This window comes from Limnobacter thiooxidans (genome assembly GCF_036323495.1).
GTDB classification, from domain to species: domain Bacteria; phylum Pseudomonadota; class Gammaproteobacteria; order Burkholderiales; family Burkholderiaceae_B; genus Limnobacter; species Limnobacter thiooxidans.
Genome location: NZ_AP028947.1, coordinates 1,318,113 through 1,375,783, shown reverse-complemented (window position 1 = coordinate 1,375,783; position 57,671 = coordinate 1,318,113). Strand labels below are relative to the sequence as shown.

The following is a 57,671-nucleotide window of genomic DNA, read 5'->3' as shown; positions in this document are numbered from 1 at the left end:
GGCGCGCAAGCAATGGGCTGGCGGCAATGCAGAGGACTTCGAAGCAGGCTTGGTGTGAGAGACTTGACTTGCGATTCAAGAAAAGCGCCCCGCTTCAGCACTGCGATTGCGTTCGCCACCGGCGAAAAAAAGCCCTGACCGTCTTTTTGTCAGGGCTTTTTTAGTCAATCGAACTGCTGAAGAAGGGAAAAAGTGCTTTTCAAGCAAGGTCAAGCTTTCGCCGAAAACTGCTTCAAAGAATCAAGTCATCAGTCAAAAGTGTTCGTCGCGTTCAATGTCCAGGCCTTTCAAACCCTGACCTTTGACTTTGCGAACCACGTACACCACATAACCTGAAATGCCGTACAACACAAAAACCCCAAATAGCACTTTGGGCGGGTCTTGTGACACGAGCGCAAACACCAGAGGTATCAACGCAAGCACCAGAAACGGCACACTGCGGCGAAAGTGAAAGTCTTTGCCACTGAAAAACGGCACATTCGACACCATCGTAATGCCAGCATAAAACGTAATGCCCCAAGCCAGCCAATCCAGTTCGGCACCCGCCATTTTGGCGTCGTCCATTACCCAGACAAAACCTGTGACCAAAGCTGCGGCGGCCGGGCTCGGCAGGCCTTGAAACCAGGCCTTGTCGACCACGGCAGCATTGGTATTGAAACGCGCCAGCCGCAAAGCGGCACCAGCCAGATACACAAAGGCTGCAACCCAGCCAAGTTTGCCCATGCCACTGAGCGACCATTCGTAAATGATCAAGGCTGGCGCAGCGCCAAAAGACACCATGTCGGCGAGGCTGTCATATTCCGCACCAAAGGCACTTTGGGTATTGGTCATTCGGGCAACTCGCCCGTCCAGACTGTCCAGGACCAAAGCTGCGAATATGGCCACTGCAGCAGTTGTGAACTGTTGACCCATCGCCATCACAATGCCGTAAAAACCACAAAACAAAGCCGCTGTGGTGAACAGGTTAGGCAGAAGATAAACCCCTTTGTGAGGCTTCCCTGACGGACCTGTCATCCTCGCAGAAAATGGACGCGGGGCACCAAAACGGTTTTTGTTTCGTTTAAATCGCATATTCAGGACACCAGTTCAGCCAGCACAGTGCTGGATGCAGAGACTTTGTCACCAATTGCTACCTTGGGAACGGAATCGGTTGGGAGATAAACATCCACACGCGAACCAAAACGGATAAAGCCATAACGCTGGCCTTTTTCTACTGAATCCGAAGGCTTGACATAGCAAAGAATTCGTCGGGCAATCAAACCGGCCACCTGAACTGCAGTAACCGTGGCACCCGTGTCAGTGTGAATGACGATTGCATTTCTTTCATTTTGTGTGCTGGCTTTGTCCAGGTCCGCGTTAACGAACAAACCCGGAAAATAGTCCACCGACTTGATTTCACCACCAATTGGAATGCGATTGGAGTGAACATTGAACACATTCATGAAAACGGAAATTTTCAAGGCCTCGCGTTGTGCATAGGGATCTTCAACTCGCTCCACAGCAACAATGCGGCCATCGGCAGGAGAGACCACCGCGTTTTTCTGTGCGGGAATGTAACGGGGAGGATCGCGAAAAAACTGCAGCACAAAGACAAACAGAATCCAGGCCACGACCGACAAAAATGTCAGACCAAATGATTGAAGCGCAAGTGCCAGCAAGGCGACTACTGCAAGGAATGGCCAACCTTCGCGGGCAATAATTGGGTGTGGATAGTTCATGGTTCTTTGTTGTGAATGATTATGAGACCGATTTTATAAGGCAAAAGCACGCACTGTGGGCACAATTGTGCGAATTGACCAATAAGAATCTGAAGTAATCCCTCAAGTGCCAGTTTAAACAATCCAAACCCGGTGACATTAATCTGCTTAAGCCAAAGTGCGAATTGACTTTTCCCGATCCCACTGCCTTGTCTGGGCTGCCGTCAAAAATCGGGGAATGTCCCGCACCGAGACAACACCTTCATCCTTGAATACACCTGCCCTTTCCAGCAAAACATTTGCGCCAGTGTCAAAAGCAATGGCCTTCAAATGCCCGAAAGCATCACGAACAAAGTCCACGGCGGCTGCTTCATTGCACATGGCAGTCGCCACCTTGTCATCCAGAACCAAGGCTATCGCGTCAAAAATGACCGATGGCGTACCGGCCAACTGGCCATCTACCTTCAAACCGGATTGATCCGACAACACAACATCCCCGACATGCAAGGCCACAATCTTGCAGGTGGCACCGGCTTTGGAAATTCCTTTAACCAGCTTGTCAATCTGGGCTTTGTCTGAACCGTGCCCTACCAATACACCCAACATGCGTCCCTCAAGCGTGCCCTTCATTTTGCCAATGGTTTGTAGAGCAGGAGACGGTTTGAACTGCTGGACGGGCGCCGCAGCAACTGGCGGTTGAGGCATTTCACGCAAACCCAAACCTTTCGCCACACGTTGCGCCAAACCTTTGTCAATGTGTTGAAGATGCCCCACGATCGCTTGTCGAATGTGTATGTACTCGACTTTTGACAATTCGAAGACCAGTGCAGAAGCCATGTGGGCCTGCTCGTGGATTGTCTGGCTGACAAAAAACTGCCTGGCTTGGCTGTAATGATCATTGAACGACGCGGCCCGTATCCGTCCGCGCACACCGTTCTCTTCAATTCTCGCACTTTGAAAACCTTTGGGCTGTTCACGGGGTCCTTCAGGGTCCAGGGTATTGGGCTCATACGCCACACGGCCAACAGGCTGATTCATTTGCATATGCCCGTCGCGCTGGTTGTTTGCAAACGGACACTTCGGCGCATTCACCGGAATCTGATGGAAATTCGGTCCGCCCAGACGCGACAACTGGGTATCCAAATAGGAGAAAAGACGCCCTTGCAACAGTGGATCATTGGAGAAATCGATTCCAGACACAAGGTGAGAAGGACAGAAAGCAACCTGCTCTGTTTCAGCAAAAAAATTGTTGGGCCAGCGATTCAACACCATTCGCCCAATCACTTTCAAGGGCACGAGTTCTTCGGGAATCAGCTTGGTGGCATCCAGGTGATCAAACGGAAAGCGCTCAGCCTGTTCAGCTGTAAACAGTTGAACTGCCAATTCCCATTCCGGAAAATGGCCATGGGTAATTGCTTCGAACAGGTCACGTCGGTGAAAGTCCGGATCCGCCCCCGCAATCTTGACAGCCTCATCCCACACTGTGGATTGAAGACCCAGCTTGGGTCGCCAGTGAAATTTAACAAACGTGGATTTTCCTTGCTTGTTGATCAAACGGAAGCTGTGCACGCCAAAGCCTTCGATCATGCGAAGGGAGCGGGGTAAGGTGCGATCTGACATGGCCCACATGATCATGTGCATGGACTCGGGTGTCAGGGAAATGAAATCCCAGAATGTATCGTGTGCGCTGGCAGCCTGAGGAAAACCACGGTCTGGCTCCATTTTTACTGCATGAACCAGATCAGGAAACTTCATCGCATCCTGAACGAAGAAGACCGGGATGTTATTGCCTACCAAATCCCAGTTACCTTCCTTGGTGTACATCTTGACAGCAAAGCCACGAACATCCCGGGGGGTGTCGATCGACCCCGCACCACCAGCAACGGTGGAAAACCGGGTGAACACTGGCGTTTGGACACCAACCTCGGTCAGAATCGCCGCAGTGGTATACCGGGACAGGGAATCAGTCAACTCAAAGAATCCATGTACCCCAGTACCACGCGCATGCACAATGCGTTCGGGAATTCTTTCGTGATCAAAATGGGTTATTTTTTCACGAAGAATGAAATCTTCCAACAAGGTCGGACCGACCGGATTCGCACGCAAGGAATTCTGATTGTCGGAAATTGGCAAACCCTGATTGGTGGTCAGACCCTCGCTCAACAAGCGCTGATGAAGCTCACCCCCGTTTCCCCTCGACACGGCATTTTTGAGGGATGAATTTGCCTGTGCGGACACCTTTCCTGTCGACTTTGCTTTCCCCATACTGAACTCCCTTGCTTTTGCTGTGTGACAAGAGAACTCATACTACTATCGATTAGTTTATTTTATAAACTACATATCCGATCAGGAAACACAGTGCGGGTAACAAAGGCAGAGGAAATAAAAAAAACCACAGCACTTTCGCACTGTGGGTTTTTTCCTGGAAGCAAGCAATCCGGTTGGACTGCCTGCAAACCAAACTGTATTAGTTCTTGGACTGGTCAACCAGCTTGTTCTTGCTGATCCAAGGCATCATGGCGCGCAATTGTGCGCCCACGATTTCGATTGGATGCTGAGCATTCAAGCGACGACGTGCTGTCATTTCTGGGTAGTTTGTCTTGCCTTCCAAAATGAAGCGCTTGGCGTATTCACCGTTCTGGATGTTGTTCAAACATTCCTTCATTGCGGCACGTGCCTGGTCTGCAATCACACGGTTACCGGTCACGTACTCACCATATTCCGCGTTGTTGGAAATGGAGTAGTTCATGTTGGCAATACCGCCTTCGTACATCAGGTCAACAATCAACTTCAGTTCGTGCAGGCACTCGAAGTAAGCCATTTCTGGTGCGTAGCCTGCTTCTACCAAGGTCTCGAAACCGGCTTTCACCAGTTCAACTGCACCACCGCACAACACAGCCTGTTCACCGAACAGGTCAGTTTCTGTTTCTTCGCGGAAATTGGTTTCAATCACGCCGCCTTTTGTGCCGCCGTTTGCAGCTGCATAGGCCAAAGAAATGTCGTGGGCGTTGCCAGTGGTGTCCTGGTAAATCGCGATCAATGAAGGCACGCCGCCGCCCTTCAGGTATTCAGAACGCACGGTGTGGCCAGGGCCTTTGGGGGCAATCATGATAACGTCGATGTCAGCACGCGGCACAACCTGGTTGTAATGCACGTTGAAGCCGTGGGCGAATGCCAATGCAGCACCTGGCTTGATGTTTGGTGCAACTTCCTTGTTGTACACGTCAGGAATGTTTTCATCAGGCAACAAGATCATGACCACGTCCGCTTCTTTCACAGCGTCGGCCACTTCCTTGACCTTCAGGCCAGCGCCCTCGGCTTTGGACCATGACGCGCCACCCTTGCGCAGGCCAACAGTGACATCAACGCCAGAGTCGCGCAGGTTTTGCGCGTGTGCATGGCCTTGTGAACCGTAACCAATGATGGATACTTTCTTTTTCTGGATCAGGGACAGATCCGCGTCTTTGTCGTAATAAACTTTCATGTCATTTTCCTTTTTTCAGGTATTTAAATTCACTTATTTGGCTCATTGAGCGGACTCATTCGCCGGACTCATTCGCCGGATTTAATGGCCAGATTCAAACCTCGGATCAAACGCGCAAAACCCTTTCACCGCGACCGATGCCGGAACTGCCCGTGCGGACGGTTTCCAGAATGGCCGTGCGGTCAATTGAATCCAGGAATGCGTCCAGCTTGGATTTGTTTCCAGTCAGCTCGATGGTGTAGCTTTTCTCGGTGACATCGATGATGCGACCACGGAAAATGTCCGCGGTGCGCTTCAGTTCTTCACGCTCCTTGCCAACTGCGCGCAATTTTACCAGCATCAGCTCGCGTTCAATATGCGCACCATCACTTAGATCGACTACTTTAACCACTTCAATCAAACGGTTAAGGTGCTTGGTGATTTGCTCAATCACGTCGTCTGACCCCACTGTCACGATGGTCATTCGTGACAGGGTTTCATCTTCCGTGGGGGCCACAGTCAGGGTTTCAATGTTGTAACCCCGAGCAGAAAACAAGCCCACCACGCGGGACAAGGCACCAGGTTCGTTCTCGAGGAGAACGGAAATAATATGTCTCATATTTGCCATCTCCTTTTACAGTTCTTCCGAACCCAGCAGCATTTCTGAAAGTCCCTTGCCGGCCTTGACCATTGGCCACACGTTTTCAGTGCGGTCAGTGATGAAGTCCATGAACACCAGGCGGTCTTTGTACTTGCCAAATGCTTCACGCAGGGCTGGCTCGACATCGCATGGCTTGGTGATCTGCATGCCAATGTGGCCATACGCTTCCACCAGCTTGACGAAGTCAGGCAAGGCGTCCATGTAGCTTTCGGAGTAACGTGAACCGTAGTCCAATTGCTGCCACTGACGAACCATACCCAGATACCGGTTGTTCAAGTTCACGACTTTCGGCGTGAAGTGATACTGGAAGCAGGTAGACAGTTCCTGAATGTTCATCTGGATGGACGCCTCACCTGTGATACAGGCAATTTGTGCATCGGGGTTGGCCATTTGAACGCCCATGGCGTAAGGCAAGCCCACACCCATGGTGCCCAGACCACCGGAATTGATCCAGCGGCGTGGCTTGTCAAAACGGTAGTACTGCGCAGCCCACATTTGGTGCTGGCCCACGTCCGATGTGACGAATGCATCACCATTGGTGACTTCCCACAGCTTTTCAACCACAAATTGCGGCTTGATCAGTTCATCGGACTTGGCGTAGTCCAGGCACTTGCGGCCACGCCACTTTTCAACCTGCTCCCACCAACCTTGCAGTTTGCCTTGGTCTACCCGCTTGCCGCTTTCTTCCAGCAACTGGATCAAATCAACCAGCACATCCTTGATGTTGCCAACGATTGGCACATCCACTTTCACGCGCTTGGAAATGGACGAAGGGTCGATATCAATGTGAATGATCTTGCGCGGAATGGACGCAAAATCTTTGGGGTTGCCGATGACTCGGTCGTCAAAACGGGCACCCACTGCGATCAACACGTCGCAATTCTGCATGGCCAGGTTGGCTTCGTAAGTGCCGTGCATGCCAGGCATGCCCATGAACTTCTTGTCGCTGGCCTTGAATGCACCAAGACCCATCAAGGTGTTGGTACACGGTGCACCAACCCACTCGACCAGACGTGTCAGCTCGGCTGAAGCATCGCCCAGAATAACGCCACCACCGGAATAGATCATGGGGCGCTCTGCCTCAAGGATCATTTGCACGGCTTTCTTGATTTGGCCTTGGTGGCCTTTGACCACAGGGTTGTACGAGCGCATTTTCACTGGCTCGGAATAATCAAACGTGGTTTTGTGGATGGTGATGTCTTTGGGGATATCCACCAGCACAGGGCCTGGGCGGCCAGTGCGTGCGATATAAAACGCTTCTTTCATGACACGCGCCAGGTCTTTCACATCTTTCACAAGGAAGTTGTGTTTGACGCAGGGGCGTGTGATACCCACGGTGTCGCATTCCTGGAACGCATCTTGACCAATCGCGTGCGTAGGCACTTGACCGGACAGAATCACCATGGGAATGGAGTCCATGTAGGCTGTTGCAATGCCTGTTACCGCATTGGTGAGGCCTGGGCCGGACGTAACGAGACAAACACCCACCTTGTCGCTTGAACGCGAATAGGCGTCGGCCGCATGCACTGCAGCTTGTTCGTGACGTACGAGAATGTGTTCGAATCCATCTTGCTTGAAGATGGCGTCATAGATATAGAGTACTGCTCCGCCTGGGTAACCAAAAACGTGCTTGACGCCTTCTTCTTCCAGACATTTGACAACGATTTCCGCGCCGGTATATTCCATTTTAAAAAATCCTGACAAAATCCACGGGACATTGGTCGGATGCCGTCCTGGATCGCATTGCCGTGGGGCACAGGCTTTTTGAAAATGAACAACCTTGTGGGTGTGGACATGTCGCAAAGCGCTGGCGATCACAACCCGATTATGTCGGGCAGGTTGGCCATGGGCTTCTGAACCACAAGTTCAGCGCCCTAGCGCGTCTTTCGCCAAATCAGCAAGGATATGCTGTTTAACTAGAGACAATTACAGGGTAGATCGAGAGCTTAGTGCCTAATGGGGCTTGGGTCAAGAAAAAAACCTTCGGGCTTTGATATCATTGTGAGTTGTTTCAAATACTGTAAACAAACTGAGTTTCACTGAGCTGATTCCTCCTACCCCACCTCGACAAAAACACCTATGGCCAGCACGCGAGAATTAGAGGAATTTCTGAAGGGGGTGTCGCACAGGGCCTACCGACAGGCGTTTTTTGCGGTCAAGAATGAAGAAAGTGCAATGGACCTGGTGCAGGAAAGCATGATGAAGCTTTCCGACAAGTATGGTGACAAGCCCAAGGAAGAGCTGCCCATGCTGTTCACCCGGATATTGCAAAACACCATTCTCGACTTTCACCGCCGACAAAAAGTCCGCAACACCTGGACCACTCTCTTTTCCAGCTTTCAGAAAAAAGACGAAGAAGATTACGATGTGCTTGAGAACCTTCTCGCACAAGATGAATCCCAGAATGCAAGCGCTCAGGACGAAATTGAACAATCCCAGAACATGGCCGCCATCGAAGAGGCCATTGCAGCTTTGCCCGAGCGTCAACGCCAGGCATTCCTGTTGCGTTATTGGGAAGAGATGGATTTGGCAGAGACAGCAGAAATAATGGGTTGCTCCGAAGGCAGCGTGAAAACGCATTGCTCCAGGGCCACCAAGGCATTGGCACAGGTTTTGAGGCAACAGGGGTTTCGAAAATGAATGATGAACGGCTAACCGCAAATGTAGTTAAAAAGCTACTTGATGAGTCTGCAGCGAATGTGTCTCTCGACATTCAAGCCCGTTTGAACCTGGCCATCACCAAATCAGTGCAACTGCACGCCGAAAAATATGGAAACCATGCTGTGGCTCCTACCTACACAGCAGATTCTTTTGGCAAGCTGTTCAACCATTTTTCCGAATGGTTGAACCGACCCGCATTGTCCTTGGCGGTTAGCGCTCTTTTTGTGGCTGGGGCTATATTTGGCGTAGCCCAATTTGGCCTTGAAAATTACGACGCCCGCATTTCCGAAACAGCCGACCTTGACGCGGCGATTTTGTCCGATGACTTGCCACCCGATGCTTATCTCGATCATGGGTTCATCAATTACGCCACTGAACTGCAAAAGAACAATACCATTCCTGCAGAAGACGGCATTGAGCAATGGATGGACTCCCTGCCGGTTGACTTTACTACATCAATTTAGTGAGATTGGGTGAAAGGGGATAGACATGGGAAACAGCAGAATTCATTCCGCACTGATGACCTTGGGGTTGCTGGTTGTGCTGGCCGTTCAAAGCCAGGCCGCCCTGGCTGCTGAGACTTGGTCAGAACTCTCACCAAAACAGCAGGAATTGCTCGCCCCGTTAAAGGATAACTGGAACTCAATGAGCCGTTCCCAGCAGGAACGTTGGTTGAAAGTGGGCCGAAAATACGAAAACGAGCCAGCTGAGCGACAGGCCACCATGCGCGAAAGGGTAAGCTCGTGGAGCGAACTCAGCCCGCAAGAAAAAGCAGCCGCGCGCGAAAACTACAAAGCCCTGCAGGAAAAGCGGCAAGGCGAAAGAAATTCCAGCTGGAACAGTTACAAGAGCCTTGATCAGCAAAAGCGTGAAGAATTCAAAGGTAAAAACACCAAACAATCTTTGAATTAAAGCTTCCCCCCGCTCCGCCCTGCAAGCAGAGCGATAAAATGCAGCCATGGAACGACTTCTAGACAATGGCTTGATCAGCCCAAGCAGAAAACGCAGACTGGCCAGCATGCTTTATGAAAGCATGCTGCTTTTTGGCGTTTTGTTCATCGCAGGTTATATTTTTGACACCCTGACCCAAAGCCGCCACGCGCTCTATTTGCGAGAAGCGCGTCAATGGTGGTTTTTCCTTGTGCTGGGCATTTACTTCGTGTGGTTTTGGCGGCATGGGGGGCAAACCCTGGCCATGAAAACCTGGCACATTAGACTGGTCAAGGAAGACGGCAGCAAAGTGGGCTGGATGCAATCTGTTTTGCGTTATGTGTTGTGCTGGTTATTCAACCTCACAGGCATTGCATTCATCTATTCATTCTTCGACAAGAATGGGCAATTTCCGCAAGACCGTTTGTGCAAAACCTTGCTGGTGTCCACAAAACCCCGCGAGCGCGGTATTGAAGAAGTCATGCGGCACGAATAACAGCGCTCGGTCACATTCAGTCCAGCGAGTTGATGGCAAGCGCCAGCCGTTCCCAATCCAGCTCAACCCGGGGAACGCCACAACGCAAAATACTTTGCTCGGCGGGATAAGTTCGAACCAACACGCCCATGTGCTCGAGTTTCATGGCCCATTGCTCACTGTTCGGGTGAACAAAACTGATGAAATACCCGCCACTGTGAATTGATACGTCCGGCCCCAGTTTCAACCGCCACAACCCCTCCAGCCGAGCACACACCTGCGCCAAACGGTCCACCTGCTCTTCTCGCCAGGCGTCTGCCTTGAAATACTGTAAGGCCAGCCACCACTGCGGGGACGACACGGCCTGGGTTCCAACTTCATTGAGCAAGGCTGTACAAACTGCCTTGGGTCCACAAACAAACGCCAGATTGGCCCCAGACAAGCCAGTGAAAGGGGCAACAGATCGAAGAACGATAGCAGGCTCTGCTTCAATGAATGAAGCGTAGGACTCTTCACCAGTCCAATCGAGGTACGCCTCGTCCAGAATGAGCCAGCCACCTTGTGCCCTGAGCCGCTTGGCCAAAAGCTTGACCTGCTTGATCCCGATCATCTGACAGGTCGGGTTGACAGGCCGACCGAGCACCACCACATCACATTCGGGAATATCGCCTTCCAGCACCAGGTCTACCGGCCAATCCAGCACCACGTGGTTGGCGCGGCGGAAGCGTTTGTCCCACTGATCGAAACTTGGCTCAGCGAGTACCACACGCATGGATCCGTACCAAGTCTGGAAAAGACGCGCGAGTGCGGAGATACCGCTTTCTATTCCGGTGACGGCCAGGACTGACTCACATTCAAAGTACCGTGCAGCTTCAAGATGAAAACAGGATCGAAGCACATCGGGGCGGGCCCAGACTGAAGCCGGCATGTCAGCCAGCGGCAGTTCAAAAGGCGCGACAGACCCCGACAAATCCAGCTTGGCCGGCTGGGAAACCCGGGTGTCAATGAACATCCGAAGTTTCCAGGTGAACCGGGAAACCCCATAACCGTTCGATTTGCGCCAGCGTTTTTTCTGCCTCATCCTCGTTCAGTGGACGTCCACGCCGACTCATGTGGGTCAGTGTCAGCGAACGATCTGTCATTCGGGCATACGATGTCACTTGAATATCAGGGACCATGCTTTCACGGGAATACTGGTTGGCCAATAGTGTACGAATTCGACGATAGCCTTCGTCATTGTGAATGCTGTCGATGAACAGTTCATTTTCAGACTTGTGGTCAGCAATCGTGAACAGGCGGAAATCCCGAATCACTTTGGGTGACAGAAACTGGCGAATGAATGATTCATCCTTGAAATTGCGCATTGCAAAGTCAATCGCTTTCAACCAATTGCCCGTACCAGCAAGGTCGGGAAACCAGCGTTTGTCTTCCTCGGTGGGTTTTTCACACATGCGACGAATGTCGCTGAACATGGCAAAACCCAGCGCATACGGATTCAGTGCGCGAAAACGACCATCGCGTGAATCGGGTTGAAACACCACATTGGTATGAGAGGTCAGGAACTCAAGCATGAAACCATCCGACACCAGTTTTTCATCGTACAGACTATTCAACAGCGTGTAGTGCCAAAAGCTGGCCCAACCTTCGTTCATGACCTTGGTTTGACCCTGGGGATAAAAGTATTGGGACATCTTGCGGACAATGCGAACCAGTTCGCGTTCCCAGTCGCGCAGCTTGGGTGCTTCTTTTTCAATGAAATACAGCAAGTTCTCGACAGGTTCACGCGGATAATTGTCTTGTTGACGCTCAATTTGTGCGGCCTCAACGGGCGAGACCTTGGCCATGATTTCATCGTACTGTCGGCGCTTTTCCTCGGCGAGATCGTCCCGTTTGACTTTGAGTGCTGCCTCGGACTCAAAGCGGCGCTTGTAACGGTCTACGCCAAAATTCTGAATGGCGTGTGCAGCGTCCAGGATTTCCTCGACCGCGTCGAAGCCATACTTCTCCTCGCACTCCATCACATACTTTTTGGCAAACACGAGGTAATCGATGATGGCATCAGCCTGGGTCCATTGCCGAAACAGGTAATTGCCCTTGAAAAACGAGTTGTGACCATAACAGGCATGAGCAATCACCAAGGTCTGCATGGTCATGGTGTTTTCTTCCATGAGGTAGGAAATGCAGGGGTTGGAATTGATGACTACTTCATAGGCCAGGTTTTGCTGCCCGGTTTCATACAGGTGTTCATTGACCGAGAATGACTTGCCATAGCTCCAGTGGGGGTACATCACTGGCATGGCCGCGCTGGAATAGGCGTCGAGCATTTGCTCGGCACTGATGACCTCTATCTGATTTGGAAAGGTATCCAGCTTGAATTTGTTTGCGGTAATGTCGTGCAACTGCGTGTCGATGTCTCGCAGCAGGTCAAATGTCCACTCATTGCCAGCCAGGTCGAGTTGCTGAGCCATAATTTGCCACTCCTAGCGCCCAAAGGCGACTTCTTTTCTCTCAAACAATCCACGAAAGACAGGGTAAATGTCTCGCCGATTGAACAATTTGCGCATGGCAAAGTGACCTGCAAAGCTGTCCTCGAGCCGCTCAAAACTCTCCCAGAGGTCCGACGCACGGGCCATCCCGAACATTGGCGTGGGCATGGTTTCCACGTATGCGTAGTAACGCACATGCGGCATGATTTTGGAAGACAGGTACTCCGCGCTGGCCCGTGCATCTCTGGAGGTGGCGTCACCGTCCGAGGCCTGGGCCACGTAGACATTCCAGGCACTGCCCGGGTAGCGGGTTTCAATGATCTGGTGCATCAGCTCCATGGCTGGCATGATTTCGGTGCCACCACTTTTTTTGCCATAAAAAAAGTCCTCTTCGCTGACTTCTTCGGCCTCGTCAGTGTGTCGTATGAAAACCAGTTTCACCTCTTCATACTTGCGGGTCAGAAAAAGGTACAACAGAGTATAGAAGCGTTTGGCGAGGTCCTTTTTCGCTTCATCCATGGATGCGGACACATCCATGAGACAAAACATGACCGCGTTGGTGGAGGGTTCGGGGTAAGTAACCCGGTTGCGATAGCGCAGGTCTACTTCGTCCAGAAAAGGCACATTCGGTTTTTTTCTGGCCTGCTTCAGCGGGTCTGATTCCAGATCAAGTTCGGAATTTTCAGGGTCATCTTCATCGTCACCCCGAGGCTCCAGAGCCACACGACGCATCAGCGAGGCTTTCATGGTTCGCAGTACAGACAGCGACGTGGGCGCACCAGAACGCGAATACCCGACATTTCGGCTTTTCATGCGTTTGACGGAAGAGATTTCCCGCTTCAGCAATTCAGGCAGCTCAAGGTCATCAAAATACAGATTCAAAAACTCTTCCCGCGACAACACAAAGGTAAACGCATCGTCGCCTTCGCCCTTGCCTGGTTTGCCACCACCCTGCCCCTCACCGCCTCCGCTTGGACGGGGAATACGGTCTCCGGGCACAAAGTCCTTGTTGCCCGGAACAACCTGTTCGGTACTACCACCTTGGCCGAACACAAAGTTGGGTTCCGACACTTCACGCGTCGGAATGCGAACCTTGACCTTGCCATCCCCGTTAACTTCGGAAATGGAGGATTCACCTGCCACATCCCCGACCGCCTTTTTCAATTGCGTTTTGTAACGCCGAATAAAGCGCTCGCGGTTGGGCAGGCTTCTGTTTTTGCCGTTGAGCCTGCGATCAATAATGGTTGAATCGGCCATGGCAAACTCCTTATTCGTTTCGCGTGATCAAGACGCCTTTTTCACGCGCAAATGCCATTCGACGAGCAGTCGAACCTGCTTTTCCGTATAACCCTTGGCCACCATGCGATCCACAAAATTCTCGTGCTTTTCCTGACTTTCCTTGGAGCCTTTGTGATCAAAGGAAATCACGGGCAGCAAGTCTTCAGTTTTCGAAAACATGCTTCGCTCGATGACTTCGCGCAGCTTTTCATAACTGGTCCAGGCGGGCATGGTGCCTGAATTGCTGGCCTGTGCCCGCAACACAAAATTGACCACTTCGTTGCGGAAGTCTTTCGGGTTGGCAATACCGGCCGGCTTTTCAATGCGGTTCAACTCGTCGTTCAATGAATCGCGATCAAAGATTTGCCCGGTTGCCGGGTCGCGGAATTCCTCGTTCTGAATCCACTTGTCGGCAAACTGGATGTAACGCTCGAACAGGTTCTGGCCGTATTCACTGTAGCTTTCCAGGTAAGCCGTCTGAATTTCCTTGGCTACGAATTCAGCGTACTTGGGGGTTAGATAGCCCTTGATGAAGTCGAGGTATTTGCGGGCCTGTTCTTCGGGAAGGTTGTCCTTGACGACCTGTTGTTCCAGTACATACAACAGGTGCACAGGGTTGGCGGCCACCTCGTGGTGATCAAAGTTGAATACCTTGGACAACACCTTGTAAGCCCAGCGGGTTGAGGATCCATTCATTCCTTCATCAGGGCCGGATTGATCACGGTATTCCTGAATGGGTTTGGCATGCGGATCCACGTCTTTGAGGTTTTCACCATCGTAAACACGCATTTTGCTAAACAGGTTGCTGTTGGCAGGTTCCTTCAAACGCGTGAGCACGCTGAACTGCGCCATCATGTTCAAGGTGCCAGGTGCGCAAGGCGCCTTGTAGAGTGAAGAGTGTTCCAGAAGCTTTTCGTAAATCTTGACTTCTTCGGACACCCGTAGGCAATACGGCACTTTCACGATGTACACGCGATCAAGAAAGGCTTCGTTGGTTTTGTTGTTGCGGAACTGTTGCCATTCCGATTCATTGCTGTGCGCCAGAATAACGCCATCAAAGGGAATCGAACCAAACCCTTCGGTGCCCTTGAAGTTGCGTTCCTGGGTGGCTGTCAACAGTGGGTGCAGCATCTTGATGGGCGCCTTGAACATTTCAACAAATTCAAGCAAGCCCTGGTTGGCCAGGCAAAGGCCACCACTAAAGCTGTAGGCATCGGGATCGTCCTGGCTGAACTGGTTCAGCATGCGAATATCCACCTTGCCCACCAAGGCGGAAATGTCCTGGTTGTTTTCATCACCGGGTTCGGTTTTCGCAATGGCCACCTGGTTCAAGGTAGATGGCATCAGGCGAACAACCCGGAATTTGCGCAAATCGCCACCGAATTCGGCAAGCCGCTTGGTAGCCCATGGGCTGGCAATGCCAGACAAATAGCGGCGGGGAATGCCGTACTTGTCTTCCAGCGACGCACCAAACTGGTTTGGATCAAACAGACCCAGTGGGGATTCATTAATGGGCGAGCCCTTCAATGCATAAATGGGTTGCTGTTCCATCAAGGCTTTCAAGCGCTCTGCCAAGGATGACTTGGCACTGCCCACGGGCCCCAACAGATACAACACCTGCTTGCGTTCCTCAAGGCCCTGAGCGGCATGGCGGAAGTAAGCCACAATGTTTTCGATCACCTCTTCCATGCCATAGAACTCGGTGAACGAGGGGTAACGCCGCACCACGCGGTTGGAGAAGATTCGGGACAAACGGGGATCGTGCCGGGTGTTGATGACTTCAGGTTCACCGATGGCATGCAGCATGCGCTCAGCGGCGCTAGCATAAGTGAGAGGATCTGCCTTGCACAGGTCGAGGTATTCTTCAAGACTCATCTCGGTTTGCTGTAACGCTGCAAACCGGGATTGGAATTGACCAAAAATGTCAGACTCACCGGAATTCAAATCACGCCTTTCAAGCTCTGTGTTCATGATGTCCTCCTGCACAACGCGCTTTCGCCTTTTTACTCTGGCCGTGAATCCATTTCGCGCCCAAAGCAATCGATTTCATCCATCGAAAAAGTTGCAAAAAACAGGCCAGCTTGATTCTTTACATTTTTGTGCTGTTTTGGTGCTTGCAACTCTTTCTGACTAACTCTGCTAGTGACCACTATCTCCTTATCACGTGGCGCTTTGTATCCCTGATGCGGGTCAACTGTCCTTTCTGATTAGACGCCAGACCGTTTGAGAAATTTCCTGATTACTCAAATTTTTTGGGTGCGAGTCTTCGGAAAATTCAAGCACATTCATGGTGATTCCCTTCTTGGCCAGAACGCCCGGCATGTCATCCAGGCGGTACTGCTTGCGCAACAGTTCAAACATCGGCTTGTCAATTGCAATGGAACGCCCTTGTTGAATATGTGACGCAATCGCCTTGATTAATTCCTTTTGAGTATCAATTTCAGACAGCTTATTGAATTCGAGAATGAATCCGTGCTTTCGAAGTCGGTTAGCAAATCGGGAAGGCTTTAACCGGCCTGAAAGCACCGCAGTCATCTCAATTGGCAGGGCGGCCATTCGCTGCAAGAAATTGTCGTGCAACAGTGTTGGAAAAACAATCAGCTTGCCGCCATCTTCGCCCAGGTGATCCAGGTTCTCGATGTGTGGCAAATGTCGGCCGTTCACCTTGAACAGCAATTGGGCACGAAGTACCACATAGGGTTGCTTGAACACCCACAGCGCAAGCACCACCAGGTTGATTGCCGTCACTGCCGAGAACACCCACAACACCTGCCCCTTCATGGCCAAGAGGATGACGATCGCAAAACCGGCGGAAACCACCATGAAGAATGAATTGATGATGTTATTGGCAGAGACCACGCGGGAGCGGCTTTGCCGGGGGGCAAATGCCTGCATGGTGGCATACAGGGGTACGCTGTAAAGCCCCACCCCAATACTGATCAGCACAAACAGACCCAACACGGCGATGTTGTCGAACTGACTGAAAAACTCAATCACGGTTTGCTGGTTTTGGCTGGTTTCATAATTGAGCAATACAACATGAAGCAGCAAGCCAGCCAAAATCATGACCACGAGCCCCCATACCACCAAGCCCATTTCAATGCGCTTGCGAGACCACTTTTCGCACAGAAACGCGCCAATGCCCAAGCCCACGGTGAATGCAAACAACAACACAGTGGCCACACCCGCACTGGCATTGAGCAATGTTTTTGACAGCAATGGAAACTGGGTCAGGTAGGTTGCACCCACAAACCACAGCCAGGAAATACCCAGCAAAGCAGGCCACACAGTCGACAAACCCGTGGCGAAACGCACATTGCGCCAGGTTTCGGAAAACACGTTCCAATTGACCTTGAGGTCAGGGGCATGCGAGGGCGTCAAGGGCATTCGCTGGGCCTGATGAACCCCTAACAAAGCCACAGCAAAACCAAACCCACACACAACATAGACCACCGCATTGCCAGCATCCTGACTCATCAAGCTGCCGGCAGCAATGGTGCCCAACAAAATGGCCATGAAGGTGGCTGACTCAACAAGGGCGTTGGCCATGACCAATTCACTGGATTTGAGTTGCTCAGGCAAATACGCGTATTTGGCGGGACCAAAAAAAGCGGACTGCGTGCCGAGTAGAAACACGCCCAAAACAAGCAACTCCACAGAGTTCAACAGGAAGCCAAGTGCCGTGATCAACACGATTGGGGGTTCAAGCCACTTGGCCAGCCGCATGACTTTGGTCTTGTCAAACTTGTCAGCCAACTGCCCGCTGGTTGCAGAAAAAATGACGAAGGGAAGAATGAAAAGCGCTGCGATCAGATTGATCAGCAAGCCGGGAGAAAAACTGCCGCGAAGTGAGTCGTTGTAAGTTACAGCCAACGTGACTGCGAACTTCAAAAGGTTGTCGTTGAACGCGCCGAGAAACTGCGTCCAGAAAAATGCGCCAAAACGATTGTCACGAATCAATTGAATTGCCATGCATTGAGCATAGCGCAAAAAATTCTGATCGAGAAACAAAAAAGGCCCCGCTTTCGCGGAGCCTTTCGATGTTTTCACTACAACAAAGTTGAAGTGGAAAACTTCCTTTTTAAAATCAAGCAGCTGCCTTGTACTCGGTGACTGGCTTGGCTTCAACGATTTCGTCAGGAATTTGACCGTTGGTGCGCAAGTAGTCTTTGCTGAAGTCGTCGGTCAAAATTGCGTCGAAACGAATTGGCTCGTATTCACGAATGCCTTGAGCCAGATCAGAACTGATCAGGTTCTTCGCCACCGCATCTTTCAACTGGGCTTCCAAGCCATCGCCCACTACCTTACCTGTGGACACTGCTTTCAGGAAGTTACTGTAGCCAGGCTCAATGGACAACAGCTTGTCAGCAGCTTCCAAAATGCGACCCGTTGGATCAGACAGGCCTTCACCAACAAACACTTTGTCAAGCAGACGGTTTGCAAACACGTTGCGCGTCATCAGCAGTTCGGCCACTTCGGCGTTGGTCTTGTCGCTTGGGCCCTTGGACTTGCCCATGCCAAACGGGAATGCCACGAAGCTCAACATTTTGCCAACTGCCTTGTTGGGGAAGTTGCGGTTGAATTCGTTCAATGCCTTGTCAATTTCAGCCAGTGAATCTTCAATCGCCCACTGTGCGTGTGGCAATTCATCAGCCAGGCGGCCATTGGTTTCAAAATACTTCAGTACCGCAGTGGCCATGTACAACTGGCTCAGTACGTCACCCAGACGGGCGGACAAACGCTCACGGCGCTTCAGTTCACCACCCAAAACACCCATGGCGACGTCGGCTGTGAAGGCCAGTGCGGCTGAACGACGTTCCAGGGCCTTTGCGTAACCAGCCATTGGGCCGGACACGGGGCTTTTCGCCAAACGGTTACCGCTCAAGCCCAATACCAGGGCACGCATGGCGCGGTTGACAATGTGACCCAAGTGACCGAAGAAGGCTTTGTCGAAGTCGCGCAGACCTTCGGCCTTGTTGGGGTTCTGGGCGGCTTGCATTTCTTTCAGTACCCAGGGATGGCAGCGAATTGCGCCCTGACCGAACACAATCAGGTTACGCGTCATGATGTTCGCGCCTTCAACCGTGATGGCCACAGGCATGGCCTGGTAGGCCTGACCCAAGTAGTTGCGTGGGCCGAGAATGACGGTACGACCACCGTGAACGTCCATGGAGCGCAGAATGATTTCACGCATCATTTCGGTCATGTGGTATTTCATCATGGCAGTAACCACGGATGGTGCACATTCTGCACAGGCTGTAGCAGTCAACACGCGTGACGCCTCCAGCTTGTAAGTGAGGCCACCAATCTTGCCGGTTGCTTCCTGAACACCTTCAAAACGGCCAATCGGCATTTTGAACTGGCGACGAATGCGAGCGTATGCGCCGGTGGCCAGGTACATACCCCAACCAGAAGCTGCAGACAAGGCTGGCAGAGAAATGCCACGGCCTGCGGACAAACACTCAACCAACATTCTCCAACCCTTGCCAGCCATTTCACGGCCACCAATGATCGAAGTCAATGGGATGTACACGTTGTTACCAATGATGGGGCCGTTCATGAACACGGCGCCAGGGAAGTGGCGACGGCCAATTTGTACATTGGGAGTATCTGCTGGAACCATGGCACATGTAATGCCGTAGTCCACCTTGTTTTTGTCACCCAACAGGCCTTGCGGGTCTTTCAGCTTGAATGCCAAACCCACCACAGTGGCCACTGGTGCTAAAGTGATGTAGCGCTTGCTGAAGTTCAGCATGATGCCCAACTCTTCCTTGCCATTGACTGTGGTTTTAACAACCACGCCAGTATCTGGAATTGCAGACGCATCGGAACCCACTTCAGGGCCAGTCAAACCGAAACAGGGAATTTCACGGCCGTCCACCAAACGTGGCAGCCAGTAGTCTTTCTGCTCCTGTGTGCCGTAGTGCATGATCAGCTCGCCTGGGCCCAATGAGTTCGGAACCATCACGGTGACCGATGCTGTCAATGAGCGGGTTGCAATTTTTGCAACTACACAGCTTTGTGCGTAAGGGGAGAAACCCAAGCCGCCATGCTCCTTGGAAATCAGCATCGCGAAGAATTTCTTCTTGCCCATGAAATCCCATACTTCTTGCGGCAGGTCTTTCAATTCGAATGTGATTTTCCAGTCGTCGAGCATTTTGCAAAGCTCTTCGGTTTCGTTGTCCAGATAAGACTTTTCTTCGGCTGTCAGCTCGGTGTACTTGACGTTCATCAGCTTGGCCCAGTCAGGCTTGCCGCCGAAAAGGTCAGCTTCCCACCAGGTGTCACCGGCTTCAAGCGCGTCTTTCTCGGTTGGGCTCATGGCTGGCAACGCTTTGCTGAATGCCTTGAAGATAGGCGCTGTCAGCACACCACGGCGCAGGCCGGATACGTTCAACACAATCGCGATTGGCAGGTAAACAGCTGCAAAGATGGTCAGGCCCAATTCGCCCAAGCCACCCAGCGCGTAAAAGCCTAGTGCCGAGGCACCAATGGCTGCTGTGAATGTCAGCAGGTTTGCACCGCTGTAAATCAAGCCGATCAGCACAACAGCTGAAAAAACGGCAAATATGGAATTCGACATATTACTTACCCCTTGAATGTCACCAAAGTTACTAATGCGTAACATGCGCTTTCAGTGCACAACTGTCAACCCGGGCAGCACAAAAAAACATGAACTTTTCTAGAGCCCTGCTTCGAAAAATCAATCATGTTTATATTGCGACGCAGCATTGACACTCATAAATTTTGAAAACGTGACAAGTAAAACATCACCTGAAAGGAAATTCGGATTATGTCGCAGCGCAACACGCATTACATCGCATGAATCAAGGCGATGGAAAGATTCTGACATGCCCCAAACGTGTGATCCCCAGTTGCTCGATCGAGCTAACCAGCGCGCCGATTAACCGATACACTTCGTCTGGAGCTGTAAAAACATTCATCAAAAAAGCGAGGGGACCATGGCGGTTAATGTGAACGTAAAAATTGAAAAGTCATTCAAAGTGGCTTGTGACGCAAAAAAAGCATTTGATCAACTTGCCGATGTGGCTGACACCGTGGCTTTGTTTCCAAAGTTGGACAAGGTGGTTGATCTGGGTGGTGACGTGTGGCGCTGGGAAATGGCGAAAATCGGGGCGGCCGGTATTTCACACCAGGTTAAATATGCGGTGAAATACACCAACGATGGAAAAACAAAAATCGACTGGAACCCTGTCAGCGGAGATGGCAATGCGACCGTGTCTGGCGGTTGGTTGATCAAAGAGGAAGGGGCCAAAGCCTGTACAATTTCGTTCCGCTCCACTGGCGAGTTTGAAATGCCTGTCCCAAGATTGATGAAAGGCATTGCCGAGGGCATCGTAAAATCTGAATTTGACGCGCAAGTTGGCACATTTCTGGACCGAGTCAAAGCCAAACTTGAATCTTGATTAAAACAACAAGGGTGCCTCACTGATAGGCACCCACTCGCATTAGGAGATGCAATGCCCTGGATGATTTACGGCGCCAATGGATACACAGGCGAAATGATTGCGCGAGAAGCGGCCAAGCGCGGCATGCGACCTATTCTCGCTGGCCGGAATGAGGCAGCAATTGCTGCGCTGGCTACCCAGTTGAGTTTGCCGAGCCGGGTTTTCTCGTTGAACAGCGAGGCAGAAATTCTTCAAGGTCTGAATGATGTGGATTTGGTGTTGCACTGTGCAGGACCATTTTCTGAAACTGCCGAGCCGATGATGCTTGGCTGCCTGCAAACGAAAACACATTACCTTGACATCACGGGTGAAATTTCCGTGTTCGAGCTGGCGCAATCGCTTAGCGGCAAAGCCAGAAAGCAAAAAATCGTACTGTGCCCCGGCGTTGGCTTCGATGTTATTCCGACAGACTGTGTGGCTTCGCGCCTGCATGAATTACTACCCGACGCCACGCACCTGGCACTGGGCTTTGACTCTCGCAGTGGATTGTCGGCCGGTACGGCCAAAACCACGGTGGAAGCCATGAAGCACGGTGGCCGCGTTCGGGAAGATGGTGAAATCAAGGCAGTTGGCTTGGGCTACAGCACACGTGAAATCAACTTTGGAAATGGCACCAAGTACGCAGTGACCATTCCATGGGGCGATGTATCCACTGCATTTCACAGTACAGGCATTCGCAACATTGAGGTGTACATCCCCTCCTCGCCGAAATCGGTGCGAATGATGCGCGCCGCCAATTTGGCTCGTCCGGTTCTGGGCCTTTCACTGGTACAGGGCATTCTGAAAAAGCAGGCTGGCAAGGTCGAAGGGCCTTCAGAAGAACAGCGTGCAAAAATGCCAGCCTATGTGTGGGGTGAAGCCACCAACGCGGAAGGTAAAAAGGTGGTCGCGCGTGTTAAAACAGCCAACGGTTATTCGCTGACCGTGACTGGTTCACTGGCTGTGGCGAGCTTCATTCTGATGGAAAAAAATGTGGCCGGCGGCGCCTACACCCCCTCTAAGTTGATGGGAAGTGATCTGGTTGAGCGCTTGGACGGATGTGGAAAGATCCAGATTTTCGAACAATAAAAACCTGGACCAAACAAAGCTTTAACGCTGTTAACCCAATTGGCTTTTCATGCGTTGTGCACGCGCAGAAGGTGCCGGGTGGGTTGACAGCCAGCTTGCACTGGAGCCTTCCGACATTTTCGCCAGTTTTTCTAGCGCAGTCACAGACGCGCCAGCGTCGTAATTTCGGCGTTTCATGAATGCCATGGCGTAGTCATCCGCTGCGTTTTCATTGCCTTGTGAATGCTGGGCTCGAATCACCTTCTCAAACAAATCGCCCAACTGGGACTCGGCCAACACCGCCGCATTGCCCCCGGTGGCGGAGGCAGCCTGCCGCAAGGCGCTGGTGCGCATGGCTGTTTGAATTCTAGCCTTGGTGTGCCCCGCTTTCACATGGCCGATTTCATGGCCGATGACATAGCGAATTTCATCATCACTCATCAGATCCATCAAACCGCTGTACACGCGGATGGTGCCATTTGCCATGGCAAACGCATTGACTTCAGGGGTTTCATACACCTTGAAATTCAGCTTCAAGCCATCTTCTACTTCAAGTCCACTGGCCAGCTTTTGCAAACGCTTGCCATGGGGCGAATTTGCGTCAGCAACCTTGTTTTGCTGGTCGTATTGAACCGTCATTTGATCGAAATAGGCGTTCAATTCCTGATCAGAAATGGTGGTTGATTTGGCAAGGTCGGTGCCTGCACTCAGCATTTTGCCGAAATCAAGCGCCATTGCAGTGGGTGCAACAGAAGACATGCCACTGGCCAGGGCTGCCAGCTTCAAGAAATCACGTTTGTTCATTGATAGTTCCGGTGTTGATTCAACAGTTGAAGAACCCGAGACAGTACGAGAAATTGAAAAAGGTGAGCAAATCCACCAGCCCGGGTGACACCTTGCGGTGCAATCACTGCACAAACAGAAACCCCCTTGTCGCGAGGTTTCGGCCAAGGGGGTTCGGGCACACATTCAAAACACGGAAGTTTACTTCATGAATTCTTCGCTTTGAATTTTCCAGCTACCGCCGGCCTTGGACAAGGTCAATGTTTTCATGCCGGTGTCGTTGAAACGATCGGATGAATAACTTTGCTTGAACTTCACAGTGGCAAGTACTTCGGATTGAACATCGATTTGAACGTCGGAGAGGCTGACAGAAATGGTGTCTTTCTCGGACAAGCGGGCACGGCGCTGGCCTTCCCACACTGCTCGAGACTTCTTACCGTGCTCAAATGTGGATGCATAAAAGCTTAGGTAGCCTTGAACATCTTTGGATGACCAGGCTGCTGCCCAGTTGCTCAGCATGTCATTGATGGCTGCAGCGTCGCCAACATCGGCACCAACGGCCAGGCTGGGTTCCGGTGCCATCACTTCTCCTGCGCTTGCCTCAGGGGCTGCTACGGCAGGCGCCTGTTCAGCCATGGGTGCGGGGGGTGGCGTCAACGGTGCGAGACGAACCACTTTCTGGTCTTTGAAGTAAACAGCAAACGGCACAAACTCTTCCTGTGCACCCTGCCCTTTTTTCAGCACGTAGTCCCAGCGGTCGTCTTGCTCCTTGGCGCTCAACATGGGTGCACCCAAGCGGTTTTTGACCTGCAAGGGCGACATGCCCAGCTTGATGCGCGCCAAATCAATGTTGGTAATGAAATCACGGGGGCCGACATGCTCAAAGTCGGAATCAAGATACTCGGGGACATCTTTCAGCCCGGTCAATGATCCGCAAGCAGCCAATATTGAAACAGAAAGTGCCAAAGCTGCAGTTTTAAAAAATCGAGAAGTGCCGATGCGATCAAATGTACTCAAAGTTGTCTCCCTTTGATGTGTATTGTGTTGAAGTCGTTTGATAATACGAGAATATAGCCACCTAACGGACAGACTATAACAATTTATTTGCAGCAAACAGGACCCAACATTATGAACACCACCATTATTGGCAGCGGCGTTGCCGCCTGGACACTGGTGCGCGAACTGCGCAAAGCCGACCCCGAGGCTGAAATACGTCTGATTACTGCCGACAACGGCGACTTTTACTCCAAGCCCATGCTGTCGAATGCGCTGGCCAGCGGCAAAACGCCGGAAAGCCTTGTCATGACACCCGCAGCCAAATTTGCAGAACAACAGAAAGTGGAACTGATCCCCAACGCGACAGTTCACACGGTAGACGCAACTGGCCGTAAAGTGACAAGCACCGCCGGCGACTTCAGCTATGACAACCTGGTACTGGCTCTGGGTGCAGACACTATCAAATTGCCGATTGAAGGCGACGGTGCTGCAGATGTCATCAGTGTCAATGACCTGACCGACTACGCAGCCTTCCGTAAACTGCTGGACGGCAAGAAGGAAGTGGCCGTGTTGGGCGCGGGCCTGATTGGTTGTGAATTTGCCAACGACTTGTTGAAAGCAGACATTCACACCACCGTATTCGATTTGGCGGACCGGCCTTTGGCAAGGCTGTTGCCTGAACAAGCCAGTGCCTTCATGCAAGCCAAACTGGCAGAAAAAGGGGTCAGCTGGAAGCTGGGCCGCACTGTTGTCAGCATTGCAAAAACAGCAACCGGCTACACGGTGGTCGACTCCACCGGCGAGAGTACTCATGCCGACCTGGTGCTTTCTGCCGTAGGTCTACGCCCCCGCACAGACCTGGCCAAAACCGCCGGTTTGACTGTGGGACGTGGCATAGTGGTCAACGGCTTGGGGCAAACAAGCAATGAACACATTTATTCACTGGGCGATTGCGCAGAATACCTGGGCAAGTTTGTATTGCCCTACATCATGCCTGTGATGCAGGCTGCACGCGCCATGGCGCAAACCTTGTCGGGCAAGCCCACCGAGATCAAATTCCCAGCCATGCCGGTCAGCATCAAAACGCCAGATTGCCCGGCTGTGGTGAACCCACCCCTGCCAGAACATGAGGGCGAATGGGAAATCACAGCGGACGAAAATGGCGTAAAGGCACTGTTCAAAGGCAAAGATGGCGCCTTGCTGGGCATGGCCTTGCTGGGTGAGGCCAGCAAAGAACGCCAGGCTCTGACCCCCCAACTGCCCGCGATGATTTAAAATTGCGACAACGTTTAACTTATTGAATTGGAAACTGAATGGCCCAGTACGTATACAGCATGAACCGCGTGGGGAAGATTGTTCCCCCCAAGCGCCAGATTTTAAAAAACATTTCGCTGAGCTTTTTCCCCGGCGCGAAAATTGGTGTGCTGGGCTTGAACGGCTCGGGCAAATCCACCCTGCTTAAAATCATGGCGGGTGTGGACAAGGACATTGAAGGCGAAGCCGTGCCCATGCCCAACCTGAATATTGGGTATTTGAGCCAGGAACCTGAATTGAACCCGGCGCACACCGTTCGCCAAGCCGTTGAAGAAGGTTTGGGTGAACTGGGTGTGGCCCAGCAAAAACTGGAAGAAATTTACGCAGCCTATGCCGACCCGGAAGCCGACTTCGACAAGCTGGCCGAAGAACAGGCCAAGTGGGAAGCCATTATTGCTGCAGCCGGAAATGATGCAGAGCACTTGATGGAAATTGCAGCCGATTCATTGCGCCTACCCCCTTGGGACGCCAGCGTTGAGCATTTGTCCGGTGGTGAAAAACGCCGCGTGGCCCTGTGCCGCCTGCTGATGAGCAAGCCCGACATGCTGCTGCTGGACGAACCCACCAACCACCTGGACGCGGAATCCGTTCACTGGCTGGAGCAATTCCTGCACAAGTTCCCCGGCACCGTGGTGGCTGTCACCCACGACCGCTACTTCCTGGACAATGCGGCGGAGTGGATTCTTGAACTGGACCGTGGATCCGGCATTCCATGGAAAGGCAATTACAGTTCCTGGCTGGACCAGAAACAGGATCGCCTGAAGCAGGAAGAAAGCAGCGAAAGCGCCCGCCAGAAAGCCTTGAAAAAGGAACTGGAATGGGTACGCCAGAACCCCAAGGGTCGACAGGCCAAGTCCAAGGCGCGTATCGCACGCTTTGAAGAACTTTCAAGCCATGAATACCAGAAACGCAATGAAACACAGGAAATTTTCATTCCAGTGGCCGAGCGTTTGGGCAACGAAGTCATTGAATTTGAAAATGTCAGCAAAGCCTTTGGCGACCGCCTGCTGATCGATAACCTCAGCTTCAAGATCCCACCTGGTGCAATCGTGGGTGTAATCGGCCCCAACGGTGCGGGCAAGTCCACCCTGTTCAAGATGTTGACAGGCAAAGAGCAACCCACCAGCGGCAACATCAAGATCGGCTCGACAGTGCGCATGGCCGTTGTGGACCAAACTCGTGATTCACTGCCGAATGACAAAACCGTGTTTGACGGTGTGGCCGAGGGCGCAGACATTCTGACAGTGGGCAAGTTCGAAATGCCTTCCCGCGCTTACCTGGGTCGTTTCAACTTCAAGGGCGGCGATCAGCAAAAGATGATCGGCAATTTGTCGGGTGGTGAACGCGGTCGACTGCATTTGGCCAAAACCCTGATTTCCGGCGGAAACGTGTTGCTGCTGGACGAACCGTCCAACGACCTGGACGTGGAAACACTGCGTTCGCTTGAAGATGCGCTGCTGGAGTTTGCGGGCACCGTGCTGGTGACATCACACGACCGCTGGTTCCTGGACAAGATTGCCACGCACATTCTGGCCTGCGAAGGCGACTCGCAATGGGTATTCTTCGATGGCAACTTCCAGGAATACGAAGCCGACAAGGTGAAGCGCCTGGGTGAAGAAGGTGCACGGCCAAAACGTGTACGCTACAAGCCGCTGAAGTAAAACAAGGGGCAGCCCCATGAAAAGCCGAACACGACCATTGCGTTGTGTTCGGCTTTTTTCATATTAAAAAAAGGAACTGGACGCCGGCGAAATTCAACTTAAGTCATTAAGTCGCAGGAGTTTGCCGTGTCCCTCAATTCAATATCCGGAAATCAGCCTGTTCAAGGTCAGCCGCAACTGAACCGGGAAATCCAGAACAATCAAAGCCCCGTTTCACAGGCCAGTCGTGAAATTGGCACCAGCTTGATGAAAGACTTGCCCCGCGTGCCCTTAGAAGAAGCGTCGGCACTGGCCAAACCTGTCATGCGACTGTACGCCATGCTTTCAAACCTGACGTTCCGTTTCAAGTCATTCTTTAGCCCAGGCAGCCTGACAGGCAATCAAGACCTGCCTTTTCCGTTCAAATTGTCTTATCAGATCCAAAGCCTGGACAGGGCGGAAGGAACGATTTCAGGTCACCCTGCGTTTGAAGTTCCACGCTCTTCACTGTTGGCAAGAATTGCCCACACTCGGCAAGGATTGGTACAAATTCAGTCCGGGACTGAAAAATGCCTGGGGTCGACCATCTGGAATTGCCTGAGGTCTCCAGAGTTTGAACAGGGAATTGCGCTGAATGACGATCAAAAAATCGTGGGTTGTTACAAAAAGGAACTCGGTTTTCGAACAACGCAGTGGTGTTTGCAGGTTTACGATTCCTCGGAGGGAGAAACTGTTGAAGTTCCGATCACCGTGTTCAAGATCGAAAACCAGCTACCTGAACATGCGGATGAGCCTGAAAAATTGGTCAAGGCGAGAATGCTCCTTGAAAACCTGGCCGACATCAAGGTGGCCATGGACAGCCACCTGGAGGCTATTCACCCAGCTTACAGGGACAGTGTGATGCAACCCATGGTGTTGTGTGACAGTCAACCGCAACTTGCCAATCTCGTGGTGGCACAGGAAGAACTGCTTTCCCGACTGTACAGCGGGCAATGCACAAGCATCCATCAGATGGACATGCAGATCGACGAAGTGCTTCACATGGTCAGCCCTGAACGCACACTGTTTGAGAGCAAGGAAGAACAATTCAGCTTTTACGCCAATGTGATGGATGCCTTCGAGAACCACCACACAGAGGTCTTGACGAGAAAAAGTATGGCGCATGCCCATGAGATCAGGGCATCCCGAAGGCACATGCCGGTTCCTGATTTTCCGATCAATACCATTCCGTTGGGCGTGGTCAAAGCACCTGTCAGAACAAAGCCCGAAACGCCGACGGTGGTTCAAAGGGTGGCCGTACAGCGCCTACAGGCTGATGTGTCACCGCCCACACTTGAAGGTAAGAGCCCACTGACTCGACCTTCATTGTTGACAAAAGACCAGGCCGATCCAAAGCCGTTGCAGGCCTATCGCGAGCCCTTGAAGCAAGCGCAGTGCAGTGTGAATGCCGTGAATACATTCTTTCAGAACGAGATTGTGACGTCCGAAAAAATGGCCAGTCTGACAATCAAAGCCATGAAGGAATTCAGTGGCGACATGTCCGGGATCACCGGGCTGGGAAGACCGGAAATTCTGGAGGCCATTGAGCATGGAGAGTCCATCACCATCGAGAAATCTGCTTTTTTGGCTGCTGCTCCCTCCGACAAAAAACCCGAATTGAACCTGTTCGACCACACAACCCCTAAACAACAATGGGAAGAACTCATCAACGTGATCAAGCCATTGGGGCCAGGGAAAGAGTGGGTGAACAATAAAGATGAATTGAACGGCATTCAAGAACTGACCATTACACCCAGTGCCTGGCTCAGTGCCTATGCGGAAGTTGGGCTGGACATGGTTACCAAGGTGGTCAAGGAAACACTAGAGACACGTGGAGACAACCCAGACTGGAGCCACTTGCCGGAAGATGTTGATTCCATGAATCTCGATACGGAAGATAAAATAGCGCAATTTGCTGAGGACATTCAGGCCAATGTTCCTGTTTACATGAATCTGAAAAAGGAACTGTCTCTGATTGTGCTGGTTGGATCAGGTGGAAACTCTGGTAACCATTTCTACACAATTTCATACAACAAGGAGTCGGACAGCTGGATTAGTCTGGACAGCGATCGAACCGAGAAAGCCGATGTACAACCCTGCAAGGAATTCTGCAATAAAGACACCAAATTGAAGGACGCTCTTTTGACACACCGCGTAAAAGCCATAGTGGTACCCAAACTTTATGTAAAAGGCGACAACCTCAAGCAAGCCGCTGGCGACGCCCTCGACAGCAGTGGTGCAACTGACTCAAGTATTCACACCAAGGCTGACTAAGGTAATCACCACACCGTCAATGACATCATCAAGCCTTCGGTAAGGCATGATGCGGACAGAAAACCGGCGACCATCTCTTCCTGAAATCTGCTTTTCGGAAAAAGCGAGGGTGCGCAATGTTTCCTCCGCATCAGCGTTCAATTCCGGGTAATTCAAGATGTTGCTAAGGTCACTCAATGGGCGGCCCACATCACTTTCACGCAGGCTGATGATTTTCGCGGCACGTTCTGTGTAGCGGCGCACATTCAATTGTCGATCCAGAAACAGAATTGCAATTTCCGTGCTGTTCAACAGGTTTTGCATGTCACTTTGCGCCAAGGCCAGATCATCCAGCTTGGCCTGAAGCTCCGAATTGATGGTTTGCAGTTCCTCATTCATGGACTGCATTTCTTCCTTGGATGTCGTCAACTCTTCGTTGGTGGACTGCAACTCTTCATTCGTGGATTGAAGTTCTTCATTGGAAGACTGCAACTCCTCTTGCGAGGCTCGATTTTCCTCACGCAAGCGCTGATTTTCTTCCTGCTGGCGGCGCAGTTCGTCAAGAAAGTTGGCTTGGTCGGCCCCCGTGGCGGTGTCTACAAGTGATGGGCGTTGCTGCAACAAGCCTGCGTCACGAAAAACCACCATGAACATGCCGTGAAGGGCAACGGGCTCGGTCAACATTTGAACAGTGACATCCACAATCAAGCTGTCGGGGTTGTCCAATTCCACCTGCAGGCCACGCATTTCAACAGGTTCGGTTTGGCCAGCTGCTTTGCGCAAGGCATTGAACAAGGGGGCTCGAAGACCATCACGCACCATGGCATGAAAGTTCCAGTTGGCCTTGCCCGCTGCGGGCTCCAGGTATTTGCCTGTTCTGCCACTGATGTAGACAATGTCACTGTCAGCATTCACCACCACAGCTGCAGGTGAATACACTTGCAACAGCACATGGTCGGCGGCGGCCTGGAGGCTTTGGCCCGCAGGCTGATTATTCGTGTGGGTTGTTGACACGGGTCGTTCTCGACTTGAATTCAATATGGGAGGAAACGCATTCAGTAACAAATCTACACCAGAAGACTGTGAGCTGTTCCTGCGTTTGTAAAAACGCAGTTTGCTTTCAAGCAGCTCAAAAAGGTGCTCCATATTGCCCACGGTTTCAGAACTGCCAAGCAACATCGTGCCCCAAGGGCGCAGGCTGTAGTGAAACAGGGGAAACAAGCGTTGCTGAAGCTGTGAATCAAAGTAAATCAGAAGATTGCGGCAAATCAGCAAATCCAGCCTGGTGAACGGTGGATCCAGCACAAGGTTGTGCTGGGCAAACAGCACCTTGTCGCGGATGGATTGATTTACCACATAAACCCCATCGCGCAGGGTGAAGAAGCGCTCAAGGCGGGTAGTCGATATTTGCCCGGATATGGACAAGGGATACTTTCCACGCCGTGCAAACTCGATGGCGTCCGGGCTCAAATCAGACGCAAAAATTTGCAGTTCAATTGAACGACTGGCGGGCAATCTGGACAAAGCTTCCGATAACAGCATCGCCAGCGTGTAAGCCTCTTCACCCGTGGAACAACCAGCACACCATACCCTGAATTTGTGGCCATCAGGCAACTGGTTCAACAGGGCTGGCAGTACCGATTGTTCGAGAAACTCCCACACCAAAGGGTCACGAAAAAAGCTGGTAACACCGATCAACAGTTCCTTGAACAGGAGGTCTACTTCACCGGGATTGTTCTGAAGAAATGAGGCATACAGTGCCATACCGTCCAGACCATGAACAGCAACTCGACGCTCAATTCGCCTATACAGGGTGCTTTTTTTATACAAGGCAAAATCATGTCGCGTGCGCTTGCGCAACAGGCCCAATACCTCTGTCAGTGGTGCAGTGTCGGTTTCCGGGGCATCGACAAGAGTCTCTGCACTGGTGCGAATGCCCTTTGCAAAATCAGTGATTTTGTGGGGTAGTTCTTCACACAAATCAACAACATCTACACATTTCAGATTGAGAGCACTCTGGGGCATGGAGTCAAACTGGGCCGACTCAGGTCTCTGTACAAGCGTGAAACCACCGCCACGCTTGATGGCCTGCAAACCCAGAGCACCATCTGAACCCATCCCGGACAACACCACACCGATTGCCTTGTGTTCAAACTCTTGCGCCAAGGAGTAAAACAGGACATTGACGGGTAAACGTAGACCGCCCACTTCAGTAGACTGTGCCAAATGAAGCTTTCCACCTTGTACAGTCAAATCTCGATCAGGCGGGATGACATACACGTGATCGGGCTTGATCACCTGATTTTGGTGTGCTGAAAGCACAGTCAAGGTGGTTACGCGCTGCAACAACTCCGGTAGTAGTGCTTTCTTGGTTGGATCGAGATGCTGTACCACGACATAGGCAAGACCGGAGTTGACAAGCGCATGGGTAAAAAACGTTTCCAGCGCGACGAGGCCGCCTGCAGAGGCACCAATACCTACCACCAGTGGTGTCAAATTTGATTGACCTTTGATCAAAGCTTCAGCAATTGGTCATAACTGGACAATCCGAAGAAAAAGACACCAGTGTCGGGTGAACGGGTAATCAACACCTGGATACGCTTGGGGCGCTCCTCTGCCGGCTTTAGTTCAAGCACGCAAACCTGCGGGGAACCATCAAAAGAAGGATGTTTCAACAGGTCCTGCAATGCGTAGGCACTCAACGATGTGCAAAAACTTTCAAAAACACGACCGTTGCAGGTCTTGTGCTTCAAGCCGAGGAGTCTTGCAGCAGCCTGGTTACTCTCCGTGATCACACCATCTTCTTTCACGACCAGATAGCCGAAAGGTGCATGTTCAAAGAGGGCCTTGAAGTGTCCCAGTTGCTTGTTGTACAGCTGAGCGCCACGTTCAAGCTCCTGATGCTGCATTTCCAGTTCAACTTGATGCGTTTGCAATTCATGCAGCAACTTCAAACCATCCATCACGGTGTCCGGGGAGCTGGCCAAGCGAAACAGCAAAGCGAGTGTGTCCGCGTTGAGTGACCACTCGGTTCCCGAGGCGATTCCGATTTTTAAGCGGAAAGCTGCTTCAGCCCGAAGATGAGACCTATTTCTGGTGGTTTTTGAAGAAACAGGCATTGAGTGTTCCATACGTCAAGAGAATCTCTTTTGATAATACTCTGCATTCACATTCAGCATTGAATTGTTTACCATGCGGCCCAAAAGAAGTATTCGGGCTGCACAATGGATCCGAGGGAATACCCCGACTTCCTTCAAGGGCAGCTGAATTCGTTTCACCTGGTTTTCGAACTGCGCTTGTACAGCTCTTCAGCCCAGGCTTTGTCAGCATTTTTAGATTGAGCTTCCTGAGTCGGCCTGACCTTGCTGGTCCGAACTACTTTGCGGGCCATGAATATGGCAATGACCAGAACAACAAATGGCCCCAACCAAAGTGCCGCATTTTCCACACTGTAAGCGGGCTTGTAAATGACAAACTCGCCGTATCTGTCCTGCATGTAACTTTTAATTTCTTCGCTTGTTTTGCCCGCGCGAATTTGCTCGGCAATTTTTTCTTTCAGATCCACAGCCAATGAGGCGTGGGAATCCGCGAGTGACTGGTTTTGGCACACCAGGCAACGCAATTCACTGGCCACTTCCTTGTATTGGGCTTTTTCAGATTGATTCAAATCGTTCACATTCATCGCGAGGCCTCAATGGCTGGCAGTGCCATGCTTTGGAAATAATCCGTGGGTACTGGCCCAACCTGTTTGTGAATAATTGTGTTTTTTGAATTCATTAGAAATGTTTCCGGCACACCATAAACACCCAGTTCAATCCCATATTGTCCATTCTGGTCAATCAGAATCAGGTCATACGGATTGCCATATTGGTTTAGCCATCGACGGGTATTGGCGAGGTCATCTTTGTAAGCCAAACCGACCAAACGGATTTTCTTTTGTTTGGCCAATTCGAGAAAATGCGGATGCTCGATCAAACAGGCCTGACACCATGATGCGAAAACATTCAATACCCAAGGCTGGCCGTTGAGCTCGTCAATTCGCTGAAGAAGGCGGACATCAGCCACTTGCATGGCCTCGGCTTCACTGCCCTGAAAACTGAGCACGGGCAAGACAGCAGCGGGTACAGACTTGCCAATCAGTGCAGAGGGCAGTTTTTTTGGATCAAGCCACAAACCGCGAAGCAAAAAAACACCCAGAAACAACAGAACCAGGAATGGCAAATACAGGCGGAGGCGTTTTTTGATCATGCCGACTGTCCATTCTTTTTGGGACGATAACGCCTGTCGAAAACTGTGAGCAGGCCACCGAGGGCCATGAGGGCGCACCCCCACCAAATCAGGTTGATCAAGGGTTTGTAATACAAGCGCACGCCCCAGCTACCCGCGCTTGTGCTGCTTTGAACCGCGTCGCCCAAGCTGATGTAGACATCAGAAAACAGGTCTGTGTGAATGGCAGCCTCCGTCATGGTTTGCTCCGAACTTTGATAACGCCGCTTCTCTGGTTCCAGCAGGTGAATCAGGGTTCCATCGCCACGCGTTAACTCGAATACACCCAATGCAGCCACGTGATTTTGTCGTTGAACAGAATCCACACCAATGAAGGTGACACGCCACGGTCCGATCTCCGTAGTTTCGCCCGGCTTCAGGACTGCATCGGTTTCGGTTTCAAAAGTTTTCACCCAACTGACACCCACCACAAACACAGCCACACCGAGGTGCGCAAGCACCATGCCCCAATAGGAAAGTGACAGACGTCGCATGCGATACAGCAGGCCACTTTGCGGAACCGAGGAACCAGCCTTGCGCGTGGCAGTGGCAGCATGTGCCAGTGTGGCCACTGCCATGAATACGGCACACACAACACCAGCAGCCCACAGCATGCTGAAATGCCCATTGATCAAGGCTGCACCCAGCAAAACCAGAAGCGCAACACCGAGCGCCACAGCACCCGGTTTGATGTATTGGGCCAGAGAGGTTTCACGCCAGCGCGAGTCAGGGCCCAAGGCCATCAAAAGAACAGCAGGCAGCAAAATCGGGGCGAACAAAGCCTCAAAATAAGGCTGACCCACCGACATTTTTCGGCCACCGATCACTTCGACGACCAATGGGTACAAGGTGCCCAGCATCACAGTCACCAGAGCAGCGCTCATCAACACATTGTTGGAGAGCAAGAGGGATTCACGCCCCGTCGCCTTGAAATCGCCCCCCTGCCCCACCTCGCCTGTTTTCATGGCGTAAAGGACATATGACGAACCCACCACCAGAAACAGCAGTGCCAATATGAACACACCGCGCTCGGGGTCGGTTGCAAAGGCATGCACGGATGTGAGCACGCCTGAACGAACCAGAAAGGTCCCCAGCAGGGACAAGGCAAATGTGGTCAATGCCAGCAACAGGGTCCAGCTGCGCAGGGTGCCCCGCTTTTCGGACACGGCCAGTGAATGGATCAGAGCAGTGCCGGCCAGCCAGGGCATCAGGGATGCATTTTCAACGGGATCCCAAAACCACCAACCACCCCAACCCAGCTCGCGGTAAGCCCACCAGCTGCCCAGGGCAATACCCACCGTCAGGAATGCCCAGGCCACATTGGTCCAGGGTCGGCTCCAGCGGGCCCAGGTCATGTCAAAGCGCCCTTCAAGCAAACCAGCCACGGCGAAGGCAAAGGTCACCGCAAAACCGACGTAGCCCATGTACAGCATGGGTGGGTGGATGATCATGATGATGTCTTGCAGCAACGGGTTGAGGTCGCGCCCATCCAGAGGTGTGGGCGACAAATACTCAAAGGGGTTGCTGGCCAGCAGCAGGTACATCAAAAAGCCAACCAACACCAATTGCAAGGTGGCAAGCACCCGAACCTTGAAACAGGCGGACACCTCAAAACGGGCCCACGCCACAGCCTGGGTCCAGGCAGCAAACATGAGCACCCAAAGCAGAAATGAACCCTCGTGAGAACCCCAACTGGCCGCGATTTTGTAAAACACCGGCAGGGCGAGGTTGGAGTTTTCCGCCACGTTGCGCACTGAAAAATCACTGACGACAAAAGAATAAATCAGACCGAGAAAGGACACGCAAACCAGGCCGAAAACCAGAAGTACATTACGTTGAACAGCAATCAACAAGGGCACTGCAGGTGCATGGGTGTACACACCTTTCACTGCACGGAAACCTGCCCATGCGCCAAATAGAGCCAACACTGTGGCCAGGGCAAGGCTGAATTGCGAAATGAATGCGATCACTGGGCAACCCCTGGTGGCATGTAGTCTTCATCGTGCTTTGCCAGTACTTCCGAGGCCACGAAGGTAGTGCCATCCCATTGGCCATCGGCAACCACACCGGTGCCTTCCTTGAACAGGTCCGGCAGAATGCCGTTGAACTGGACTGGTACTTTGTTGTTCAGGTCTGTAACCACGAAGCTCACCTTGAGGGAATCGGCCTCGCGCTGAACGCTGCCCACTTCGACCATACCGCCCAGGCGATAGGTTTTTTCACCTTGCGGCACATCACCACTTAAAATTTGCGTGGGTGTGTAAAAGAAAACCAGGTTTTCATTGAACACTTTCACCAAGGCAATTCCAAATCCCAAAGCCACCACAACAATTGCAGCCAACCAGGCTGCGCGATAGGCGCGCGCATTGCTCATTCTCTTATTCATTGATCTTGCCTTCGCCCCGCTGGGCCGTGCGATTACTTCGTTGCCTTTTTCGGGCCAGTTCCGTTTTCGTTGGGCCCGCACGGTGGGCCAGAACACTGTCAATCCCCAACACGAGCACACTACAAACCACACACAGCCAGATGGTCTGCCACGCGTCAAAATTCATCATCGAACTCCATCGAGGTAATGGCTCATGCCCAGCGCCTTTGTACAAGCAAACGCCGCGCCCTGTTCAAGACGGTGCTGGCGCACACCAACCAGAAACCCAACACACACAACCACATGCCGGTTGCGATTTCAGGGTGAATGCGATTGCCCGACATGGACACGCTGTAGCCTTGGTGCAAAGTATTCCAGAACACGACTGACAAATAGATCAGGGGAATATTGACCGCGCCAATCAGCAGGCCTATCGACACAATACGATCTGCTTTGGCCGGGTCGGTTGCCAACTGCCCCAAGGCCATCAGGCCAAGATAAATAAACAGCAACAGCAGCTCGGAGGTCATTCGCGCATCCCAAACCCAATAGGTTCCCCAGGTGGGTTTGCCCCACAGCGCACCAGTGACCAGTGCCAGCACCGTCATCCATGCGCCTGTGGGCAATAGCGCGCGCATCAGGACTGCAGACACATCACTGCGGTACACCCAGTTCAGCATGGCATATCCACAGGCCACCAGATACAGAAACATGGACATCCACGCTGCCGGCACATGCACATAAATGGCGCGGTACACCTCGCCTTGCTGAACATCCACAGGTGCAAGATACAAACCAGTGTACAAACCAAATGCCAGCAGCAGTGCGCCCGCTGCGAGCAGCCAGACCCACAGCCAACTGGCCAGTGCGTGAAACCTGGGGGGAGATGCAAGCTGCCCAAACATAATCATTCCTGTATCAAGGCGACAAGCCTTTTGACCACCAACGGGCCCAACAAGCACAGCAGCAAGCCCAGACTGGCCAACACAGCCAGTGGCGGAAAGGCGCTGCGCCCCATGTCATTGGCTTGACTGGCTTCAAGCCCGAATATCAACACCGGTACCAGCAAGGGCAAGGCCAACAAATACACCAACACGGCACCACCCCGGGTCAACATGACCAACAGCGCGATGAGAGCCAGCAAGGGAGTGATGGCCCACAAGCCGGCAGCCAGTGCAACGATCAACTGCAACGACTGCAAACCTGAAAGCCCAAACTGCAACGCAACCAAGCCCGTGACCGGCACCAGTACCGCGATTTGTGACAGGGTCAGGGTCAGCACGCGCACAAGCCAATAAGTACCGAGATTGTCCGGATTAAGGTGGGAAAGCCAGCGTAGCCAGCCAACCCGGTGGTCTTCAAGAAACCAGTCTTTGGCGCTCAACAAGGTGGCCAGCAACAAGCTGACCCAGACAGCCACACGGGAAAATTCGACACCAGGGTTGCCAAGACCAATTCCAAAAAAACTCAAGATCATCCAGTGAAACAAGGCGCCCCACAACAAAGCTTGCGGATTGCCCCACAGTACCGCCAGTTCACGCCGGAGCAAGACCGACAGCGGCACCATTCGTTTGAGCAGAACCGCAGACGGTGCGTTGTGGTTTGAAACGTACTCCGACAAGTTACCCGTCAGCTTACCCTTTTCAAGCAAGCCTGCCTTCAGGCAGATACCTGGCATGTGCGCCAACATCACAGCCGGGTCAACGTGTGTCGCCATGAGAACAATACCCCCAGCCTGAAAATGAGTTGCAACAGCATCGGCCAACAGGGCTTGCCCATCCACATCAAGCGCATTCAAAGGTTCGTCCAGAAGCCACACTTTGAAATGCCCAGCCAAAAACGCACACAGGCCCAGGCGGGCGCGCTGTCCGGACGACAAGGTACCAACCCGCTCATGTTGCCAGTCGGTCAAACCCACTTTCTCGAGCAAATCGTCAAGCTGCATTTCCTTCTGGCCTGCGTGTTCAAGCACAAATTCCAGTTGTTCGCTGACCAGCAGTTCATCGCGCAAACCATATTCAGGTTTGAACAGGACAGCCTGGCCTGGCAGTGAATTGGCCATTCCCCTTAACAAGGTTGACTTGCCCACGCCATTGGCACCCCGAAGCACGTTCAACTCGCCCGGGTGTAGCATGAACTGCAAATTCTCGGCCAGCGTGACACCTGCAGCCTGCAATGTGCTGCAATGAATTTGCAAACCCTGTGTAGTCAGTTCAGCGCGCATTATGGCTTGGACGGCCGTTCAGGCAACTTCAAGCCGATGCCATTGGCCAGTTGGCTGACATCAACAGCCAAAAACCCGGACTGAATGTCGCCTAAACCGGTTTGAGCTATTCCCTGAATGGAGAGGCGGGCCTGCACATGCACAACGGCGGGCAATTGATTCACGCTGCCTACGTCCAGAAGGTCGTTGGCCCCGATTTGAATAGACTGCTCCCCGGCCTTCAACTGAGTGACAGGCACACGGACTACCGCCAAGGGTTTGCCAGGCCCGGGTTCGGCCTTCAAGAAGACAAACAGGGCAGAGTCCACATTCATCTGGTTCAAGGCAGCCAAAGGCACATTCACCCGTACTGTGGTTAACGCGTTGGTTGCTGAAGGTTCTGCGGGCGACTCCACCTGTGTCGCAGGATTCTTCAGATTGGCCTGCTGAACCTGGCTGAGCAACTGCCAGTAAACCTGGGCTCTGGCCTGGTCACCCGATTGCTCGGCAGCGCTGGCCGCCAAAGCCAGGGCTTTCTCGTGACGAGGGTCGCTTTGCAAGGCAGCTGCGATGTATTGTTCTGGTTCCCCCGCCAGTTGGCGGCCCTGAACCATTGCAGTCATGTCTGCCAGGTCAGCCAGAATGTCGGGGTGACCCGGGGTCAATTCCAGCGCTTTTTTCAAGGCATTGGCACTTTCGGTGAAATTGGACATGGATGCATGGGTGCGTGCCAGCAACACCCAACCACGCAAATCGTCTGGCTGTTGGGCAAGCCTTTCTTTCAAGCCCGCCAAACGGTCTTCGAGACTGGCGCCATCACCGGGATGCCCGGCCGTTGCTGCTACGGCTTGTTCTGCAGTTGGACCCGTGCGGGCCTGGCTGCCAATTTCAGGCCAGGTCAATGCGCCGGGATGCATGGCACCCACCAGATAGGTAAACAACACGGCAGTGGCCAACACACCGGCCACAAAGCCAGGAATACCCAACGGCAAAGCGTTGGCCAAAGATTGGATGGAAGGGGCACCGGATTCCGCCATGTGCGGTTTGCTTTCAATGGCCATGGCCTGCCAATTTTCGATCAGGTTTTTTTTTCCTTGATCATCCAGCATGGGATCATTCTCGATTTCTTGCCGCCGATCGATAAATGCGCGCCATTCTGGACTGTTGGCATGATTGGCCTGTTCAGGTGAGGCTTTCAGCACATTGGAATCAAAAAAACCACTCCATGACCGATAGATAGAAAAAGCGAGAAAAAACAGGAAGATAAAGCCGACAAATGCCACACTTAGACTCAATTGTTATCCCCCAGACATGAAGTAGGGATACTAACATTTCGGAGGATGACGTAACATTACCTAATATTCCGAAATCAGCATAAACCCTGAGCAGTATCCTTTCTGAAGTTCGCCACGGCGCAAAAACATGATTCAGGACAACCTGTTCAACTACAAACGTTTCGTTTTCCTGAAATGGGCATTGCTGCTTACCCTCGTTTCCACGTTTGCTTACCTGATTGACCAACCCGCGATCCATGCCAATGGTGGAACCTGGCTGGGCTACACACTGGGTACTGTTGGCGCACTGCTGATCCTTTGGCTGATGTGGTTTGGCGTGCGCAAACGCCAGTACAACAATCAATCGGGCAATTTGCGGGGTTGGGTTTCAGCCCATATTTACCTGGGCCTTTCGCTGGCCGTGGTGGCCACTTTGCATGCAGGCTTTCAGATCGGCTGGAACATCCATTCGCTGGCTTATATCCTGACATTGACGACGATTGGTACCGGCGTGTGGGGTCTTGGTTTTTACCTGCGTTACCCGGCAGAGATGTCCAATGTTCTGAACCGACAAAGTCCGGAACAAATTGTGACGCAGATTGAATCCCTGGACCGTGAAGCGTTAAAACTGGTTAAGAACGCCAACGAGATGGTTGGACGCATGGTATCGCTTTCACTGAAACAGGGTATTTTTCAAACTCGTGCCAATCAACGAAGCGGGAAGGTGAAAAACTGCGACACCGACAAAGCGGTGCAGTTTTTGCAAACCGAAATCACCAAGGCAGACAACCTTTCGCCAATCTACATGAACCAGGTGCAACGTTTGCGAGCCTTGAAACAATTGCGCCGGTATTACCATATGCGTTACTGGCTTGAATTGTGGTTGGCCGTTCACGTACCCTGCTCCTTCGGATTATTGGCCGCACTGATCGCACACGTGTTGTCTGTATTTATTTACTGGTAAGTACAAAAATGGCCGAAAAAGAACAAAGCCTACTTGAACGTGAGCAAAAGGCGCTGCAAAGGCCACTGGGATTGAAACGCCCTTTGTCCTGGATCTTTTTTTTACCGATGCTACTGGCTTTCCTTGTATTACCTTGGGTTGCAATGCAATCGCCCGAGTTGTTTGGCCCGGAAAAAATCGGCGTGGCCGAAAAAGCGCAACAGGTCAGGTACGACAGGTTACCCGTGAATGCACACCCTGCCCTTCAGATTGACTCGCTTGCTCAAGTCAGAAACACCACTGCAATGTCGCTTGATTCGATCTGGAACCCGGGCCCATTGGCCTCTCCTCACTCGAACCTCGAGGGCGATTGCCAAGCCTGCCATGCAGGGGATTTCTCACGCGTCAAGGATGAAAGCTGCACGGCATGCCACAGCAACATGGGTTTGCACGTGAGCGAGAAAACGCAGCCTGACACCTCTTTTGAAGAGGGTCGGTGTGCGAGTTGCCACAGAGACCACAAGGGTCGTGAAAGCCTTGCCGAGCAAAACAAGCATTTCGTGGGAGCGAATTGCGCAGATTGCCACAAGAACATTAAATCAGTGGCCCCAAAAACCGACACCTTGGCAGTTGCCGACTTTGCAGGTGACAGGCACCCTGCTTTCAGAATTACAGTGGCCACCGGACCAGAGTCCAGCGATTTGCGAAGAATTCGCATGGTGACCAATACGCCTGTGGTTGAAAAAACCAGCTTGAAATTTCCCCACGATGTTCACCTGGACCCCAAGGGCATAGACAGCCCTTTGAAGAAAGTGGTGATGCAATGCTCAAACTGCCATGAGCCTGCTGACACCAAAACAGGATTTAAGCCACTGACCATGGAAAACCATTGCCAGGAATGCCACAAGCTGAGTTTTGAACCGGCCCTGCCGGATCGTCAGGTGCCACACGGTCCGGTGAATGCCGTACTGAGCACAGTGGAGGAATTTTACAGTTACCTGGCATTGCACCCTGAAGAACGCAACAAAGTGAATGCTCAACGCGCTGTGCTGCGCGCGCGCCCGGGCGAGAAGGAACCCAACCGATCCAATCTGGCGAACTTGAGCGGGAACCCGCGTGCACAGGCTGCGTTTGCAACCGTTGAGCTGTTTGAAAACACGGCTTGTGCGGTATGTCACGAAGTAAAAGCCAAGCCGGGTTTGGGCAACACCAAAACCTCTGGTGCGCGCATGCCACAGTACGAGATCGCGGAGTTGAACCCGGCCCACCCCTGGATGCCAATGGCAAAGTTTGATCACAAGGCGCATGAATTTGAAAGTTGCGACAGTTGCCACAAGGCGAACAAGTCAGACAAAGCCAGTGATGTGCTGATGCCGGCCATTGAAGGCTGCCAAACCTGCCATGCAGGCAGCAAGCCAGTGTTGAACAAAGTGCAGTCCAATTGCGGTGTGTGCCACGAGTACCACATCCACAACAAAGAAGTGGCGGCGAAGTAAGTGCCAGCTAACGCAGTATCTTGAGCAGACAGACCCGAAGTGAACCGGGAATTTGCACCCTTGCGAATTCGTTGAACTACAAAAAATGAGCGAGTACGAAGTCAATGCACAAACGGGCTATAACTGGCAATACAAAACTCAATCGAATCGCCATGGGCGTAGCGGTTTGTCTTGCTGCTCCACTCATATTGATTTCATGCGGTGCTGGTGGGGGCGGGGGAAGCGCGTCCACGGCCAGTTTCAATATTGAACCGCTTGGTACACAAAACCTGTCTGCCGCCGAGGTCGATGACATTGTGGCCCGCGCAGTGCAAGCTTCCATTTCACGCGGTGTCCAATCCACCATTGCCATCACCGACCGGGTTGGCAATGTGCTGGCCGTGTACCAAATGAATAACGCAGCACCCAACACGACCATTACAAGTGGCCTGCCGGGTGCCAATGGAAATGGGCTGGATGGATTCACCCCTGTACCCAGCACACTTGCAGCCATTGCCAAGGCTATTACCGGGGCTTACCTGTCCTCCACGGGCAATGCGTTCAGCACACGCACCGCCAGCCAGATCGTGCAAGAGTTTTTTCAACCTGGCGAGCGTGGCCAACCTAGTGGCCCTCTGTATGGTGTGCAATTCAGCCAGCTACCCTGTTCGGATTTGAATGTTTGGCTGTCCCAAAGCAACAGTATCGGACCCAAGCGTTCTCCGCTCGGTTTGTCGGCTGATCCGGGTGGCTTTCCGATTTATCAGGAAGGGCGGGTAATCGGTGGCATTGGTGTGATTTCATCCGTTAATGCCGGCACCAACGGCATTTATGGTCTTGATCGAGACATCCTGACCAGTGAAACGGATCTAGAAGAAGAAATCGCATTTGCAGCACTCAGCGCTACTTTTCGTGCACCTGAAGCAATCCGGGCCAACCGCATTACTGCCAACGGCCAAACATTCCAGTTTTCAAACACCACTCCGGCTGTAGCCGGCCTGGCACCCCTGGCTGGAAATGGCAACTACGTCGCAGTGGCAGGTTACAAGACGGCCGCCAATTCCATTGCCGGTACTTCTTATGGCACAACCCAATCCGGATACGTGGCCACCAGCAACCCGGCCTTCAACGGCTTGGACACATTTACCTTAATCACCAACCCGGCTGACAACACCGCAGTGCGTTTCCCACCCACCGCAGGCAGCAACCTGACACAAGCGGAAGTTCAGAATATTCTTGCTGAAGGAATGAAAACAGCGAATCGGGCACGAGCCCAGATTCGTTTTCCGTTGGGCGCTGCTGCACAGGTGACTGTCAGTGTGGTGGACACGGATGGGGATGTGCTTGGTCTGATTCGTTCTTCTGATGCACCAATTTTCGGTACCGATGTCTCGGTGCAAAAGGCGAGGTCAGCACTGGCCTTTAGCTCAGCGCAAGCCCTCACCGATTTTTCTGCAATTGACAATGGTCAACATGCTGCATTTGCCACGGCCATGAACAGCTTTTTTACCCAAAGCGCCAACGTGTTGAATGGAACGGCAGCTTTTTCTGCACGCGCCATTGGCAATGTGCACCGCCCCTACTTTCCAGACGGTGAAGAGGGCAAACCCAAAGGCCCGCTTTCATCGCCTTTGGCCAGCTGGAGCCCATTCAACGTGGGCTTCCAATTGAATGTGGTGACCACCAAGGTGCTGGGCACATTGGGTGCGCCTGTACGTACTGTGGTAGGTGGAAACCAGTTCGCGCCTGACCCAAGCCAGACCTGCGTGGACGACACCAACATTCCGGCGGGCAGACAAAACCGCTTTGCCAATGGCTTGCAGATTTTCCCAGGTGGCTTTCCAATTTACAAAGGTGACACGCTTGTGGGTGCAGTGGGCGTATCTGGCGACGGTGTGGACCAGGACGACATGATTGGCTACCTGGGTGTACTCAACGGCGCAAATGCAGTGGGCAGCACCATGCGCCCGTTCCCTTCGACCTTGTTCACGGCCAATGAACTGTCGAATTCCGGTGAGTTTTTGAAGTACGTGCAGTGCCCACAAACACCGTTCAATGACAGCAGTGCGCAAAATGTGTGTCCAGCTCCATGAACAAAAAACTCTTTCACCTGCGTATGAGACCTCTGGTTGCTGGACTGATCATTGCAGGGCTGGTGCCCTTGCCCGCATGGGCGCAGATACGGGCCGACATTCGACCCAGTCTGGTTGCGCAACTCGGTCAAACCGTTGAAAAAGTCAGCCGCAAAGTGGCGGGCATTCCTGAAGTGACAGAGCTCGAAAACGCAGAACGTCCTTTGGTCATGCTTCAGGTGTTCGAGAACCGCAGCGTGGTTTACGCAAAACCTGATAAAGACTCCAGGGCGATTGGCGAGTTCTTCAAAGGTCAACTGCTTGACGCGTTTGAGGAAAAAAATGGCTGGTATCGAATTCGCATTCAGGACAGTCTGCTGGGAAGTACCAATGGCTGGATACAACAAGGCAGCCGCCAGTTTGGCGAGCAGGCCTTGGGCGTGTTTGCACCCCGCGCTTTTTCCGCAGATGTGTTGATGGAACAACCCGGCACGGGTATTCGGCCTTCACACAATGCAACCCCAGGGGTTTTGCCGCAAAAGGCAGAGGTTCAAACGCAGCAGGTTCAGCGTGCCATTCCTGGCCGCGACACACCCATCGCCCCGCGCGATGTGGCCATACCCGTAATTGACCCCAGCCAAGTGCCGCCGCCGCAACCCAACCTGCCCCGTGAAACCGTGGCTGTGCCCGACCGCTGGCGCATCATGCAGTCACTGGGTTTCAAGTTTCCGCTGTTCGACCCTTACAACCAGAACGTGATCAAGGGTGACTTGCCCGTGTTGCAAGACACACTGGGCCCCGACTGGTTTTTCAACCTGGGTGTGATTGCCGACACCCTGTACGAGCAACGCAATTTCCCGGTGCCTGTGCCGCCAGCGACTTCAACAACCGGTGGGCAAGCGAATATATTTGGCAATGGCGACCAGTCCATTTTTGCCCACAACCTGATTGTCAGTTTGTCCCTGACCAAGGGCAACACCACCTTCAAACCGCCAGATTACGAATTCCGCCTGACACCCGTGTTCAACTACACCGATGTGCGGGTCAATGAAGACAGATTGCTGAAAATTGCTTCCTCATCCGGCGAAGTCCGCCGGGAAGGTTTTGTCGGCATTCAGGAAGCGTTTGTGGACGTGCACCTGCGCAACGTGTCGGATCGCTATGATTTCGACAGCCTGCGCGTGGGCATTCAACCCTTCATCAGCGACTTCAGGGGGTTTTTGTTTCAAGACCTCCCCATGGGTATTCGTCTGTTTGGGAACAGAAACAACAACATTTACCAGTACAACATTGGCTATTTCAAACGGGTCGAGAAAGACACCAACAGCGGTCTGAATGACATTCGCCAGGACCTGCGCGATGATGATTTCTTCGTGGCCAACCTGTACCGGCAAGACTTTCCATTCCTCGGCTTTACCAGCCAGGTGTCCTACATTCACAACCGCAATGATGAAGATGGCGAACGCTATTTCGACGCCAATGGTTTTTTGGCGCGCCCATCCTCACTGGGTGACCAAAAACCCTTTGCCTACCACGTGGACTATTTTGGTTTGAGCGGTGACGGCCACTATGGCCGCATGAACATCACCACGTCCACTTACTACGCCACAGGCAAAACCGACCGCCACCCGCTTGCTCAACGCGAACAGGATATTGACGCGTTTTTCCACGCCACGGAAGTGTCGCGTGACTTTGACTGGTTCAGGCTTCGCGGCAGTTTCCTGTATGCATCGGGTGATGAAGACCCGTTCGATGGCAAGGCTGAGGGCTTTGACGCCATATTCGAGAACCCCCAATTTGCAGGTGCAGACACCAGCTTCTTCATCCGCCAGAATATTCCCTTGGTGGGCGGTGGGGGCGTGGCCTTGTCGGGTAGAAATGGTGTATTACCCTCACTTCGATCCAGCAAGGAACAGGGGCAATCCAATTTCATCAATCCAGGCCTGTTGCTGGTGGGCATTGGTGCCGATATAGATGTGCTGCCTGAACTGCGCCTGGTGGCCAATGTGAACAAGCTGGAATTCGAGAACACCAATGTGTTGGGGGTTTTGCGCCAGCAACGACCCCCTTCAACCGACTTGGGCATTGATGCGTCAGTGGGCTTTCAGTATCGCCCTTTCTTTTCGCAGAACGTCGTGATTAACGGATCGTTTGCAAAGTTGTTGCCGGGCAAAGGTTACAAGGAATTGTTTCCGGATGACAAAGACCCCTACTCATTCTTGTTCAACGTTATTTTCAGTTTCTAATGCAGGTTGCGTGTTGATGAATTCAAGGAATAGCCGCGCTAGAAAACCCCAAGCTGCCAAACCGACCGGTTGGCAGACGTGCTTCCGTGTGCTGGCTCTTGAAAAACTGGTTTTTGCAGCACTGGGCTTGGCCATGGCGGTTGGTACAATCAGCGTGGCACAGGCCGCGGGCGAAAAAATTCCCCAGAAAAGCTACACCATGGCGCCCAATGCGCCTGAACGGCAAACCGCGCAACAGGCCTTCGCGAAAACCGAAGGATGCATGAGTTGCCACACCCAAACTGACGAACACACCATGCACGCCAACCCCGGTGTGGTGCTGGGTTGTACCGATTGCCATGGTGGTGATGCCACTGTGAAATGGAATGGCCCCGAGCAGAAACAGGGCACATTGGCCTACGACCACACCCGAGCAGCGCGAGAAAAAGGATTTGCCCCTGAATACCGCGCGGCGCTGGACAAAGCCCACATTGCCCCGCAAAACGAAAAGTTCTGGAACTATCCTTCATCGGCAAACCCGAAAAGGTCGTATGCCAAGCTGAACAAGGAACACCCCGCCTACATCCGCTTTATCAACCCCGGTGACTTGCGCGTAGCACGCGAAGCCTGTGGGTCATGCCACCTGCCCATCATTCAGGCGCAAGAACGCAGCCTGATGAGTACCTCTGCCATGCTGTGGGGTGGTGCTTCTTACAACAACGGCATTTTGCCCTACAAGCGTTATATTCTCGGTGAGGCTTACACACAGGACGGACAACCTGGCCTGCTGAAAAACCCGGTTGATGCGAACAACGAGCTGTTTATACACAAAGGCATTTTGAACCAGCTTGCACCGCTGCCAGCCTGGGAAACCACGCCGCCCGGCGATATTTTCCGGGTGTTCGAACGCGGTGGCAAAGTGATCAACAGCATTTTCCCGGAAGTGGGCCTGCCCAACGTGCTGGGGCAAATTCAGCGTCTGGATGAACCGGGCCGTCCCGACATCAAACAATCCAACCGCGGACCGGGCACGGGACAGCGCATTGCAGTGCCCCTGATCAACGTGGCCAAAACCCGTTTGAACGACCCGCACCTGTGGTTCCTGGGCACCAGTGAACAGCCGGGCGATTATCGGTCTTCAGGTTGCACCGGTTGCCACACTGTGTACACCAACGACCGCGACCCGAAACACGCTGGCCCCTATGCCAAGTTCGGGCACGATGGCACCACGCAAACCATCGACCCGACCATTGCAAAAAATGAAAGCGGCCACCCGGTGAAACATGAATTCACCCGGGCCATTCCGAGTTCGCAGTGCATGACCTGCCACATGCACCAGCCCAACGTGTTTGTGAACAGCTATTACGGCTACATCATGTGGGATTACGAAAGCGATGCGCCCCAAATGTGGCCGGAAAAACAGCGCTACCCTAGCGATTCTGAAATGCGTGAAATCCTGGACCGCAACCCTGAAGAAGCTGCAGTGCGCGGCAAATGGAGCGACCCGGAATTTCTCAAAAATGTATCCACGCTGAACAGCAAATTGAAAGACACCCAGTTTGCCGATTACCACGGCCACGGCTGGAATTTCCGTGCGGTGTTCAAGCGCAATCGCAAAGGCGCACTGCTGGATGCGCAGGGCAACACAGTTTCTGACGACGACCCCAAGAAGTTCGACAAGGCCGTACATTTAAGCTCAATTCACCTGGATGTGGGCATGCACTGTGTGGATTGCCATTTTGCACAAGACATGCACGGCAACGGTCACATCTATGGCGAGGTGGCAGCCGCAGTGGAAGTAGATTGCGCAGACTGCCATGGCACCGCCACCAAGTACCCCACCCTGCGCACCAGCGGACCTGCCTCGCCACCAGGTGGCACAGACCTGACGCAACTGCGCACCCAGGATGGCCGCAAGCGGTTCGAATGGCGCGATGGAAAGCTGTATCAACGTGCCGCACTGGACCCTGAAAAAGAATGGGAAATGAGCCTGGTGAAAGACAACATGAACCCGGCCCACCCCGATTACAACGCCAAGTCTGCTCGTGCAAAATTGATGGGAGCAGGCGCTGAAGGACAAGATGGCAAATGGGGCCCGGGCGTGAAAGAACTGGCCCATGACAACGACAAGATGACCTGCTTCACCTGCCACCTCAGCTGGACCACCAGCTGTGCGGGTTGCCACTTGCCCATTCAGGCCAACTGGAAAACAGAACGCCTGCATTACGAGGGCGGTGAAACCCGCAATTACGCCACCTACAACCCTCAGGTTGCGCGCGACGACATGTTCCAACTCGGCGTGCATGGCCCCGTCAAGGGCAACCGGATTGCGCCGATTCGTTCAAGCTCGGCCCTGGTGCTTTCGTCGATGAATGCCAACCGGGAACGCATTTACATTCAGCAGCCACCGATTGCTGCAAGTGGATTTTCTTCCCAAGCCTTCGCCCCGCACTACCCGCACACCGAACGCAAGGAAGAAACAAAAACCTGCACCGACTGCCATTTGTCCCGGGACGATGACAACAACGCCATCATGGCGCAGCTGCTGTTGCAGGGCACCAACTTCGTGAACTTCGTGGGCTTCAATGCCTGGCTGGGCGGCAGTGAACATATTGCTGCGGTCACCGTCACCGAATGGGATGAACCACAGGCAGTGATTGGCAGCTACCTGCACAAATACGCCTACCCCGACTATTACCAAAATCATCTGAACCGCAAGCGCGAACTGGCCGACACGGCGGTACCTGCCCTGATGGACCACAGCACCAAGGGCGTGGCAAGCTGCATCCAGCTGCGTGGTGAATATGTGTTTGTGGCCGAGGGCAAAGGCGGCTTCCGCGCATACGACGCAGCCAGTGTGGCCAACAAGGGCTTTGGCCAGCGTGTCATCACGGCTCCCTTCAGCCCGCTGGGGCATGACACCCATGTGCCCACCAAAAACGCCACCTGCATGGCACTGCCCACCAACCAGAACATCAACCCCGATCGCAACCAGGGCGACTTGATGCGCATCACCAACATGGAACAGCCCTTCCACCCGATCTACAACTACGCCTTCATCACCGACAGCGAAGAGGGTTTGATCGCAGTGAATGTGAACACACTGGCCGATGGTGAACCCCGCAACAACTTCTTCGAACGCGCAGTGACCTGGAATGAAAACGGCGTGTTGAACGGGGCCAGCCACATCACCTTGGGTGGGCACTACGCTTACATCACCACGCCCAAGGGGCTGGTGTTTGTGGACATTAACAACCCCTTGAAGCCGAGGCTCATCACCACCCTGCCCTTGAAGGATGCCCGTGCCACCGCTGTGCAGTTCCGCTACCTGTTTGCCACCACGGCGAAAGGGCTGGAAGTAATCGACATTACCCACCCGGAAAAACCGGAACATACCGGAGCAGTGGTGCCCCTGGCTGATGCGCAACGGGTTTACCTGGCCCGCACCTATGCCTATGTGGCCGCGAAAAAGGAAGGCGTGGTGATTGTGGACATCGAAAAGCCCCGCAAGCCGGTGGTGTACCAAAAATTCACTGCTGACGGGCAACTGAATGACGCGCATGATGTGGTGGTAGGGTCTACCAATGCATCGTTGTTCGCATACGTGGCCGATGGTGTAAATGGCTTGAAAGTGTTGCAGCTGACGTCGCCTGACACCCAGCCGAAGTTTTATGGTTTCTCACCTGCACCCATGCCGGAATTGATCGCCTGGCGCAAAACGCCAAGCCCGGCTTTGTCTGTATCCAAAGGCTTGGACCGAGACCGTGCCGTGGACGAAACCGGCGGGCAAATTGCGGTGTTTGGGCGCATTGGTTCGCGCCCCTTCACCCGCAAGGAAATGGAGGCGTTTTACCTGCGGCCGGATGGTCGTTTGTGGACAGTCACTGACAAAGTTGAAAAAGAAAACTACTTGCCCAAGCCCAAGGTGAATTCAGTGGCTTTCAAAAAGGACAAGCCATGAAAGCAAATGCATTCTTGTTACGCACAAACTGGTCAGGCCAACATGGAAGGACACTTGCAAAGGCACTTGTCTTTTTTGCCCTCATATTGAGCACACCTGGCTTTCAAGCGGAGGTCATGGCACAAACCATGCCGCACCAGTCGCCCCATCAATCGGTGGGTACAGTGAATTGCGCAAGCAGCACCTGCCACGGCAGTATTGCAGAACGAAGTGCAACGCCTGTTTTGCAAAACGAATACACCACCTGGTTGCGAGAAGACCCACACACCCAGGCCTACGCGGTACTGAGAAATGCGCAATCCCAACGCATTGCGAAAAACCTGGGGCTTGGCCAACCTGCACACGAGGCCAAGGTTTGCCTGGATTGCCACAGCCACAATGTGCCTGCCAGCAAACAAGGCCCCCGCTTTGACAAAAGCGATGGCATCAATTGCGAAGCCTGCCACGGCCCTGCCGAGAAGTGGATCAAGACCCACGTTGAACCCAAGGCCAGCCATGCGAAAAACATTGAAAACGGCCTGTACCCCACCAGCGACCCTTATGCCGCAGCAAAGCTGTGCACCAGCTGCCATGTGGGCGACGCAAGCCGCCCCATCACCCACCAGATCATGGGCGCGGGCCATCCGCGAATTTCCATTGAAGTGGAAACCTTCATGGCCCTGGAACCACCGCATTACAAAATCGATGAGGATTGGGTGCAACGCAAAGGCGCATACGACGCCGGAAAAATCTGGGCCATGGGTCAGTTTGCCAGCAGCGCGAATCTGCTTGAACTGATTGCAGACCCCAAGCGCAACCGCCAGGGCATCATGCCGGAACTGATGATGTTCGACTGCCACGCCTGTCATTCACCAATGAGCAAGAAAGACTGGTCGAAAGACCTGGCTCGCACGCCAGGGCAGGCACGCATCAACAACTCGAGTCTGATCATGGTGCAAGCCATTGTGCGCGCAGCTGCCCCCCAACACGGCGCTGAAACAGCACGCTTGGTGAATCAGCTACACGTGGCCAGCTCATCACCAGCTGCCAACATGACAGAGGTGGAATCGGCCGCAAAGGCATTGATTGGGCAGTTGAATTCAGCCCGCAAGACGGTGGCTGCCGTGTCTTTCAACGAGGCGGTGCTTGAAAAGCTACTCAAGGAGTTAGTGACCATGGCAGCCAGCAACCAGTACGCTGATTTCGCAGGTGCTGAACAGGCCTACATGTCCATCAGCAGTGTGGCCAATGGCCTGGCCCGCAAAGGCAATTCACGCGTTGCACAAACCGTGAATTCAAAAATGAACCGTTTGCTCAAGTTGCTCAGCAACGAAGAAGCCTATGACCGAGCCGCGTTTCAAACCGAACTGCTGGCATTGAAAGCCGCAGTGGGAGGTTGAAGAAATGAATCAGGAAACGAAAACATTGAAACCGATGTTTGCCGATGTACCGGCTGATCTGGATATTGCCATCGTGGGCTCCGGCCCGGCAGGCTTGTCCGCGGCATCACGGGCGCAACAGCTGGGCTGCAACTACGTGTTGTTCGAAGGCGAAAGCCACGCTTCGGACACCATTTACAAATACCAGAAAGGCAAACACGTGATGGCCGAGCCCGGCTTCCTGCCCTTGCGCAGTGGCATGCAGTTTGAAGCTGGCAAACGCGAATATATTCTGGGTACGTGGGACAAACAGCTGGCAGATCAGCGGGTCAACATCCGGTACAAAAAGAAGGTGTCCACCATCAAAAAGCTCAATGATGGCGCTGGTCCGTTCGAGCTTGAATGTGAAGATGGCAGCAAGACCACCGCGAGAACCGTCATCCTGGGAATTGGCCTGCAAGGCAATATCCGAAAAATCGGCGCTGAAGGCGATGATCTTCCCGCCGTGCAATACACCCTGAGTGACCCTGACGAGTTTCAGAATGAAACCATCGTGGTGATCGGTGCGGGCGACGCCGCCATTGAGAACGCCTTGGGCCTGATGAGAAAAAACAAGGTGTTTCTGGTGAACCGCCGTGAGGAATTTGCCCGATGCAAGGAAGGCAACCTGAGCCAGATTCTTGCTGCGGACAACAACGAAGATCTGAAAATTCTTTATAACACCAGCACCATTCGCATTGAGGAAATTGTCGGGACCAAGGATTGTGAGCCCTGCATGAACTACGTGTTCAAGGGCCCCGAAGGTGAGCAAACATTGCCGGTGCACCGCATCATCGCGCGGCTGGGAGCAACACCACCGCGAACGCTGGTTGAAAGTTTTGGCGTGCAGTTTCCCAACAGCGACCCCAGTGCCGTACCCGCCTTGTCTGAAACCTACGAGTCCAACGTGCCGGGCTTGTTCATTGTGGGTGCCTTGGGAGGTTACCCGCTGATCAAACAGGCCATGAACCAGGGCTATGAAGTGGTGGACACCATTCTCGGCTTACCGGTTGTGCCTGCGGATGAACCACTGCTGGCAGCCAAGTTCAAACCATTGGGTAATCAAAGTGTTTCGGAAGTACTCGACCTGATCCTGAGCAATGTTCCCATTTTCTCCGGCATCACGAAATTGCAACTGCGCGAATTCATGCTGGAATCGGACTTGCTCAAGCCTGCCAAAGGGCAAATCATTTTCAGGAAAAACGACTACACCAGTACCTTCTTTTCGATCGTTGAAGGCTCTGTCGACATTGACCTGGTGGGCAAAGACGGCAAGCCGATGGTGATCAACCTGCCCCGGGGCCACTACTTCGGTGAAATGGGTTTGATCAGTGGACGGCGCAGAACTGCCACCATTCGCGCTGGCGACAACTGTGTGCTGGTTGAAACCCCACGCAAAGCCATGCTGAAGCTGATTGCCTCGGTGGAAAGCGTGCGTAAAACCATTGATGAAACCTTTGTTCGCCGTGCCATTTCAACCTACCTCGCCCCGCCTTTGGACAATGCAGCCATTGACGAACTTCTCAGCGATGGGATTGATGTGCGTCGCTATGCCAAAGGTGAAGCCCTGTTCAAGGATGGTGACCCCGCCGATGGCCTGTACCTGATTCGACGTGGATCGGTGGCCATCTCGAAAGTCATCAAGGACAAGGACGTGGTGCTGTCCTATGTGTCGGCTGGCAATTACGTGGGTGAAATGGCTTTGCTCAGCAACAACCCGCGTTCAGCCACTGTAACCGCCTCGGTATTTACCGAGGCACTGGTGTTGCCAGTCGCTCCAGTTCAGCGCGTTCTGGCCTCCAATCCGGATTGGAAATCTGTTTTGTTGGCTCAAGCCAGCAAACGGGTGAAAAGCAATGTATTCCGGGAAGACCAGGCTTTCCGCGACAGCGACCTGATTCGCTTTTTGATGCAGGAAGGCCTGGGTGAAGCCACTGACGCGCTGATTATTGATGAAAACCTGTGCGTTCAATGTGACAACTGCGAAACGGCCTGCGCGGACACTCACAATGGGACTTCCCGTCTGGATCGCAGCGCTGGCCCCACATTTCAGAACATCCATATTCCCACTTCATGCCGGCATTGCGAACACCCACATTGCATGAAGGACTGCCCGCCCGATGCCATTCGACGAAACGAAAATGGCGAGGTGATGATTGCAGACTCGTGTATTGGCTGTGGCAACTGCGAGCGAAATTGCCCATATGGCGTAATCAAAATGGCCGTGAAAGCCCCCCCAAAGAAAGGCAATTTGTTGACCTGGCTGCTGTTTGGCTTGGGCGACACACCGGGTGAACGGGAAGCCGCTTACGACCCAAACGCCATCAAGAAGGCAGTGAAGTGCGACATGTGCGCAGGCAGCACGGGCGGACCTGCTTGCGTTCGGGCCTGCCCCACAGGTGCTGCCATCCGGATTTCTCCTGAACAGTATCTGGTAAAACAAGCCGAACCCGGCTGACCCTTTTCGATGGGGCCAAGCGTGACCTACTTCGTATCGAACTGGGTCACGCCGTCCCAACCCTCGGCTGGCGGGTTGGCTTCAAAATAATCCATTCGATGTCCATACAGATGTCGAAGGGTCGGGTTCAGGACCACATTGCTTTGAATTTCACCTAACAGGTTGCGAGCCTGTTTCCAGTTCTGAGCTCGAAATGCTTGAAGCATTTCAGACCATTTCTCCACTGCACTGAGGGTATCGGCATCCAGTCGATTGCTTTCTCCAACAGGCGCAAATATGGACACAGGCTCGTTTTTTCCCTTGACCTTGACCGCATCAAGTTCTTGAAACGTCATTTCCGGAAAGGCTGCTTTGGTTTGCGGCCCCACAATGACACCCACGCCGTAGGTTTTGGTGATGCCCTCCAGGCGTGAACCCAGATTCACCGCATCGCCCATGACTGTATATGCGCGACGAATTTTCGAACCCATGTCGCCCACGCGCATTTGCCCGGTGTTAACACCCACGCCAATGGCCAGTTTGGGCCAGCCCCGTGCAGCAAACTTTTCATTCAGGCGTACGGCGTCTTCCTGCATCGCAATAGCAGCCTGGGTGGCCAGTTTGGCGTGCTCAGGGTCTGCAATCGGAGCACCCCAAAATGCCATGATGGCGTCGCCAATGTATTTGTCCAGTGTTCCGCGGTGGGCGCGAATAATCTCCGACATTACCGTAAGGTATTCATTGATGTATTCTCGCAGTTCATTGGGCTGAAGCGATTCTGAAATGGTGGTGAAGCCACGCACGTCCGAGAACAGTACGGTGAGTTCACGGCTTTCACCTTCCATGGAATAGCGGCTGGGGTCTGCCGCCATTTCAAACACCAGTTCTGGCGCAACATACTCGCCAAACAAATCCACCATTTGCCGTTTGCTTCGCGATTCAGCCAAGTAGCCATAGGCCACGTCAAACATGAAGATGGCCAACACCAACAGCAATACCACCGCCACAGGCAGCACCAACCCTGCCTGAAAATACAACAGTGAGTTGATGACGACACTGAGCACGAGGACGGTCAATGCCACAAGAAGCGACCAGGTCGCACTCAGGATTGGCATGGTCACACTGAGCACTGTTCCCACCAGCAACACCGTGACGAAAAGCAGGCCTTGAGAAAACTCGGGGCGAAGCTTGTAGGCACTGTCCAACATACCACTGATGACATTGGCATGCACCTCGACACCAGGATAGGCCGGGTTTACCGGCGTACTTCTCAAATCCAGCAAACCGGGAGCAGTTGTACCCACCAGCACGATTCGCCCTTCAATGTCTTCCGGCTTCAATGCACCTGCCAACACATCGGCTGCTGACACATAACGGTATCCACCTGCATTTGGACCACCCTTGGCCCGAAAATGTACCCGGGTCAACAAACCCCTTTCGACAGGGATGTCCAATTCAACGTCTGGGGAGCGCAAGGCGATCAGTTCAACGGCACCATAATCGTCATCAACCCCTTCCGGGAATACTGGAATAACCTGGGGGTTGCCCAATGCACGTCGAAGCGTGGCCAAGGCAAAGCTTTGATAATACGCATCGTTGAACTGGGCCAATAAGGGAACGGAACGCACGGTACCGTCTTCATCCACAATTGGATTGAAGTACCCCCCTTCTGCATTTCGCTGCAGTATCGGAATATTGGCACCGTAGCCCTGCCAGGATGTGCTGTCCAGCGACAATGTACCCAACTGGCTTTTCTTGAACAGGGCTGGAGGCAAGGCCCCGGACAGCGCGTTCGAGTCCTGGTTCAGGTAATACCCCAAGACTACGGGTCGATCCACCAGCACCTTGGCAAGCTGCGCATCGCGGTCAAACTGGGACTCAATACCAGCCCGCATGCCTTTCAATTCATTGACCAATCCGGGAGATTTGCTTGCCAGGGCATCCATGGCCTGAAGTGCGTCACTTTGTTGGGGCTCTGCAAATACAATGTCGAAACTCACGACAGCAGCGCCCAGTTTGTCCGTCAATTCAACAATCAGGTTGGCCACCACATCGCGGGACCAAGGCCAGCGCCCTACTTCGCTCAGGCTTTTCTCATCGATGTCAACAATCACGATGCGTGAATCCAGCTCAGGCTTCTGCGCTTGTGCCCTTAGCCGGACATCGTAGATAAGGTAGTCCAGTCGCTTCACCACGTCCGTGGGCGCAAAACCGAGCACATGGAGCAAAGCAATCGCCGTGAAAGAAAAGCCCACACCGATACGAAACGCCTTGCCGGCCAGTGGTCTCCAGGACTTCTTAAACAATCATTTCTCCGGTCAGGGCGCACATTGCGGTGCAGAGAATGGCGGTGCAGACAAGGTAATGTCCTGCACAATCACGTCGGGTGGTGCGGTCAACAATTGCGGGGGCTGATTGCTCAGTGTTTGAACAAATGCGCCTTCACCGCGATTCACCTCAAGCGGGGCCTGATTGGAATTGGTGATCACAATGGTGCCGTCATTTACCGCCACAAACAACTGTGAACCTTCCTCAGGAACCGGTCCGCCCTGTTGAAGGGATTGAACCGGCGTGGATGACAAAGACTCAAAATTCGATGGCGTGGTTTCAGGCAATGGACCTGCGTTGGGTACATTGCCTAATACATTGGGTAGCGAATTAACCACCCGGATATTCGCATTGCCCGCGGGGATCAGGGCGGACTGCCCTGCATTGATTACCGAGTTCACACCGCCCGATGTCACAATAATTTGTCCGTCACGCAGCTCAACGGTCAAATTGGCACCACCAGAACATTGCACCAAACCGCCAGCCGCCGAGGTACACGACACATCCAGTGCAGTTCCCCGAATTCCTACGGTGGCCGTTTCGGTAAAAAACTTCACATTGTTGGGCTCGGCTTTGGCTATTGCCCCTGTCACTGCACGCACTGCACCTTTCAGCAACTTGAATGAAGCAACTGAAGTTTGCGGGGATGCGGGGGCATAGCGATAGGCGGCCACCTGCATGGTACTGCCGCCGGGCAAGGTCAGGCGCGTGGAGTCTGCCATGCTGATGACAGCGAAGCCGCCTTCAGACACATCCACTGTTTCGCCAGCAAATACGGCAGACGATTTCTGTAACGCGCGTCGCTTGCCCTCGGGTGATATCGCAAACAATTCGCCCGTCAGTTGTGAAACCCGACCGGCCACGTCCGCATTCGACGCGTTGGTAGAAGTGGCCTTGTCTGACTCGCCTTTTGCAACACGGGTACACTCATCGCCCTTGCAAATTCGTGCAGTGAAATCAGTGCCGCGAATGCCGATGGTGGCGGTTTCACTTTTCATGGAAAAAGCATCTGCACTGCCGCGCTTCCCAATCAGACCGGTGAGGGTGCGCAAACCGCCCTTGACCAACTTGAACTCCGCTTTGTCGGCAATAGGCTGTTCAGGCTGATACTCGTAATTTTCAACCACAAAACGTGTGTTGGGGCGCAAAGCCACCTGTGTGGTGTCCACAAACTCAAGCACCGCGCTACTTTTTGATTGGGTGTTGATGACATCGCCCACATTCAACTTGGTGCCGGCACCCGCGAACTTGTTTTTGCCTTCCGCGGTTTGCAGGTTCACCAGGCCGGTGACGACTTTGATGCTGCCAACCACCACTTTCGCAGGCTGGCTGCCGGGTGCCGGATTGCTCGGAATCAGGTCCTTGGCTTGAATGTTTTGGGCGTGCAAGGGTGCTACTGCTGACAAAGAAAGTGCCAACAAAACAGAACCGCTGAATTTCAGCAAAGAATGAATTGAATTGTTCACTGTGAGCCCCCTCATTTGCACACCGCCGATGCGCGCTGTGGATCACTCTGCGTCGTCTTCAGTTCAA

The 57,671-nt window shown here is 52.9% G+C and carries 44 protein-coding genes (1 of these 44 only partly in view); 17 read left to right on the top strand and 27 right to left on the bottom strand.

The window, feature by feature from the left end; translation table 11 throughout:
• Positions 1-252 precede the first annotated feature (252 nt).
• From pssA to RGQ30_RS06210, 6 genes are all read right to left on the bottom strand, one after another.
• A complete protein-coding gene (gene pssA / locus RGQ30_RS06235; protein ID WP_130556735.1) occupies positions 253-1,071 on the bottom strand; it encodes a CDP-diacylglycerol--serine O-phosphatidyltransferase in 819 nt (272 codons plus the stop codon).
• A 2-nt stretch (positions 1,072-1,073) separates the two neighbouring features.
• Positions 1,074-1,718: a phosphatidylserine decarboxylase gene (locus RGQ30_RS06230; protein ID WP_130556736.1), complete on the bottom strand. Its 645-nt coding sequence runs from the start codon at positions 1,716-1,718 to the stop codon at positions 1,074-1,076.
• 147 nt (positions 1,719-1,865) lie between these two features.
• A complete protein-coding gene (locus tag RGQ30_RS06225; protein WP_130556737.1) occupies positions 1,866-3,962 on the bottom strand; it encodes a catalase in 2,097 nt (698 codons plus the stop codon).
• A gap of 202 nt (positions 3,963-4,164) precedes the next feature.
• On the bottom strand, positions 4,165-5,181 hold the full coding sequence (ilvC, locus tag RGQ30_RS06220) for a ketol-acid reductoisomerase (RefSeq protein WP_130556738.1): 1,017 nt from the start codon (positions 5,179-5,181) through the stop codon (positions 4,165-4,167).
• A 106-nt stretch (positions 5,182-5,287) separates the two neighbouring features.
• The gene (ilvN, locus tag RGQ30_RS06215) at positions 5,288-5,779 is read right to left on the bottom strand and encodes an acetolactate synthase small subunit (RefSeq protein WP_130556739.1); all 492 of its coding nucleotides are present in this window, start codon (positions 5,777-5,779) and stop codon (positions 5,288-5,290) included.
• Between the two features lie 15 nt (positions 5,780-5,794).
• A complete protein-coding gene (locus tag RGQ30_RS06210; protein WP_130556740.1) occupies positions 5,795-7,507 on the bottom strand; it encodes an acetolactate synthase 3 catalytic subunit in 1,713 nt (570 codons plus the stop codon).
• 39 nt (positions 7,508-7,546) lie between these two features.
• On the opposite strand from RGQ30_RS06210, the gene RGQ30_RS06205 reads away from it, so the two are divergent.
• From RGQ30_RS06205 to RGQ30_RS06185, 5 genes are all read left to right on the top strand, one after another.
• Complete coding sequence (locus RGQ30_RS06205; RefSeq protein WP_008251157.1) at positions 7,547-7,678, top strand: hypothetical protein; 132 nt, start codon at positions 7,547-7,549, stop codon at positions 7,676-7,678.
• A 222-nt stretch (positions 7,679-7,900) separates the two neighbouring features.
• Positions 7,901-8,461, top strand: a complete 561-nt coding sequence (locus RGQ30_RS06200) for an RNA polymerase sigma factor (RefSeq protein ID WP_130556741.1) — start codon at positions 7,901-7,903, stop codon at positions 8,459-8,461.
• Positions 8,458-8,946: a DUF3619 family protein gene (locus RGQ30_RS06195; protein WP_130556742.1), complete on the top strand. Its 489-nt coding sequence runs from the start codon at positions 8,458-8,460 to the stop codon at positions 8,944-8,946. Before RGQ30_RS06200 ends, RGQ30_RS06195 begins: the two co-directional genes overlap by 4 nt.
• A 25-nt stretch (positions 8,947-8,971) precedes the next feature.
• Complete coding sequence (locus RGQ30_RS06190) at positions 8,972-9,394, top strand: DUF3106 domain-containing protein (RefSeq protein ID WP_130556743.1); 423 nt, start codon at positions 8,972-8,974, stop codon at positions 9,392-9,394.
• Between the two features lie 46 nt (positions 9,395-9,440).
• Positions 9,441-9,908 (top strand): RDD family protein, encoded by a 468-nt coding sequence (locus RGQ30_RS06185; protein ID WP_130556744.1) that lies wholly within the window; start codon positions 9,441-9,443, stop codon positions 9,906-9,908.
• A gap of 16 nt (positions 9,909-9,924) precedes the next feature.
• On the opposite strand, the gene RGQ30_RS06180 is transcribed toward RGQ30_RS06185, so the two are convergent.
• The 6 genes from RGQ30_RS06180 to RGQ30_RS06155 all read right to left on the bottom strand — a co-directional run bounded on the left by RGQ30_RS06180 (position 9,925) and on the right by RGQ30_RS06155 (position 20,234).
• Positions 9,925-10,899, bottom strand: coding sequence for an aminotransferase class I/II-fold pyridoxal phosphate-dependent enzyme (locus RGQ30_RS06180; protein ID WP_338284846.1), 975 nt, complete (start codon positions 10,897-10,899; stop codon positions 9,925-9,927).
• Positions 10,889-12,355, bottom strand: coding sequence for a SpoVR family protein (locus RGQ30_RS06175; protein WP_130556746.1), 1,467 nt, complete (start codon positions 12,353-12,355; stop codon positions 10,889-10,891). The genes RGQ30_RS06180 and RGQ30_RS06175 overlap by 11 nt, the downstream gene beginning before the upstream one ends.
• Before the next feature lie 12 nt (positions 12,356-12,367).
• Positions 12,368-13,630 (bottom strand): YeaH/YhbH family protein, encoded by a 1,263-nt coding sequence (locus RGQ30_RS06170; protein WP_130556747.1) that lies wholly within the window; start codon positions 13,628-13,630, stop codon positions 12,368-12,370.
• 27 nt (positions 13,631-13,657) lie between these two features.
• Positions 13,658-15,622, bottom strand: a complete 1,965-nt coding sequence (locus tag RGQ30_RS06165) for a PrkA family serine protein kinase (RefSeq protein WP_130556748.1) — start codon at positions 15,620-15,622, stop codon at positions 13,658-13,660.
• Between the two features lie 219 nt (positions 15,623-15,841).
• Positions 15,842-17,623: an MFS transporter gene (locus RGQ30_RS06160; protein WP_130556749.1), complete on the bottom strand. Its 1,782-nt coding sequence runs from the start codon at positions 17,621-17,623 to the stop codon at positions 15,842-15,844.
• Positions 17,624-17,738: 115 nt separating this feature from the next.
• Complete coding sequence (locus RGQ30_RS06155) at positions 17,739-20,234, bottom strand: acyl-CoA dehydrogenase (protein WP_130556750.1); 2,496 nt, start codon at positions 20,232-20,234, stop codon at positions 17,739-17,741.
• 379 nt (positions 20,235-20,613) lie between these two features.
• Between RGQ30_RS06155 and RGQ30_RS06150 the strand changes: the two genes are divergently transcribed.
• The gene (locus RGQ30_RS06150; protein WP_130556751.1) at positions 20,614-21,078 is read left to right on the top strand and encodes an SRPBCC family protein; all 465 of its coding nucleotides are present in this window, start codon (positions 20,614-20,616) and stop codon (positions 21,076-21,078) included.
• Positions 21,079-21,132: 54 nt separating this feature from the next.
• The gene (locus RGQ30_RS06145) at positions 21,133-22,188 is read left to right on the top strand and encodes a saccharopine dehydrogenase family protein (protein WP_130556752.1); all 1,056 of its coding nucleotides are present in this window, start codon (positions 21,133-21,135) and stop codon (positions 22,186-22,188) included.
• 30 nt (positions 22,189-22,218) lie between these two features.
• Here the strand turns inward: RGQ30_RS06145 and RGQ30_RS06140 are convergent, their stop codons facing one another.
• Both RGQ30_RS06140 and RGQ30_RS06135 read right to left on the bottom strand, forming a co-directional pair.
• The gene (locus tag RGQ30_RS06140; protein WP_130556753.1) at positions 22,219-22,971 is read right to left on the bottom strand and encodes a M48 family metallopeptidase; all 753 of its coding nucleotides are present in this window, start codon (positions 22,969-22,971) and stop codon (positions 22,219-22,221) included.
• Positions 22,972-23,151: 180 nt separating this feature from the next.
• Complete coding sequence (locus RGQ30_RS06135) at positions 23,152-23,967, bottom strand: L,D-transpeptidase Cds6 family protein (RefSeq protein ID WP_130556754.1); 816 nt, start codon at positions 23,965-23,967, stop codon at positions 23,152-23,154.
• A gap of 111 nt (positions 23,968-24,078) precedes the next feature.
• On the opposite strand from RGQ30_RS06135, the gene RGQ30_RS06130 reads away from it, so the two are divergent.
• The 3 genes from RGQ30_RS06130 (at position 24,079) to RGQ30_RS06120 (ending at position 29,213) form a co-directional block, all read left to right on the top strand.
• A complete protein-coding gene (locus tag RGQ30_RS06130) occupies positions 24,079-25,221 on the top strand; it encodes an NAD(P)/FAD-dependent oxidoreductase (RefSeq protein ID WP_130556755.1) in 1,143 nt (380 codons plus the stop codon).
• 38 nt (positions 25,222-25,259) lie between these two features.
• A complete protein-coding gene (gene ettA / locus RGQ30_RS06125) occupies positions 25,260-26,921 on the top strand; it encodes an energy-dependent translational throttle protein EttA (protein ID WP_130556757.1) in 1,662 nt (553 codons plus the stop codon).
• Positions 26,922-27,047: 126 nt separating this feature from the next.
• Positions 27,048-29,213, top strand: a complete 2,166-nt coding sequence (locus tag RGQ30_RS06120; protein ID WP_130556759.1) for a hypothetical protein — start codon at positions 27,048-27,050, stop codon at positions 29,211-29,213.
• Here the strand turns inward: RGQ30_RS06120 and RGQ30_RS06115 are convergent.
• From RGQ30_RS06115 to RGQ30_RS06070, 10 genes are all read right to left on the bottom strand, one after another.
• Positions 29,187-31,688: a chemotaxis protein CheB gene (locus RGQ30_RS06115; protein ID WP_338284845.1), complete on the bottom strand. Its 2,502-nt coding sequence runs from the start codon at positions 31,686-31,688 to the stop codon at positions 29,187-29,189. The genes RGQ30_RS06120 and RGQ30_RS06115 overlap by 27 nt on opposite strands.
• A gap of 17 nt (positions 31,689-31,705) precedes the next feature.
• Positions 31,706-32,311: a PAS domain-containing protein gene (locus tag RGQ30_RS06110; protein ID WP_298217530.1), complete on the bottom strand. Its 606-nt coding sequence runs from the start codon at positions 32,309-32,311 to the stop codon at positions 31,706-31,708.
• Positions 32,312-32,466: 155 nt separating this feature from the next.
• Positions 32,467-32,874 (bottom strand): cytochrome c-type biogenesis protein, encoded by a 408-nt coding sequence (locus RGQ30_RS06105; RefSeq protein ID WP_130556762.1) that lies wholly within the window; start codon positions 32,872-32,874, stop codon positions 32,467-32,469.
• Entirely contained in the window at positions 32,871-33,440 is a 570-nt protein-coding gene (locus tag RGQ30_RS06100; RefSeq protein ID WP_130556764.1) for a DsbE family thiol:disulfide interchange protein, read from the bottom strand. Before RGQ30_RS06100 ends, RGQ30_RS06105 begins: the two co-directional genes overlap by 4 nt.
• A complete protein-coding gene (locus RGQ30_RS06095; RefSeq protein WP_130556766.1) occupies positions 33,437-35,428 on the bottom strand; it encodes a heme lyase CcmF/NrfE family subunit in 1,992 nt (663 codons plus the stop codon). Before RGQ30_RS06095 ends, RGQ30_RS06100 begins: the two co-directional genes overlap by 4 nt.
• The gene (gene ccmE / locus RGQ30_RS06090) at positions 35,425-35,844 is read right to left on the bottom strand and encodes a cytochrome c maturation protein CcmE (protein ID WP_298217535.1); all 420 of its coding nucleotides are present in this window, start codon (positions 35,842-35,844) and stop codon (positions 35,425-35,427) included. Before ccmE ends, RGQ30_RS06095 begins: the two co-directional genes overlap by 4 nt.
• The gene (locus tag RGQ30_RS06085) at positions 35,837-36,010 is read right to left on the bottom strand and encodes a hypothetical protein (RefSeq protein WP_298217536.1); all 174 of its coding nucleotides are present in this window, start codon (positions 36,008-36,010) and stop codon (positions 35,837-35,839) included. Before RGQ30_RS06085 ends, ccmE begins: the two co-directional genes overlap by 8 nt.
• 25 nt (positions 36,011-36,035) lie before the next feature.
• A complete protein-coding gene (gene ccmC, locus RGQ30_RS06080) occupies positions 36,036-36,728 on the bottom strand; it encodes a heme ABC transporter permease CcmC (protein ID WP_298217538.1) in 693 nt (230 codons plus the stop codon).
• A gap of 2 nt (positions 36,729-36,730) precedes the next feature.
• Positions 36,731-38,047: an ATP-binding cassette domain-containing protein gene (locus RGQ30_RS06075; RefSeq protein WP_130556768.1), complete on the bottom strand. Its 1,317-nt coding sequence runs from the start codon at positions 38,045-38,047 to the stop codon at positions 36,731-36,733.
• Complete coding sequence (locus RGQ30_RS06070) at positions 38,047-39,321, bottom strand: TPR domain-containing protein (RefSeq protein ID WP_130556770.1); 1,275 nt, start codon at positions 39,319-39,321, stop codon at positions 38,047-38,049. The genes RGQ30_RS06075 and RGQ30_RS06070 overlap by 1 nt, the downstream gene beginning before the upstream one ends.
• 127 nt (positions 39,322-39,448) lie before the next feature.
• Here RGQ30_RS06070 and RGQ30_RS06065 point away from each other — a divergent pair, with 127 nt between their 5' ends.
• The 7 genes from RGQ30_RS06065 to RGQ30_RS06035 all read left to right on the top strand — a co-directional run bounded on the left by RGQ30_RS06065 (position 39,449) and on the right by RGQ30_RS06035 (position 53,831).
• Positions 39,449-40,264, top strand: coding sequence for a hypothetical protein (locus RGQ30_RS06065; protein ID WP_130556772.1), 816 nt, complete (start codon positions 39,449-39,451; stop codon positions 40,262-40,264).
• 143 nt (positions 40,265-40,407) lie between these two features.
• A complete protein-coding gene (locus RGQ30_RS06060) occupies positions 40,408-41,739 on the top strand; it encodes a cytochrome c3 family protein (RefSeq protein ID WP_338284844.1) in 1,332 nt (443 codons plus the stop codon).
• A 152-nt stretch (positions 41,740-41,891) separates the two neighbouring features.
• A complete protein-coding gene (locus RGQ30_RS06055) occupies positions 41,892-43,811 on the top strand; it encodes a heme-binding protein (RefSeq protein ID WP_130557005.1) in 1,920 nt (639 codons plus the stop codon).
• Positions 43,808-46,036 (top strand): SH3 domain-containing protein, encoded by a 2,229-nt coding sequence (locus tag RGQ30_RS06050; protein WP_130556775.1) that lies wholly within the window; start codon positions 43,808-43,810, stop codon positions 46,034-46,036. Before RGQ30_RS06055 ends, RGQ30_RS06050 begins: the two co-directional genes overlap by 4 nt.
• 16 nt (positions 46,037-46,052) lie before the next feature.
• The gene (locus RGQ30_RS06045) at positions 46,053-49,976 is read left to right on the top strand and encodes an LVIVD repeat-containing protein (RefSeq protein ID WP_338284843.1); all 3,924 of its coding nucleotides are present in this window, start codon (positions 46,053-46,055) and stop codon (positions 49,974-49,976) included.
• A 116-nt stretch (positions 49,977-50,092) separates the two neighbouring features.
• Positions 50,093-51,355 (top strand): multiheme c-type cytochrome, encoded by a 1,263-nt coding sequence (locus RGQ30_RS06040; protein WP_298217553.1) that lies wholly within the window; start codon positions 50,093-50,095, stop codon positions 51,353-51,355.
• Between the two features lie 4 nt (positions 51,356-51,359).
• Positions 51,360-53,831 carry a cyclic nucleotide-binding domain-containing protein gene (locus RGQ30_RS06035; protein ID WP_130556778.1) on the top strand — a complete coding sequence of 824 codons (2,472 nt, stop codon included), beginning with the start codon at positions 51,360-51,362 and terminating at the stop codon, positions 53,829-53,831.
• 26 nt (positions 53,832-53,857) lie between these two features.
• Here RGQ30_RS06035 and RGQ30_RS06030 read toward each other — a convergent pair whose 3' ends face one another.
• The 3 genes in view from RGQ30_RS06030 to RGQ30_RS06020 are tightly spaced (at most 12 nt apart) and all read right to left on the bottom strand, a layout consistent with a single transcriptional unit that may run on beyond the window.
• On the bottom strand, positions 53,858-56,116 hold the full coding sequence (locus RGQ30_RS06030; RefSeq protein WP_130556779.1) for a CHASE2 domain-containing protein: 2,259 nt from the start codon (positions 56,114-56,116) through the stop codon (positions 53,858-53,860).
• A 12-nt stretch (positions 56,117-56,128) separates the two neighbouring features.
• A complete protein-coding gene (locus RGQ30_RS06025) occupies positions 56,129-57,604 on the bottom strand; it encodes a FecR family protein (protein ID WP_298217558.1) in 1,476 nt (491 codons plus the stop codon).
• A gap of 11 nt (positions 57,605-57,615) precedes the next feature.
• Positions 57,616-57,671, bottom strand: the end of a protein-coding gene (locus RGQ30_RS06020; RefSeq protein WP_130556782.1) for a two-partner secretion domain-containing protein. Its footprint extends 5,347 nt past the window's final position; only the last 56 of its 5,403 coding nucleotides appear in the window; the start codon falls outside the window, past its right edge; its stop codon occupies positions 57,616-57,618.

What these genes read in the sequence shown, in the direction of transcription:
- pssA (WP_130556735.1), bottom strand. Translation starts at nt 1,071, where the DNA reads ATGCGATTTAAACGAAACAAAAACCGTTTTGGTGCCCCGCGTCCATTT.
- RGQ30_RS06230 (WP_130556736.1), bottom strand. Translation starts at nt 1,718, where the DNA reads ATGAACTATCCACACCCAATTATTGCCCGCGAAGGTTGGCCATTCCTT.
- RGQ30_RS06225 (WP_130556737.1), bottom strand. Translation starts at nt 3,962, where the DNA reads ATGGGGAAAGCAAAGTCGACAGGAAAGGTGTCCGCACAGGCAAATTCA.
- ilvC (WP_130556738.1), bottom strand. Translation starts at nt 5,181, where the DNA reads ATGAAAGTTTATTACGACAAAGACGCGGATCTGTCCCTGATCCAGAAA.
- ilvN (WP_130556739.1), bottom strand. Translation starts at nt 5,779, where the DNA reads ATGAGACATATTATTTCCGTTCTCCTCGAGAACGAACCTGGTGCCTTG.
- RGQ30_RS06210 (WP_130556740.1), bottom strand. Translation starts at nt 7,507, where the DNA reads ATGGAATATACCGGCGCGGAAATCGTTGTCAAATGTCTGGAAGAAGAA.
- RGQ30_RS06205 (WP_008251157.1), top strand. Translation starts at nt 7,547, where the DNA reads ATGCCGTCCTGGATCGCATTGCCGTGGGGCACAGGCTTTTTGAAAATG.
- RGQ30_RS06200 (WP_130556741.1), top strand. Translation starts at nt 7,901, where the DNA reads ATGGCCAGCACGCGAGAATTAGAGGAATTTCTGAAGGGGGTGTCGCAC.
- RGQ30_RS06195 (WP_130556742.1), top strand. Translation starts at nt 8,458, where the DNA reads ATGAATGATGAACGGCTAACCGCAAATGTAGTTAAAAAGCTACTTGAT.
- RGQ30_RS06190 (WP_130556743.1), top strand. Translation starts at nt 8,972, where the DNA reads ATGGGAAACAGCAGAATTCATTCCGCACTGATGACCTTGGGGTTGCTG.
- RGQ30_RS06185 (WP_130556744.1), top strand. Translation starts at nt 9,441, where the DNA reads ATGGAACGACTTCTAGACAATGGCTTGATCAGCCCAAGCAGAAAACGC.
- RGQ30_RS06180 (WP_338284846.1), bottom strand. Translation starts at nt 10,899, where the DNA reads ATGTTCATTGACACCCGGGTTTCCCAGCCGGCCAAGCTGGATTTGTCG.
- RGQ30_RS06175 (WP_130556746.1), bottom strand. Translation starts at nt 12,355, where the DNA reads ATGGCTCAGCAACTCGACCTGGCTGGCAATGAGTGGACATTTGACCTG.
- RGQ30_RS06170 (WP_130556747.1), bottom strand. Translation starts at nt 13,630, where the DNA reads ATGGCCGATTCAACCATTATTGATCGCAGGCTCAACGGCAAAAACAGA.
- RGQ30_RS06165 (WP_130556748.1), bottom strand. Translation starts at nt 15,622, where the DNA reads ATGAACACAGAGCTTGAAAGGCGTGATTTGAATTCCGGTGAGTCTGAC.
- RGQ30_RS06160 (WP_130556749.1), bottom strand. Translation starts at nt 17,623, where the DNA reads ATGGCAATTCAATTGATTCGTGACAATCGTTTTGGCGCATTTTTCTGG.
- RGQ30_RS06155 (WP_130556750.1), bottom strand. Translation starts at nt 20,234, where the DNA reads ATGTCGAATTCCATATTTGCCGTTTTTTCAGCTGTTGTGCTGATCGGC.
- RGQ30_RS06150 (WP_130556751.1), top strand. Translation starts at nt 20,614, where the DNA reads ATGGCGGTTAATGTGAACGTAAAAATTGAAAAGTCATTCAAAGTGGCT.
- RGQ30_RS06145 (WP_130556752.1), top strand. Translation starts at nt 21,133, where the DNA reads ATGCCCTGGATGATTTACGGCGCCAATGGATACACAGGCGAAATGATT.
- RGQ30_RS06140 (WP_130556753.1), bottom strand. Translation starts at nt 22,971, where the DNA reads ATGAACAAACGTGATTTCTTGAAGCTGGCAGCCCTGGCCAGTGGCATG.
- RGQ30_RS06130 (WP_130556755.1), top strand. Translation starts at nt 24,079, where the DNA reads ATGAACACCACCATTATTGGCAGCGGCGTTGCCGCCTGGACACTGGTG.
- ettA (WP_130556757.1), top strand. Translation starts at nt 25,260, where the DNA reads ATGGCCCAGTACGTATACAGCATGAACCGCGTGGGGAAGATTGTTCCC.
- RGQ30_RS06110 (WP_298217530.1), bottom strand. Translation starts at nt 32,311, where the DNA reads ATGCCTGTTTCTTCAAAAACCACCAGAAATAGGTCTCATCTTCGGGCT.
- RGQ30_RS06105 (WP_130556762.1), bottom strand. Translation starts at nt 32,874, where the DNA reads ATGAATGTGAACGATTTGAATCAATCTGAAAAAGCCCAATACAAGGAA.
- RGQ30_RS06100 (WP_130556764.1), bottom strand. Translation starts at nt 33,440, where the DNA reads ATGATCAAAAAACGCCTCCGCCTGTATTTGCCATTCCTGGTTCTGTTG.
- ccmE (WP_298217535.1), bottom strand. Translation starts at nt 35,844, where the DNA reads ATGAATAAGAGAATGAGCAATGCGCGCGCCTATCGCGCAGCCTGGTTG.
- RGQ30_RS06085 (WP_298217536.1), bottom strand. Translation starts at nt 36,010, where the DNA reads ATGAATTTTGACGCGTGGCAGACCATCTGGCTGTGTGTGGTTTGTAGT.
- ccmC (WP_298217538.1), bottom strand. Translation starts at nt 36,728, where the DNA reads ATGTTTGGGCAGCTTGCATCTCCCCCCAGGTTTCACGCACTGGCCAGT.
- RGQ30_RS06075 (WP_130556768.1), bottom strand. Translation starts at nt 38,047, where the DNA reads ATGCGCGCTGAACTGACTACACAGGGTTTGCAAATTCATTGCAGCACA.
- RGQ30_RS06065 (WP_130556772.1), top strand. Translation starts at nt 39,449, where the DNA reads ATGATTCAGGACAACCTGTTCAACTACAAACGTTTCGTTTTCCTGAAA.
- RGQ30_RS06060 (WP_338284844.1), top strand. Translation starts at nt 40,408, where the DNA reads ATGCAATCGCCCGAGTTGTTTGGCCCGGAAAAAATCGGCGTGGCCGAA.
- RGQ30_RS06055 (WP_130557005.1), top strand. Translation starts at nt 41,892, where the DNA reads ATGGGCGTAGCGGTTTGTCTTGCTGCTCCACTCATATTGATTTCATGC.
- RGQ30_RS06050 (WP_130556775.1), top strand. Translation starts at nt 43,808, where the DNA reads ATGAACAAAAAACTCTTTCACCTGCGTATGAGACCTCTGGTTGCTGGA.
- RGQ30_RS06045 (WP_338284843.1), top strand. Translation starts at nt 46,053, where the DNA reads ATGAATTCAAGGAATAGCCGCGCTAGAAAACCCCAAGCTGCCAAACCG.
- RGQ30_RS06040 (WP_298217553.1), top strand. Translation starts at nt 50,093, where the DNA reads ATGGCACAAACCATGCCGCACCAGTCGCCCCATCAATCGGTGGGTACA.
- RGQ30_RS06035 (WP_130556778.1), top strand. Translation starts at nt 51,360, where the DNA reads ATGAATCAGGAAACGAAAACATTGAAACCGATGTTTGCCGATGTACCG.